Consider the following 55,470-nt stretch of genomic DNA (forward strand, 5'->3'; position numbering starts at 1 on the left):
CTAGAGCGGTTCATCGATTGATTGAATCGGGAGGGATTCCGTCGGGCGGCGGTTTGTGATTCAAGATGCTGGCTGGATCGGAGGCCAGCATCGGATGGTCCGACCTCTTTCGAATGATTTTCGTGAACGAGCCGTGAAAGCGGTGGAATCCGGCGAGAGTTGCCATGCTGTGGCGGCCCGGTTCGATGTTGCTGTGTCGTCCGTCGTGAAGTGGCGGCAGCGCTATCGCGCGACGGGGTCGGTGGCGCCGGGCAAGATGGGCGGTCACCGTAAGCCGGTTCTGGAGCCGCATCGAGCGTTCATCGTGGAGCGGATCAGGCAGACGCCACATCTCACGCTGCACGGGCTGAAGGACGAACTTGCCGCGCGAGGCGTGAAAGTCTCACACCACGCGGTCTGGACCTTCCTGCGACGCGAAGGTCTCAGCTTCAAAAAAAACACTGTTCGCCCTTGAGCAAGGCCGCGCCGACGTCGCGCGACGGCGGCAGCGCTGGCGCAGCTTGCAGGATCGCCTCGATCCAAGCCGCCTGGTGTTCATCGACGAGACCTGGATCAAGACCAACATGGCCCCGCTGCGCGGCTGGGGATCCAAGGGCGAGCGGTTGCGCGGCTTTGCGCCGCACGGTCACTGGCGAACCCTGACCTTCCTCGGCGCCCTACGCTCTGACCAGCTCACTGCGCCTTGCGTATTCGACGGACCGATCAACGGCGAAAGCTTCCGCGCCTATGTCGAACAGCAACTCGTCAAAGCGCTCAAACCGGGCGACATCGTTGTCATGGATAATCTCGGTAGCCACAAGTCGCCGACCGTCAGGCAGATGATCCGGAAAGCCGGCGCAAGGCTGTGGTACCTGCCGCCGTACTCACCCGACCTCAACCCGATCGAGCAAGTCTTCGCCAAGATCAAGCACTGGATGCGCGTCGCACAGAAACGCACGATCGACGAGGCCTGCGACCACATTGGCCACCTCGTCAGAAGCCTTCTGCCCGGCGAATGCAGCAACTACTTCGTTAATGCCGGATACGCTTCCATCAAAAAATGAAACGCTCTAGATGCGCTCGATGATGACCGCCGGCGCCATGCCGCCGGCGGCGCACATGGTGACGAGACCGCGCCTGAGGTCGCGCCGTTCGAGTTCGTCGAGCACGGTGCCGATCAGGATCGAGCCGGTCGCGCCGATGGGGTGGCCGAGCGCGATCGAGCCGCCATTGACGTTCACCTTGGCGCGGTCGAGCTTGAGATCGCGGATATATTTTTCCGCGACGACCGCAAAGGCCTCGTTGATCTCGAACAGGTCGATGTCGTCGATGGAGAGCCCCGCCTTCGCCAGAACCTTGCGTGTGGCCGGCACCGGCGCGTTCAGCATCAGCGTCGGCGAGTCCCCCATGTTCGCCATCGCGACCACGCGGGCGCGGGCCTTGAGGCCATGCGCCTTGGCGTAGGACGGTGACGCCAGCAAGATCGCGGCAGCGCCGTCGACGACGCCGGACGAATTGCCCGCGTGGTGCATGAAATTGATGTCGAGATCAGGATATTTCTGCAGAATCAGGCCGCGATAGGTCGTGCCCTTGTCGTCCAGCGCATAGTCGGCGACCGCGGGAAACGCGGGCTTCAGCGCGGCGAGCCCCTCCATCGTGGTCTGCGGCCGCGGATATTCTTCATGGTCGAGCGCGAGGCTGCCGTCCTCGCGATGAACCGGCACGAGGCTCTTCTTGAAGTGCCCGCCGGCAATCGCCTGCGCGGCGCGCTTCTGACTCTCCAGCCCGAGCGCGTCGACGTCCTGCCGCGTGATGCCTTCGAGCGTCGCGATGGCATCGGCGCAGACGCCCTGATGCGACTGCGGATGCCGCGCGCGAAGCCGCAAATTGCCGGAATCCATCATCATCGGACCGCCGCCGCGTCGCCCTTCCATCGACATCATCTCGCAGCCGCCCGCGATGACGAGGTCTTCCGCGCCCGCCATGATCGAGCTTGCGGCCATGTTGACGCTGGTGATGCCGGAGCCGCAGAAGCGATCCAGCGTCACGGCGCTGGCGCGCACATCATAGCCGGCATCGAGCGCCGACATACGGCCGAGATCACCACTCTGCGTCGCAACCTGCGCGCTACAGCCCCAGACGATATCATCGACATCTGCCGTGTTGATGCCCGTGCGGTCGGCCAGCGCGCGCAGCACGACGGCACCTAACTGCTGCGGATGAATGCCGGAGAGGGCTCCCTTGCCGGCCTTGCCGATGCCGCGCGGGGTGCGGCAGGCATCGATGATCAGCGCGTCGGTCATGGGTGTTTCCTCTTGTTATGACTGTCGACGGCGGTTTTGAATCAGGGGGAGAGTGGAGTCAATGTGCGGCATCCACCGCTTCTTGCACCAAAGTTGACGCATCGTCATGGCCGGGCTTGTCCCGGCCATCCATGGCTTGCTTCGAGGCCCGAAGAACGTGGATGCCCGGGCCTTCGCCTCGCCGAAGCGGTTTCGGCCGCGCAGGCGGGACAAGCCCGGGCATGACGACCTATGATGGCGCTGTATAAGCGACCTGTCACACCCCCGGCGCGTTCGTCGCGATCACGTTGCGATAAAAACTCGCACTGAGTTTCGGTGTCCGCACCTGGGTTTCAAAATTGACGTGATAGAGTCCGAAGCGCTTGTTGAGCCCGAACACCCACTCAAAATTGTCCATCAGGCTCCAGAGGAAATAGCCGCGCACCGGCACGCCCTCGGCGGTGGCACGTTGGAGCTGGGCGAGATAGTTGCGCAAGTACATGATGCGATCGGTGTCGTAGACCTTGCCGTCTTGCATCACCTGGTCTTCGCCCGAGGCGCCGTTCTCGCTGATATAGATCGCATTCGTCTTCCATATCTTGGCGGCGAGCTTCGGCACCCAGTAGATCGTCTCGGGGCCGACGCGCAACCAGTCCGAATTCATGTGCGGGAACGATTTCGGGATCGGCAACGGCATGAAGCCCGCGCCCTGGTCGGTCGCGACGATATAGTGCTGCGGCGCATAGATATTGAGGCCGAGGAAGTCGACCGGCGAGGAGATGATCTTCAGTTCCGCGTCGGTGCATTTCGGCGCGGCAGCACCGGCATATTTCAGGAATGCGTCGGTGTAGCGGCCGGTCATGATGACGTTGAGATAGCCGGCATTCAGCTCCCGTAGCGCGATCTCGGCGGCGCGGACATTTTCGGGCGTGTCGATCGCGGGAATGCAGGCATCAACGTTCTCGGCTGGGCCAACACGCGTGCCGGGGCCGCCATGGGCGCGCACTGCCTGCACCGCGAGCCCATGCGCGAGCGCGGTGTTGTGCCTGATTTGGTTCACGTCGGCTTGCGGCAATGTGAGGCCCGGCGCATCGATGCCGATGCCGTAACCGAAATAGACGAAGCGGCCGCTCTCGTTCAGCGTGAATACGTTCTTGACGCGGTCGGTCAGGTGCTCGGCGATATAGGCCGCATAGTCGCCAAAAATCTTGCAGGTCTCGGTCGAGCGCCAGCCTCCAAAGCGATCCTGAAGCGATTGCGGCAGGTCCCAATGATAAAGCGTCAGCCACGGCTCGATACCGTTCTTCAGCAGCTCGTCGACCAGGCGATTGTAGAAGTCGAGTCCCTTCGGATTGGGCTTGCCGTCGCCGTCCGGAAAAACCCGCGGCCACGCCACCGAGAAGCGATAGGCCTTGCAGCCGAGCTCCTTGATGAGTGCGATATCGGCCTTGTAGCGATGATAGTGCTCGACGGCGCGGTCGCCAGTGGTGCTGTCTTCGATCTTGCCGGGGATGCGGACGAACTTGTCCCAGATTGAAGCCCCTCGCCCGTCCTCGTTGACCGCGCCCTCGACCTGATAGGACGAGGTCGCCGTGCCCCAGACGAAGCCGGTCGGGAAACTACCCCCGTTGCGCGGCTCCGCCGCCGGCCTGGCATCGGCAACCTGAAGCGGGCTCGTCATTGCTGCTGCCGACACCCCCGCGATTTTCGCGAACTGGCGACGCGAGACCTTGTCCGACATTGATGCTGCCCCGGGATGATTGATGCGGCGGCACAATGACGGGACGCAAGCGGTTTGAGAAGCGCCGGCACCGAAATTTGAGGATGCAGAATTGCGCCGTTCCCGGGCGCGACATGTCGAAGCAGTGGATGCAGCCGGCTACGACGCCGCCGGCGCTCAGCGCGGGCGTCTCGGCAGCTTTGGAAGCCTGCCGGGATTGAACGCCGGAAGCTGCCCGGTTCCTTCGGGTGCCGCCGCCGACTGTTCGGTCAGAATGAGCGTTCCCTGAAGGACGACTCCCCGTGCCTGCCCCGACGTCGCCGTGTAGGTCGCGATCTTGCCGGGACACGTTCCCTCGATGTCCAGCGTGAGTTCATCATAGACGCCGAAGACCGTGGCGCGTCCCTCCGTATGACGCTTCGTCGACACGGTCGCCGTGAAGCGATCGCCATCGATCTTGCAGGAGCCGTGATACGTCATCAGGCTGTCGCGGCCCCAGATCTGGCCGTCAGCGACATGGACGATGCCGGTGCCCTGGTCGAACGGCGTCTTGTACCACGCCGCGTAGGTACCGTCCTTCAGCATGGGAGCAACCTCGCCTGGTATTCCCGACCGATCATCCGCACGAGGAGCACTAAGAAAGCGTTAATCGCGCGCCCCGTGCCAATCCGGAGCGTCTCGTCGCAAGCCGGCTTCGAGGTCCTCGATGATGATGTGCAGCAGGCTCACCGCAAGTGGATCAGTGACTTCCCGTTCCAGATGCTTGTAGCGCGCGATCTGGAATTGCCGCTCTTTCAGCCGGTCCTCTGTCATCAGACGGATCCTCCGGCACATCGACGCGGAAACCGCCGGACAGTTTCGTTAAAATTTTTTGATCATTTTCTATGGTTTCAGATCCGTAAAGCAGACTGTGCCGGCGCGCTGGGAGATCAGGACGGCGCGAGCAACGACCTGCCCCCTGAATGCCCGGGCTCACCGAGGTCTGCGATCTGCCGAGAGGTATCGGAATCCCGATTGGCTAGGAGGGATAGCCGAGCCCCGTGGTTTTACGGCCGGCAAGGCTCACACCTAGACGGTTCCCAACCTTGACTTTGCTCGGGCAGGTGGAAGAATCGAGCAGCCCATTCAACGGCGATTGGCCACTGGGAAGCCCTTTAAATTTCGCCTTGGGCGCCGCGCCGCCGCGTAGCGGGCGCGCCCCGTGAGCTCCCGTGCTAGCCGCGCTGCGCTCCTGATGCGGTGGGTCTGGTTCGAAGTACCGCAGTCTCATGTTGTCGTCACGCCTGATTGTTCCGGGAACGGCGCGCTGCCGTTTCCGCTCATGTTTCAAGAGGGAAATGGTATTTGGGCAAAGGCGACGACGATCCCAGCGGCCGGAGCGCCATTGCTCCGACCGCTGCGACCAAGCATTTGAGCGGGAACGCAGCGCCATTCGCGTCTCCGCTCGGATTTCATCTCACGACGATCATCGGCAATCTGCGCGGTGGGATCGGGTTCCGCGTGCTCGCCGCCGTGCTGCTGTTCAGCTCGATCGTGACTCTGACGCTGACCGCGCTTCAGCTCTATCTCGACTACGACCACGAGGTCGGCCTGATCGAGACGCGCCTCGACGAGATCGGACGAAGCAACCTCGCGAGCCTGGGCGAGAGCCTTTGGGCCCTCGATCAGAACCAGCTTCAGCTTCAACTTGCCGGAATTCTGCGTCTTCCCGAGATTCGCCTCGCCGAGATCAGCGAGGTGATCGATCGGCCGGATCCCATTCGCCTCTCCCTCGGCAGCCGCAGCACGCACGGGAGCATCGCCCGCCAATACCCGATCGATTACACGGTCCGCGGTACGAAGATCCAGCTCGGGATTCTCTATGTCGAGGCGACGCTCAGCAACGTCTACCGCAACCTGCTGAACAGGGCGCTCGTCATTCTCGCGAGCCAGGCAGCCAAGACCTTCATCGTCTCCCTCTTCATCCTGTACATCTTCCATCTCTTCGTGACGCGTCATCTCATCGCCATTGCTGGATTCGTGGAAAGCTACGATCTTGTGCGGCCGCCGCCGCCGCTGCGCCTGAACCGTCGGGCGGTCTCTGCGGCCGACGAACTCGATAAGGTCGCGGACGCCATCAACACGCTGTCGGGCAATCTGCAGCGCGCCTACCGCGACGTGCGGCAGGGCAATGCCCAGCTGCAACACGATCTCGTGGTCCGTCAGAAGGCCGAACAGGACGTGCTGTTGAGCGAGCAGCGCTTTCGCGATTACGCCGAGACTGCATCGGACTGGTTCTGGGAAACCGGCCCCGACCACCATTTCACCTATATCTCGGAACGGTTGGATGCCTTCCAGATGGACCGGGCCTCGCTGGTCGGCAAGAGCCGCATCGAGATGGCGAGCGACAGCGAAACCGAGCCGCGAAAATGGCGGGAGCATGCGATGACGCTGGAGCGGCACGAGCCGTTCCGCAATTTCGAGTACAGCCGCCGCGATCTGTCCGGCCGGGTACGCCATGTCAGCGTCAGCGGCCGTCCGATCTTCGCTCCCGACGGACGTTTCCTGGGCTACCGCGGTACGGGCACCGATCTGACGGAGCAGCACGAGACTCAGGAGAGATTGCGCCAATCCCAGAAAATGGATGCAATCGGACAGCTCACGGGCGGAGTGGCCCACGATTTCAACAACGTGCTCACGGTCATCACCGGGACAATCGAGATTCTCGAGGACGGCGTTGCCGACCGGCCCCAGCTTGCCGCGATCGCCCAGCTGATCGATCAGGCGGCCGCGCGCGGCGCCGAAATCACCTCGCAGCTACTGACCTTCGCGAGGCGGCAGCCATTACAGCCGCGTCAGGTCGACATCAATGCGCTGGTGCTCGACACCTGCAAGCTGCTCAAGCCGATGCTGGGCGAGCACATCGAGATCGAACCGGTGCTGGCAGCGGACGCCTGGCCTACCCTCGCCGATCCGTCGCAGCTCTCGGCGGTGATCGTCAATCTTGCGGTCAACGCAAGAGATGCCATGCCCGACGGCGGCAAGCTCAAGCTCGAGACCGCCAATGTGGTGATCGATGAAGCGGCGGCGTCCGACGAGGAGGTCGGGCCAGGCGAATTCGCCACGATTGCGATCCGCGACACGGGTGTCGGGATTCCCGCCGACATCATCGGCCGCGTGTTCGAACCTTTCTTCACGACCAAGGGGATTGGCCGCGGTACCGGCCTCGGGCTCTCGATGGTCTACGGCTTCGCCAAGCAGACCGGCGGGACGGTGAAGATCGAAAGCGAAGAAGGCCGCGGCACGGTCGTGAGGCTCTATCTGCCACGCTCGCAGGGACTGGCCTCGGAACATACCGTCTCGGCACCGCCCGTCGCGCCGCTCGGCGGGCGGGAGACCATTCTCGTCGTCGAGGACGATCCGCTGGTGCGGGGATATGTGATCGCCCAACTCGGCAACCTCGGATACAAAACTCTCGTGGCGAGTGAGGCCGAAACGGCGCTGGCCTTGGTCGAACAGGGCGCCCAGTTCGATCTGCTATTCACGGACGTGATCATGCCGGGCGGAATGAACGGGCGCGAACTGGCCGAGATCGTGCGCGAACGCCGGCCCGGCATGAAGGTGCTCTACACTTCGGGTTACACCGACGAGACGTGCGGGAAGGGCATCTCGATCCGGGCATCGCCTTGCTCAGAAAGCCCTACCGGAAATCCGACCTCTCGAAAAAGATCCGCGAAGTGCTCGCAGCAGGATGATGCGGGTCTCGGCATGGGAAAACATCGTCCAGAACGAGGTCACATTGGGATGCGTCATCATCACACTTTAGCTTGCCGATACCTCGTGCTCGCGGCCCTGCTCGCATTCCACTCCATCCCGCCCTGCCCCGCCGCTTCGGAGCCGCTGAGGCCCTTCGTGATGGTGACGGACCAGCCTGACACGACGTACGAAGGCAGATGGCAGCGGCTCGTCTACCAGGAAGCCTTCAGGCGGCTCGGAATTCCAGTCGAGGTAGAGCTGATGCCGGCACAGCGGGTGTCTGCAATGGTCGATGCCGGCGCCGTGGATGGCCAGACCTTGCGACTCTTCTCCTACGCAGACACGCATCCCGAGCAAGTCCGGGTTGAGGAGCCGGTCAGCGAGGTGAGATTCGCGCTCTGGGTCAGCAATCCCACGATGACGTTGGCGCGCCTTCAAGACTTGACTGCGACGGACTGGATCGGAATCCACCGAAGGGGCGTCGAGCTGTGTCAGCGCGCGTTGTCACCTGTGACTTCCGCAGATCGTCTCTCCACCGTTTCGACGGAGCAGGCGGGACTGAGAATGCTGTTGAACGGTCGCATCGACTATTATTGCGAGATGGATATCGTCATTCAAAATGCGCTGCATTCGCCGGAGTTCAAAGGAACCGCTTCCGTTCGTCCGCTCCTGACGATTGGAGACCGGCTCATGCTCTATCCCTATCTGCACAAGACGCATGCCGAGCTCGCCCCCCGCCTCGCCGCCGTCCTGAGTGAAATGAAGACGGAGGGCCTGCTGGAGCGATTTCGGCAGGACGCGCTGGAAAAGTAGGTTGCGCCATCTCTTCATCGGCAGCCTCGAGGTGCCCCGGCGCACTCAGAACGTCACGCGCATTCCCGCATAGAACGCTCGCGGCCTTGCCGGGCTCAGCGAGCGCGGGTCGGTGAAATTGCTGCCGCCGTTGGCGAAGTTAGGGACAGCCGTCGTATCGAAGAAGGTGCCGTAGGTCGCGTAGCGGTTGTCGAAGATGTTGTCGACCTTGCCATAGAGTTGAACGTTCTTGCTGACCTGATACGACGTGTGCAGGTTGAACACGGCGTAGGACGGCAGCTTGGCCTCGAGATTGGCTTCGTCGCCGGCGAGATACTGGCTGGAAACCCACAGCGCCTCGCCACCGACCTTCCAGGCGTCGGTCACGGCATATTCGATACCGGCCTTGATGCGGTGGCGCGGCACGGCCGGGATCTGGCTGCCGGGCACGACCTGGATGATGCCGCCGTTGAGCACGGCGGTCGGGCTATTGGACGACAGCTCGAGAGCGTCGAGAAAACGCGCATCCACGAAGGCGTAGCTGGCGTGGAACTGAAGCGTTTCCGATTTGAGGTTGACCTCGGCCTCGAGGCCCTGCCGGCGCGTCGCGCCGACGTTCTGGAAGAAGCCAAATCCCTGACGTCCCGCCACGGGCAGACCCATGATGTCGTCATGATTAGTGGCGCGGAAGCCTCCGATCTTCCAGCCGAGCGTACCGATGTTCAATTCCCTGATGCCGCGCAGGCCAGCTTCGACCGTCTTTGACACCACCTGCTTCAGCGGCGGATCGGAGACCAGGAAGGAGGCGATCAGGCACGGGTTGTTCGGATCGGCACAACCGAGCTCGAGCGGCGTCGGCACGCGGTTGGCCTCGGAATAGCCGCCATAGGCGGTGAGCTCCGGCGTGATCTTGTAGGTGCCGCCGACAACAGGGTTGAAGCGGTCGTAGGTGTGATCGCCGTTGAGATCGATGCCGAGCTGGTCCTCCAGCGTGACACGGGCGTGATTGAATCGACCACCCCCGGTGATGGCGAAGGCATCGGTCACGTTAAAGGTGTCGAGCGCATAGAGGCCGGTATATTGATTGACTGATCGCAGCGACACCGGACCCATTTCCCCGGTCGTCGGCGTGCCGGATTTGCCCAGAAGAATTCCGCTGCCGGTGACGGCGAAGTCCGAGCCGATGGTCCCAAGCTCGGCCGCGGCGTTGAATCGGGTGACGCTGGCATCGAAGCTGGCCCCGAGCACGAAACGGTTCTCATGATCGAGCAGCCTGTCCGTGTTGGTCGCCTGGCCGGAGATGCCCGACGTGGTCGATCGCGTAGTCGTTCGGTCGAGCTCGCCGAGCAGCGTTCCCAACGGGAAGGGATTGGTGAGCTGCGCCCCATTAAGACCGTTCGCCGGCGTCGTATTGTCGCCAAAGCAGAGCAAACCGACCGCGGCGCATTCCTGCACGCTGGTGGGGTTGCCGTCGACCACACGCTGCTCGAACACGCGCGCATGGGCGGTGCCTTCGAACGTCCAGGTTGGCGTGGCCTCGACCTTGCCGGTGAGATTGACGTAGCCGACGCGGTTGTTGGTGGTCTGCGGGTTGGTGTAGATCGCACCCCAATATTGCTGCAGCAACTCGGCGGGAACGGTGGCGGAGGCGCCGAAATTGTTGTTGGCGAGCCCCATATTGACGTGGAATTCGCTGTCCCCGCCCCTGTAGCCGACATCGCCGTAGAAGCGGCGCACGTCCGCTTGCGAGGCGGTGCGGAAGCCGTTGTCGTGCAGGCCTTCGAGCGCGGCATAGACGGCGTAGTTGGTGTCGACCTGCTTGCCCCACTGCGCCGAGCTCTGGATCCGGCCGAACGAACCGCCCATCGTGTCGATCTCTGCGCCCTGGTAGGTAAAGCCGTCCTTCATTTGCAGATTGACGGCGCCGCCGAGTGCATTGAGGCCGAAGGCCGGATTGTTGGTCACCACCGTGACCGAGCGGATCGCGGCGGTCGGGATCAGATCCCAATTGACGCTGTCGGTAAACGCCTCGTTGACGCGCACGCCATTCTGATAGACGGCAAGCCCTTGCGGCGTCCCTGTTATGGGCGAGGCGACAAAGCCGCGAAACTCGACATTCGGCTGGAACGGATTACCGCTCACCTCGGTGATGTTCACGCCGGCGACATTGTCACGCAGCGCATCCGTCACGTTCAGCGAGCCGGTCCGCTTGATCTGGCCGGCGTCGATCGCGTTGATGCTCGAGGGAATCTTGTCGACGTCGAGGCCCTTCGCATTACCGGGCGCCGTCGGATAGACGTAGATGCGGCTTTTGGGTTTGCCGGAATTCACGATACGCGCCGCCGTTCGCGGCGCGCTGCGCCGCGCAGCCGGCTGCGGCGCCACCACCTCGATCGCGGGCAGATTCTGGACATTGGTGTCTTCGTCCTGCGCGGCCAAGCCCGCGTCGGTCCAAAGCACCAGCCCGGTCGACATCGAGACAATCAAAAGCTTTCGCGCGCCCATCCCCTGCCGTTCCCATTCCCCCCGCGGCGGCTGTTTTGAACCTCACCGATTGCGTGCAGAAGTGTAGCCGGCCCTCACGGATGCACTAGCCACAAAAGGTCGGGCAATATCCGCACCTATTTTCCCGACCAAATCGGGAATTCTTCCCGATCGGAGACTTTCCTCATCGGTATAATCAGGCCGCCGCGGTCGGAACCAGCGCCTCGACGGTGACGCCGCGCTCGCCCGACACCACGTTGAGCGTGCCGCCCAGCGCCAGGATGCGCTCGCGCATGCCGACGAGACCGAAGCCGAGTTTCTGGCCCGGCTCCATGCCGTGACCGTTGTCGCTGACCCGCACCCGAGCACAAGAACGACCGTCGCGACCGGGCTGCTCCGCCGGCTCGATCACCACGACGATCGCGGTGGCACCGGCGTGGCGGAATGCATTGGTGAGCGCCTCCTGCACGACGCGGTAGATGGTGAGGTCGGCGGTCTCTCCCATGACGCCGAGCGCCGGCGAGATCGATGTTTCAATCGTCACATCGGGATGCGATTCCCGCCACAGCCGCGACAGCGATTCCAGCGCCTTGCCAAGGCCAAGCTCGGCAAGGCCGACCGGCCGCAAGCGCTCCAGCACGCGACGGGTAAACTGCTGCAGCGCATTGATCTGCTCCAGCAGTGCACTGCCGTGTTTTCGCACGGCATCGGCGCTCGACGCGCGCCCGTCGGCGAGCTTCGCCAGCGCGCTGGCATGCGCGCGAAGCGAGAACAGATAGGGCCCGAATTCGTCATGCAGCTCGCGCGCGATCTCCTTGCGCTCGACGTCCTGGAGCGACACCGCGCGCTCGGCAAGCCGCCGCTTGTCTTCGACCGCCTCGCCGAGCGTTGCCGCGAGATGATTGAGTTTCGTGCAGATCGCGGCGAGCTCGGGCGCGCCGCCGGGCGTGACGCGGGCGTCGTAGTCGCCGTCCTCGATCTCGGCCATGGTTTGCGCCAATGATTCAAGCGGCGCGAGCGCCCGGCCGACGACGTTCATCATGACCAGGAACAGCACCAAGGCAATCACTGACCCCACTTCGAGCTGCGTGAGAATCGCGTCCCATATCTCGGCGATCTCGTCGTTGGGATGCGAGGTGATCACCAGCGAGCCTGGTTTGCCATGGACAGAGACCGACACGCTGACGGCGGTCTGCTCGGGATGAACGAGGTTGACGAACCAGGCCGGCGGCCCGGGCGTGTCGTCATCGGTCTCGGGCCGCGGCGGCGTCAGCGGGTTCCCGCCGGCGTCGCGGAGCGCAATGCTGACATGGCGGAGGCGATCGAGGTCACGCGCGATCTGGTTCAGCCTGGCATCGGGATCCGGTGCCTCGTTGAGATCGGCAACGATCATCTCGATGAACTCGCGTGCCAGCCGGATCACGCTCTGGTCCTCGGCCTGCACGCGGGGAGCGGCCTCCGCAACCTGGCGGGCGATGTTGACGGCGAGCCCCAGCGCAAGCAGCAGCGCCAGCAGAAGGTTGATGCGCCCGCGCAAGGATAGATATTGCCACATTGCTTTCGTCTGCCTTACCCGACGACCGCGTGCCCCCGTCCGATAGCGTTGACAGAGGCAAAGCGCCCGATATCTAATCGGAACCGTACAGCAATCCCGGCCGGGTTGCATGACCCGACGTGAGACGAGCGCGGCTCCTCGTTCGGCATCATGCGGCGCGAATACAGGCAAGTTCGAACGCGGGGGCGTGCTGTCACGGGGAAACGCCTATGCGCATTCTGATCGTCGACGATCATCCCATTGTCGCCTCCGGCTGCCGTGCCGTGCTGGCCGACGAAGGCGAAATCGAGATTCTGGAAGCCGCCGATGCCGAGGATGGCGAGAGCGTCTTCATCGTCGAGCGCCCCGACCTCTGTGTCATCGACATCAACCTGCCGACCGTTTCCGGCTTCGAGCTGGCGCGTCGCATCCTCGAGCGCACGCCGGAGGCCCGCATCATCATGTTCAGCATGAATGATGACCCAGCCTTCGCCGCGCGGGCGATCGAATGTGGCGCCAGGGGCTATGTTTCGAAGACCGGCGACCCCGACGACCTCGTCGAGGCGATCCGCACCGTCGGTGGCGGCGGCACTTATCTGCCGAGCGCGATCGCGCGCAGCATCGCTTTCGCTGGTCCCACATTGGCGCAGAGCCCGCTATCGAAGCTGAACGCACGCGAGATGGAGATCTTGCGGCTGCTCAGCGCGGGAAAGAGCCTGTCGGAGATCGCCTGGCTGGTGCAATCGTCCTACAAGACTGTCGCCAACACCTCCTCGATCATGCGACAGAAGCTCGGCGTGAAGACTTCGGTCGAGCTGGTGCGGCTGGCGATCGACAACGGCGTGGCCTAAAAAGCGCGCCACAAATTTCGGTCACACAAGCATTGCATCTTTGATGTGGTGAGATGCCACGGAGCTATCAGGCATGACGATCCAGACTGTCTCCACCAATACATCCTATGGCGGCGTGCAGGGCGTGTATCGCCATGCCAGCCAAGCGACCGGAACCGACATGGTGTTCTCGGTCTATGTTCCCCCGCATGCCGACGGCGCCAAACTGCCCGTGGTCTGGTACCTCTCCGGACTCACCTGCACGCATGCCAACGTCACCGAGAAGGGCGAATTCCGCAGAGCCTGCGCCGAGCTCGGCCTGATCTTCGTCGCCCCCGACACGAGCCCGCGTGGGCCCGACGTACCTGGTGACGCCAACAATGCCTATGATTTCGGTCTCGGCGCCGGCTTCTATGTCGACGCCACACAGGAGCCGTTCGCGCGCAATTACCGCATGTGGAGCTATGTCACCGATGAACTGCCCAAACTTGTGGCGGGACATTTTCCGGTCGATGCCAAGCGCCAATCGATCATGGGCCATTCGATGGGCGGCCATGGCGCGTTGACGGTGGCATTGCGCAACCCGCACCGCTATCGCGCGGCAAGCGCCTTCGCCCCGATCGTAGCGCCGTCACAGGTGCCATGGGGGATCAAGGCGCTGACCGGCTATCTCGGGTCGAACAAGGAGACTTGGCGCAGCCATGATACGGTGGCGCTGATCGAGGACGGCGCGAAATATTCAGGCTTCCTGATCGATGTCGGCGAGGCCGATAATTTCCTGAAGGAGCAGCTCAAGCCCGAATTGCTCCAGGCCGCATGCAGCAAGGCCAACATCGCGCTGACGCTGCGGCGGCAGCCGGGCTACGATCACAGCTATTATTTCATCTCGACCTTCATGAGCGATCACCTGCATTGGCATGCGGAGCGGTTGAAGGCCTAGAAGCCGCTCGATGCTTTCTTCCTTCTCCCCTTGTGGGAGAGGGTGCCGCGGCGCGCGCCGAGAGAATACCCTACTACGGCCTGCCGAAATTCGGCGCGAGCAGGCGATTGCGGATCAGATAACTCATCGTGCGCGACCAGGATTCGTCCGTATTGCCGCGCATGTCGGCGCTTGCCGCGGTGATGATGTTGCCGGTCTTCACGTCGCGCAGATAGACGTTCAGATTGATGATCAGGTTCGAGACCTTCTGCACCAGGCCGGTGATCTCGAGATCCGCTCCTAATTGTCCGGCAAGCTTGAGATCACAGCCGCCGCAGGCCTGCAAATTGCTGTGTTGAGCGGCATCCCTCACCGGCGAGATATCGAGCACCTGGAACTTGCCTGAATCGGCCAGTTCCTTGCGGAGCTGCTCGCTGATATGCGCAAGCCGCACCTCTTCCGGCTTCGAACCGTAAAACTCGCCGGGCAGACTGGTATCGATCAGCTCGAAATCGAACACGGCAAGTTTCGGCGGATCGGCGAACGCGGCCGATCCCGTCGACAGCAATCCGGCGAAACACAGTAGCGCTCGCACGATCGTGATTCCGGCGCTTGCGCGCGTGCGGACGAAATGCGGGGTTGCAAGCCTTGCCAAATCGGTCATGTTTCCAGCAGAAACAATTCTCCACCGGCGGTCAAGCCGGGGAGGATTTTTGGAGGAAGCATGATCCGGTGGTTGGTCGGCCTGATTGGCCTCGCGCTTGCGACGACGCAGGCGCTGGCGGCTGACTCCATTGAAATCGGCGTCGGCTATCTCGGCGTCGCCGGCACCAGATCGACGCTGTCGCTGGTCGAGCAGCCGGCCCAGAATGACGGCGTCGCCGGCGCCAAGCTTGCGATCGAGGACAACAACACAACAGGAAAATTCCTGAACCAGCATTTCACGCTGGAGGAGCACCGCATCAAGGAGGACGAGGACCCGGTCCCGACCGCGACCGCACTCGCCGAGAAGAACGACTTCATCATCACCGATCTACCCGCCGACGCGCTGCTGAAGGTCTCCGATGCCCTGCGCGATCGCGGCACGTTGCTGTTCAATGCCGGCGCCATCGATGAGCGGCTGCGCGAGGCCGATTGCCGCGCCAATGTGATCCACTCCGCGCCGACGCGGTCGATGCTGGCGGATGCGCTCGGCCAGTATCTGGTGTGGAAGAAGTGGTCGCGCTGGCTGCTGGTGGTCGGCTCGCACGACCAGGACAAGCTCTACGCCGATGCGCTCCGCCGCGCCGCGACGCGGTTCGGCGCCAAGATCGTGCAGGAGCGCACATTCGAGGACACCGGCGGTGCGCGCCGCACCGATTCCGGCTTGACGCTGATCCAGCGCCAGATCCCGGTGTTCACGCAACAGGCCCCCGCCTACGATGTGCTGGTCGCCGCCGACGAGAGCGAAGTGTTTGCAGATTATCTGCCCTACCGCACCTGGGATGCCCGCCCCGTAGCTGGATCCGCCGGTCTCGAGCCGCGCAGTTGGGACGCGGCGCAGGACCAGTGGGGTGCGACGCAGATGCAGAACCGCTTCATGAAGCTGAACTCGCGCCGCATGACCGCGCTCGACATGCAGGCCTGGACCGCCGTCCGCATGATCGGCGAAGCCACCTCGCGCACCAATTCCGGCGATGTCAAGAAGGTCACGGATTTCATCAAGGGTCCGGATTTCTCTGTCGCCGCCTTCAAAGGCACCAGGCTGACGCTGCGCGACTGGAATCTGCAGTTGCGTCAGCCGATCCTGCTCGTCGACGGCCGCATGGTGGTGTCGGTGTCGCCGCAGGAAGGATTTCTGCACCAGGTCTCCGAGCTCGACACGCTCGGCTACGATCGCCCGGAGAGCAAATGCAAGCTGAAATGAGCGATGTGAGATGAGTTCGATCCCCCGCTACAACGACGCTGCGCTCCCTCCCCCGCCAGCGGGAGAGGTAAGGACCGCCCGCGGACAGATGTCGCGCATGTTGTTGGCAACGGTGCTCGTAGCTCTCACCGCCAGGCCCGCGCATGCCTTCATCGCCTATGTCTCGAACGAGAAGAGCAATACGGTCTCGGTGATCGATACGGACAGCTGGACCGTGGCCAAGACCATCAAGGTCGGCCAGCGCCCGCGAGGGATCGAATTCACCCGCGACGGCAAGTTCGTCATGGTCGCCATCGGCGATGACGACACCATCCAGATGATCGACGCCAAGACGCAAGCCGTCGTGGACACCCTGCCCTCCGGTCCCGACCCCGAATTGTTCACCCAGGACGCCGCCGGCAGGACGCTCTATGTCGCCAACGAGAACGACAACACGGTGACCGTGATCGATCTGGAGAAACGCGCGCGTCTCGGCGACATCCAGGTCGGCGTCGAGCCCGAAGGCATGACCATCAGCCCCGACGGCAAGACGCTGATCAACACGTCGGAAACGACCAACATGGCGCACTTCATCGACACTGCTTCGCGCAAGATCGTCGCCAACGTGCTCGTCGACGCGCGGCCGCGCTTTGCCGAGTTCAAGCATGACGCATCCGAATTATGGGTGTCGTCGGAGATCGGCGGCACGGTGTCGGTGATCGATCCCAACAAGCATGCGGTGATCGGCAAAGTCAATTTCGAGATTCCGGGCCTGCGCAAAGAGGCGATCCAGCCGGTTGGCATCGGCATGACCAAGGACGACAAGACTGCCTTCGTCGCACTCGGTCCCGCCAACCGCATCGCCGTGGTCGATACCGCCACGCGCAAGGTGACGAAATATCTCCTGGTCGGCCAGCGCGTCTGGCACATGGCGTTCACGCCGGATGAAAAATATCTGCTCACCACCAACGGCGTCTCCAACGATGTTTCCGTCATCGACGTCGCCGCGCAGAAGGTCATCAAGACCATTCAGGTGGGCGAACTGCCCTGGGGCATCACGATCGCACCATGACCAACCCCGCCCCCATCGCCGAACCGCAGCAGATGCCGAGGCTAGAAGCGGCCGCGGTGCCGGCGCTGTCCATCGACGCCGTCAGCCATTCCTACGGCCCGCGGCGCGCGCTGGTGAACGTGTGCTTCAACGTGCAGCCCGCAAGCTTCACCGCGCTGCTCGGCCTCAACGGCGCCGGCAAGAGCACGCTGTTCTCGCTGATCACGCGCCTGTTCGGCATTCAGTCCGGCCGCATCGGCATTTTCGGCCACGACATCAGCCGCGCGCCCGGGGAGGCGCTGCGGTTGCTCGGCGTCGTGTTCCAGCCGCGCACGCTCGATCTCGATCTGTCCCTGACGCAGAACCTGCTCTATCACGCAGCTCTCCACGGTATCAGCCGCCGCGAGGCGGCCGCCCGCAGCACCGAGCTGCTGGCGCGCATCGGCCTCACCGAGCGTGCCGGCAGCAAGGTGCGCGACCTCTCCGGCGGCCAGATGCGACGACTGGAGATCGCCCGCGCGCTGCTGCATCGGCCGCGGCTGCTCTTATTGGACGAGCCGACCGTCGGCCTCGACGTCAAAGCGCGCGCCGAAATCATCAGCCATGTCCGCCAGCTCGTCACCGAGCAAGGCATCGGCGTGCTCTGGGCGACACATCTGTTCGACGAGATCATGTCCGGTGACGACCTCGTGGTGCTGCACCAGGGCAAGGTGCTGGCGCAGGGCCCGATGAGCCGTGTCATCAGCGAGGCCGGCGCACAGGACGTCAACACCGCCTTCATGCGCCTGACAGGCGCGCAAGCGATGCCGGGAGGCGGCGCATGAGCAGCATCACCACGCGCGACGTGCCACGCGGCTTCTCGGCCTCCGAGTACATGACCTGCCTCACCGGCATCGTCTGGCGCGAGGGCCTGCGCTTTCTGCATCAGCGCGAGCGCTTTGTCTCGGCGCTGGTGCGGCCGTTGGTGTGGCTGTTCATCTTCGCCGCCGGTTTCCGCCAGGTGCTCGGCATCTCGATCATTCCGCCATACGAGACCTACATTCTCTACGAGGTCTTCATCGCGCCCGGGCTGATGGCGATGATCCAGCTTTTCAACGGCATGCAATCCTCGCTCTCGATGGTTTACGACCGCGAGATGGGCAATATGCGCACGCTGCTGGTGAGCCCGCTGCCGCGCGGCTTCCTGCTGTTCTGCAAGCTGCTCGCAGGCACCGCCGTGTCGCTGCTCCAGGTCTATGCGTTCCTCATCATCGCCTGGTTCTGGGACATCACCCCGCCCCCGATCGGTTACCTCACCGTACTGCCGGCACTGATACTTTCCGGGTTGATGCTGGGCTCACTCGGAATGCTGATCTCCTCCGGCATCAAGCAGCTGGAGAATTTTGCCGGCGTGATGAACTTCGTGATCTTCCCGATGTTCTTTGCCTCCTCGGCCCTCTACCCGCTCTGGCGCGTGCAGGAGGGCAGTCCCTATCTTTACTATGTCTGCCAGGCCAATCCGTTCACTCATGCCGTCGAGCTGATACGCTTCGCGCTGTATGGACAGATCAACTGGATCTCGCTGGCGGTGGTCGGAGTTTGCACAATCGTCTTCATGATCGCCGCGATCTATGCCTATGATCCGTCGCGCGGGTTGGCAAGGCGCGAGCCTGCGGGAGGCGAAGGATGATGGTTCGGACACTTGCCATCGCGGCGTTTGCGTTCGTGGTCGCAGGCTCGGCCGCACGCGCAGCCGATCCGCGCTATCCCAATTGGCCCTGCGCGCAGGCCAAAGTGCCGGAAATCTCGCTCGCCGCCGTCTGGGCAGGTCCCCCGCTCGACGATGCCGAGACCAAATGGAAGGATGACAGCAAGGTCAGCGCACTGGTCTCGAAGCTCGCGGCGCGCAAGACGCCGCTGGACGAGGCCGAGAAGTCGGTGAAGCAATTCCTGGCAGCCTCAGCCGACAAGACCGCCAACGCAAAACTGCTGTTTGCCGGGCTGTTCGATACCCTCAACGCCCAGCGCGCCCAAGTCATGAGCGGGCTTGAACGCGTCAGCCGAAAGCAACGCGAGGCCGCCGACAAGATCCGCGAGGACACGATCCAGCTCCAGACGCTCCAGGACGCAGCGCCGCGCGACGACGCCAAGGTCGACGCGATGAGCAACCAGCTGATCTGGGAGACCCGCATCTTCGAGGACCGCCGCAAGGTGGTGCGCTTCGTCTGCGAGGTTCCGACCACGATCGACCAGCGCCTGTTCGCGCTCGGCCGCGTCATCCAGCAGGAAATGGAATAGCGTCAGCCTCACTGACGGCTTCCACGAAAGTTCCCTTCGATATCAACGCGATCCTTAATGTTGCCGCGCTGTCTGCCGGAACCAAATCGATCTAGGATGGCTTGTCGATGAGAATCTCCAACGCCGGGAGGCCTCGATGGGAACAACAAAATTCATCCTTGCGGGCGCTGCAGCCATCACCATGCTCGCATCCAGCGCCTATGCTGACGATATGACCGGAATGGTCACCAGCATTAACAGGCTCAACAACACCATCTCGATCCAGCAGATCCAAAAAGGCACGGTGGGCAGCGGCACCGGTGGAGCAGCCGGCGCGCTCCAGCAGTACAAGGCCAAGGATGCCGCGATGCTGGATGCCGTTCACGCCGGCGACAGGGTGACCTACTCTGCGACCGATACTGACGGCTCGAGCACGCTGACGAAGTTGCAGAAGCAGTAGGGCTTGCGCTTTCGACGAGGCGTCATGGCCGGGCTTGTCCCGGCCATGACGATTCTACATTCACTGCTCGGGCCGCGGCTCCGGCTGCGCGTCCTCGGTGGGCAGTTTCGCGCGCTCCCAGCCGTCGGTCCCATCAGGATACCAGGCGACGTTGGAATAGCCGTAAGCCAATGCGCGCTTGGCCGCGTTCCAGGACATCCAGCAATCGGCAAGGCAATAGATCACGAGCAGCGCGGCCTTGTCGCCGTGCGAGGCGCGCGCGAGGCCGCGCTGGAGATAATCGTCCATGGCGGGCGGCAACGCGCCGTAGCCAGTATCCGGCAGCCAGATGCTGCCAGGAATATTTCTCCGCGGCATATCGCGCCAGACCGTTCCGGCCGGCAGGTTCTTCGGCTTCGGCGCACGCGGCAGTACGTCGATGAAGGCACCGCTGTTCGCGCGCCAGATCGTCTCGGCATCCGCCGTCGTCAGCACCCGCGCGCCTTCCAGCGTCGCCGGGACGGGCCCGCGGTAATTGTCGGTACGATAGCCTTCCGGCTCGAATGGTTCCTGCTGCTGCGCCAAAGCGGGCACCGTCAGAGCGGCGACGACGAGCGCAGCGGCAAGATGCCGTCTCATGGCGATGTCTTGGCCGTCTCCGCACCGAGCGGCCGGTCGTTTTCGTCCAGCAGCGGCACGCCGAAATCGAGCAGGATCTTGTTGATCTCGCCCTGGTTCTCCTGGATCAGCTTGTTGAGCTGCCGCTTCCAGTTCTGGTCGGCGGCGCGCACACCCATGCCGATGCGATAGACCAGTTTGGGACCGGTGGTTTCCTTCACCAGCGGCGTGACGTGCAGCGAGCCGGCCTTCTTGGCGTAGTACCCCGCCATCGGCCCCCACAGCACCCCAGCGTCGATCTTGCCCGCGGTGAGATCGTCGATCATTGCCTGCGCCGAATTGTCGTAGCGCGTATCGATCATCAGTGGATAGGGCTTGGCATCGCTCATCAACCCGGCCATCGCCATGTTGGTTGCCGGCGGCGTTCCGGCGATGATGCCGACATGCTTGCCCTTCAGCCTGGGATCTTCGAGCGTGTCGACATCCTCGAGCCCGCTGCCGGCCTTGGCGACTAGCGCATAGGTCGTGCGGTAATAGGGATTGGTGCCCTGCACGATGTCGTCGCCCTGCGGGAAGCCCATGATGACGTCGCAGCGATGCGCGCCTAGCGTCATGCGCACGAAGCCGGTGGCCTGCGGGAAGAAGACGTAGTCGAGCTTCTTCTGGAGCTTGTCCGCAAACAGTTCGGCGATCTTATTCTCGATCCCCTCGCCCTTCTCGTTGGAGAACGGCATGTTGCGCGGATCTGCGCAGACCCGCAGCACCTTCGGATCGACCAGCTCGAACGAGAGATCACCACCATCCGTCGTCTGCGCGCGGGCGAGGTCGCCGATCGCACAGGACGCCGCCACCACACAAAGTGAAAACAACCAGCGACGATGTCGTCCGGCCTCCATCGCGCTTCCTCCTCGCTTCATTCGAATGCTATCCATGCACCGCATGGACGCATCATGTCTCGCCAAGCTTTGCGTTGGCTTTTCGTATTGCAGTGCAATGCAGTGAACCCTGAACTGAGGCGAAAAAGTGTCTCATCTCGCGTCAAAGATCGCAGCCCTTGCCCTGCTGGCAGCAGCGACGCTAGCACGCGCCGCGGCGATCGAATTGCCTGTGAGCGAAGTCGCACCGGGAATCTTCGTGCACTCCGGGACTATCGCCCTGATGACGCGGCAGAACGAGGGCGACATTGCCAATGTCGGCTTCATCGTCGGCGCCGATGCGGTGGCCGTGATCGATACCGGGGGCAGCCTTCGGGAAGGCGAGGAACTGCTGGCAGCGGTGCGCGCCCGCACCAGCAAACCGATCCGTTACGTCATCAACACCCATGGGCATCCCGACCATGTCTTCGGCAATGCGGCCTTCGTCGCAGACGGAACCAGCTTCGTTGGCCACAGCAGACTACCGCAGGCCCTGGCGACGCGGGGCCCCTACTATCTCGATAATTTCCGGCGCATCATGGGCGCCGAATTGATCGATCCCGTGAAGATCGTTGCTCCCACCGTGCTCGTGAAGAACACAATGATGCTCGATCTCGGATCGCGCCAGCTGGTGTTGCGGGCCTGGCCGGCCGCGCACAGCGACAGCGACCTGACGGTATTCGACGCGACCACGAAGACATTGTTCGCCGGCGATCTGGTCTTTCTGCGCCATATTCCAGTCATGGACGGCAGCATTCGCGGCTGGCTTGCCTTGCTTGAGGAGTTAGAGACCGTTCCGGCGGTCCGCGTCGTCCCCGGTCACGGCCCTGTGAGCGACTGGCCTGCCGCTTTGGCTGATGAGCGGCGTTATCTCTCGACGCTGCTGTCGGATGTCCGTGCCTCGAACAAGAAGGGCGAGCCGATCCGAGCCGCAGCCGAGAAGGCGGCGGAAACGGAACGGTCGCATTGGGAACTGTTCGACGACTACAACGCCCGCAACGCAACCGCAGCATTCTCTGAAATTGAATGGGAGTAGCGGGCGCGCTACCTTGGTTAGATAACTGCGTCGCCCGCACAGGACGTTGACCATGACGGGATCCACACGCCGCCTGCCCCTGATCGCCGCATTGCTCGGCATTGCCTTCGCGCTGCCGGCCGGCGCCGAAGAGGCCTACGATCCCTGGCCGGGTCTGATGCAGGACATCTTCAACAACCGTCCAATGAACGACGGCAACGGCGTCATCGCCATCGAGATGCCCTATCGCGCCGAGGATGCCGCCATCGTGCCGGTCACACTGCGCAGCAAGCTGTCGCCGGCAGATAGCCGCCGCATCCGATCGATCACGCTGGTGATCGATCGGAATCCGGCGCCGATGGCGGCGAAATTCGAGCTTGGTGCGGATGCCAACGTTACCGAGATTTCCACGCGCGTGCGCGTCAACAATTACACCGATGTCCATGCGGTCGCCGAGCTCAGCGACGGCCAGCTCTACGTCTCCAAGACCTACGTGAAGGCATCAGGCGGCTGCTCGGCACCGGCGGGGAAGAACGCTGAGGAAGCCAAGAACCACCTTGGCCAGATGCGCTACCGGCAATTCGCGCGTGAGGACGCGCCGGCAAGCCGCATCCGCGAAGCGCAGATCATGATCGGTCATCCCAACAATTCCGGCCTGCAGATGGATCAGGTCACGCAGCTCTATATTCCCGCCTTCTTCATCAACCAGCTGAAGCTGACGCAGGACGACAGCCCTGTGCTGTCGATGGAAGGCGGCATCTCGATCTCGGAAGACCCGAATCTGCGCTTCACCTACGTTTCCAATGGCGCCAAGCGCTTCCGCGCGGAAGCCACGGACACGGCGGGGCACGTGTTCCGCCATGAGTGGGACGTGGAGAAGTCGGGGACATAGATCTCTCCACCGTCATGGCCGGGCTTGTCCCGGCCATCCACGAACTTCTCGCCTGTCTCCAAGAACGTGGATGCCCGGGACAAGCCCGGGCATGACGAAAACGGTTGGCACCGCTTGATTAGAAACACCTCACCTCGGCCTCAGCCTGCGCCCGCCTGAGATCATTCACGGCTGCATTGGCCTGCTCCGAGGTCCTGAACTGGGTGCCGAGATTGCCGCGGACCTGGGCCATGCTGAGCGCGGTCTCGGCAGTGACATATCTTTCATAGGGCACGATCGAGGCGACCACATCGATCGAGCAGGAGCATTGTTCGATCGCCTGCCGCGTCTCGCCATTGGCTTTCATGCAGCCATAGACATATTCCGCGCGCGCTGATGTCGGATAGTCATTGGCCTCCTCGGCCCGCGCCGCTGTCACCGCCGCCGCGAGCACGACCACGGCGGCGACAATCGGTCGTACCTGTCCCGCAATACCCATGAGCGTCCTCCCGCTGGTTGCGATGGAAGCTATGCTATGCGTATTGTCCTGAAAAGCACTCTGTCAGAGGAAATGGCTCACAAGTGATGAGAGTTTTGGCACGGATATTGGCGATCGTGACGGCGCTGGCGCTGGGTACGCCGGCCCATGCTGCGGACACCATCCGCCTGACCGTGCAGAAGACCGGAACGTTCTCCTGGGAGTTGGCGACCATCCGCGAGGCCGGGCTCGACAAGGAGGCCAATCTGTCGCTCGAGGTCACCGAGCTTGCGAGCCCCGAGGCCGGCAAGATCGCGCTCCGCGCCGGCAATGCCGACATCATGCTGTCGGACTGGCTGTGGGTGTCGCGCGAGCGCGCGCTCGGCGCCAGGCTGACATTCTATCCCTATTCCAGCGCGCTCGGCGCCGTGATGGTGCCGGCAGCCTCGCCGATCAAGACGCTCGCTGATCTGAAGGGCCGCAAGCTTGCCGTCGGCGGCGGCCCGATCGACAAGAGCTGGCTGCTGCTGCAAGCGCGGATGAAACAGGATGGCATCGACCTCAAGTCGGATGCGACCATCGTCTATGGCGCCCCGCCTCTGATCGCGGCCAAGGCGCTCGACGGCGAGATGGATGCAAGCCTCAACTTCTGGAATTTCTGTGCCCAGCTCGAGGCCAAGGGTTTTAGGCGCCTCGTGGGCATCGAGGAGATTTTGCCCAAGCTCGGCGCCAAGGGCGCGGTGTCAGCGGTCGGGTATGTCTTCGACGAGAGCTGGGCCGCGAGCCATCGCGACGCGGTGGCGCGCTTCATCGCCATGACGCGCAAGGCCAAACAACTGCTGGTCACTTCGGATGCGGCCTGGGAGAAGATCGCCGCGCTCACCGGCGCGACCGATCCGGCGATGCTGAAGACCTATCGCGACCGTTATCGCGATGGTATTCCGCGCCGGAGCATCAGCGACGAAGAGGCGGATGCACGCGTGCTCTACCGCGTGCTCGCCGAGATTGGCGGTCGCGACCTGGTCGGTCCGGCGGCCGAGCTCGATCCAGGCACCTTCTATCACGCCGTCTCCGGAGACTGAGGTGCTGCGCCTTCTCTCCTTCGCCCTGTTTCTCGCGATCTGGTGGATTGCCGCGCTGTTCGTCGGCGGCGCGAAGCTGCCCTCCCCGCCCGCGGTGCTCAACGTCACCATCGCTGAAGCCGCGAGCGGCGCACTGTTCCTGCATCTCGGCGCAACCCTGGCGCGCGTCGCGCTCGCTTTCGTGCTGGCGATGTCGCTCGGCAGCGCGATCGGTTATTTGATGGGACGGGTGAAGCTTGCCGACCGGCTCGGCGATCCCTGGCTGATCCTGCTCCTCAACCTGCCGGCGCTGGTGGTGATCGTGCTCGCCTATATCTGGGCCGGACTTACCGAAGCCGCCGCCATCGCGGCGATCGCCATCAACAAGTTGCCGACGGCCGTCGTCACCTTGCGCGAGGGCACGCGCGCGCTCGACCGCTCGCTCGACGAGATGGCGAGCGTGTTCGCGATGCCGCGCTGGCGTGCGTTCCGCCATGTCGTGCTGCCGCAGCTTGCGCCCTATATCGCGGCCTCCGCCCGCTCCGGCCTGTCGCTGGTGTGGAAGATCGTGCTGGTTGCCGAGCTGCTGGGACGTCCGAATGGCGTCGGCTTCGAGATTGGCGTCGCCTTCCAGCTGTTCGACACGCCGCGCCTGCTCGCCTATTCCCTGACATTCGCCGCGGTCGTGCTCGTGATCGAGACGGCGCTGGTGCAGCCGTTCGAGGCCCGCGCAACGCGGTGGCGGCCCCGTGCGGCTTGAGGTCGAGATCACAGGGAAGACCTACAGCAGCGCAGCGGGCGGCACGCACGAGGTGCTGGCGCCGGTCAAATTCGCTCTGCAGTCCGGCGAGGTCGGCGTGCTGATCGGCCCCTCCGGCTGCGGCAAGAGCACGATGCTGCGCATCATCCTCGGGCTTGATCGCGACTTCGACGGCCATGTCGCGCGCCCACCGGGGGCGCGGATCGGCATGGTGTTCCAGGAGCCGCGGCTATTGCCGTGGCGCTCGGTCGAGCAGAATGTGCGCTTGGCGGCGCCCGACGTCACCGAAGCGAAGCTGTCGGAGCTGTTCAAAATCCTGGAGCTGGAAGCGCATCGCAGCCATTTTCCCGGTGAGTTGTCGCTGGGCCTCGCCCGCCGCGTCGCGCTCGCCCGCGCTTTTGCGGTCGAGCCGGACCTGCTCGTGCTGGACGAGCCCCTGGCCTCGCTCGACGATGCACTTGCCGGCCGCCTGCGCGACGAGATCGCGACGCTGGTGGCGAGTCGTCCCGTGATGACGCTGCTCGTCACCCACAGCCTGGACGATGCCATCCGTCTCGGCGACCGCCTGTTCTTCCTGTCGCCGCGCCCCGCCCGCATCGTGCAGGAGGTGCCGATTGCCGTTCCGCGCGACGCGCGCGGCGAAGCCGAGATTGCGGCGATCAGGGCCGGGCTTGCGCTGCGTATCCAAGCGGAACAATGCGACGACCGCGCCGGGCGGGATGTCTTATAGGCAATCGAGCGAGGCGCGTGCTAGATTGGATCGCAGCGGAGTCTGCTGATGAAGCGAACGATTGCCCTGATGGGGCTTGGCCTCGCTCTGCTCGCGCCAACAGCGCGCGCGCAGGACATGGTGCGCGATCTCGATCTGACGTCACCCGCCATGGTCTCCGCCGAGATGACTCGGCAGGAGGTCGAGGCCATTCTGACCAATGCAAGCGCCGGCGCGCCCGCCGATTTGACCGGCAAGCGGCTATCGGGGCTCGATCTCAGCGGTCTCGACCTGACCAAGGCAATTCTCCGCACGGCACGGCTCAACAAGACGAAACTCGCTGGCGCCCGTCTTGACGGGGCGATCCTCGATCAAGCGTGGCTGTTGGATGCGGATCTTACAAGGGCGAGCCTGAAGGGAGCCAATCTGTTCGCGTCGCAGATGGCGCGCGCTCGCCTCGACGGCGCCGATCTAACCGGGGCGCGCATCGCGGCCGACCTCAGCGGCGCGAGTCTGGTCGGCGCGTCGATCGCGGATGCGCATCTCGGTGCCGACATGCGCAACCAGTCGATGGGATTGATGCGCGCCGTGCTAAGATCTGCCAATCTGGCGCAGTTGAACGCCCGCAACGCGGACCTGTCCCGGGTCGATCTCGAATTTGCTTCCCTCAAGGGTGCTGACCTGACCGGCGCATCGCTGAAGAACGCTCAGCTCGGTGGCGCCGACCTGACCGGCACGACCATCATCGACGCCGATTTCGATGGCGCCGATCTCACTTCCGCCAAACTGATTGCGCCGATCGGCCTTGACCGAGCCAAGAATTTCGACAAGGCAAAGAACCTTGAGCGCCTGATCAGACGATAGTGGCGCCACTTTGGGGAGAATGGGGTGATGCGTTGGTGTCTCGTTTTGATCGCGGTGCTGGTGTGTGCCGGTGAAGCCGCCGCGCAGACCAAGGGCAAAGGCATCCGGCTCTGGAATCTGACGAGCGAGACGATTTCCGGCTTCCAGCTCGCACCGTCTGGCAAGACGGATTGGGGTCCGAACCAGTGCCTGAACGACAAGGACAAGGAGGTGGATCACGACGAGCGGCTGCGCATCACCGGCGTTGAGCCCGGCCGCTACGACGCCAAGGTCAGCTATCCCAATTCACGGCAATGCATCGTTCGCGACATCGAGATCAAGGCGGATGCAGTGTTCTCGATCGCCGACAAGGACCTGAAGGACTGCACCAAGTAACGCGTCAGGCCTTGTCGTTCGGGCGCGGATACTCGCAGCGCCAGCGCACCGCCTGCCATTTCGGATGCTCACCGACCCACTGCGCGATGTAAGGCGGCGCGGCCATGGAGCATTGCGCCGGCGAACCGCCAAAGTTGAACACCAGATGCTGCTCCTCACAGGTCGCAGGCGAGAGCACCGCACAGACAGTCACCACCAGGTCGATCGGGTTCATGCCGAGAGTCCTTCAGGGATCGCCAGGAAATTACCATAGACAGCTACGCCTCAGGCCGCCGGAAGTTTCAAACAGGCGTGAGCCGGCGGGAATGATCGGGCTGCAGCCAAGGGCACCGACCATCGCAGGCGTGGCGGAGAGGCAATCGGCGCCTTGCCGCCTGCTGATTTCGTCAATAAGCTTGTTCCCGACAACTGCTAACAGGCTGATGGCTCTCAAGGAAACCTTCCGGCGCGGCGTCGCGAACGCAACCTATGTGCTGGTGCTCGTCGCCAGCACCTCTGCCGTCACGGATTGTGTCCCGCGAGCTGCCGCGCAGACGCAGCTCGATAAATCCAATTCGGGTCACATCGAGCCTTCCCGCACCGCAAACAGCGACCAACCTGTGGTCAAGTTGACGCCGAGCCAGCAGGCTCAGGTCGGGCTCGAAACCGCAGCTCTCGAAGCAGCTCCACATCCCGAGCAATTCCGCGCCTATGGCGCCGTGCTCGATATCTCCCGCATCACGGAGCTGGCCAACAGCTACGCCAACGCGCAAGCCCAATTCCAGACAGCGCAGGCCAAGCTCGAAGTCGCGAAGAGCGCATACGACCGGACCAAGAATCTCGTCGACTCCGCCGCCCTCCCAAAGAAGGAAGCCGAGACCGCAGAAGGAACATTGCGGGTCGACAAGGCGGCGCTGGCCGCGGCGGAATCACAGCTCAGGACCTTGGCAGCAACAGCACAGCAGGAATGGGGGCCGGTCATCGGCCGCGGAATCGTCGAGCGTTCGCCGGCCGTTGTCAGACTGATCGAACGTGATCAGTTTCTGGTTCAGGTGACGCTGCCGCCCGGCACCACCGTCACCGGCACTCCGGGAACGGCGCTGGCGCAGGCGCCGACGCGGAATGCGAATATCGATCTGCAGTACATCTCTCCGGCAACGCGCACCGACCCTCGCATTCAGGGATTGAGCTATTTCTTCTCCGTGCCGGGCGATAGCGGCCTGCTGCCCGGCATGAACACCACGGTCTATGTGCCGTCGGGCAACACCTATGAGGGCGTGTTCATCGAAGACACTGCCATCGTGCGGTGGCAAGGTCGGGCGTGGGTCTACTTGCGTGTAAGCCCCGACAGCTTCCGACGGCATCCGATCAGTACGGACCAGCCGGTTTCCGATGACGATTACGTCGTCCGGGACATCCCATCGGGGTCCGAAATCGTCATGCGGGGCGCGCAGGTCCTGTTGTCCGAGGAGGCCAAAAGCGAGCTTCGGGGCGGCGATGACGATTGATGGCGCCGGCTCCGGCAAGTCAGGGCCGCAAGCCGCTCTCGTCGAATTTGCCATCCGCTTCCGCGGCATCGTGCTCGCGCTTTCGTTCGCACTGCTGGGCTACGGCCTGTTCGCGCTTGGTGAAGCCAAGTACGGCGTTTTCCCCGAATTCGCGCCACCGCAGGTCACGATCCAGACCGAAGCTCCGGGCCTCAGCCCCGAGCATGTCGAGATCCTGGTCACGCAACCGATCGAAACGTCGATCAACGGCCTGGCCGGAGTCGAGAGTCTGCGCTCGTCGTCGATTCAGGGCCTCTCGGTCGTGACCGTCATCTTCCAGCCGCGCAGCGATATCTATCGGGCGCGCCAATTGGTGACCGAACGCCTCGCGGTCGTGGCCGCGCGCCTGCCGCAGGGCGTTCAGCCGCCGTCGATGACGCCACTGACGCCGCTGGCCGGCACGGTGCTGGTCATCGGCCTGACGTCCGACCAGCGTTCGCTGATGGATTTGCGCACCATTGCGGACTGGACCGTGGCAAGACGACTTCTGGCTGTGCAGGGCGTGGCACAGGTCTCGACCTACGGCAAAGACGTCAGATCCCTGCAAGTGCAGGTCCGCCCCGACGATCTGATCCGCTTCCGGGTCGGCCTGAATGACGTGCTGGCCGCCGCGCGCAAAGCCACCGGCGTGCGTGGCGCTGGTTTCATCGATACCGCCAATCAGCGCATCACGCTGCAAACCCAGGGACAGTCGCTGACGCCAGACCAGCTGGCCCACACCGTGCTTCTGCACGAAGGCGGCGCAAGCGTGGTTCTCGGCGACGTCGCAACCGTCGTGACCGCTCCCGAGCAGCCGATCGGAGCCGCCCTCATCGACGGTGTGCCCGGCATCATGCTCATGGTGAGCCAGCAATATGGCGCGAATACACGAGATGTCACCACACGCGCGGAAGCCGCACTGCAAGAGCTGCGACCCATCCTCGAAGCCGATGGCGTCAAGCTTCATGCGGACATATTTCGTCCGGCCAACTTCATCGATGCGGCGACCGAGAACGTCCTCAACGCCCTGTTGATCGGCGGAGCCCTCGTGGTCGTCGTTCTCTTCCTGTTTCTATTCGACTGGCGCACTTCGATCATCAGCTGCATCGCGATTCCCCTGTCGTTGATAGCGGCCGTGCTCGCATTGCAATGGATGGGAGAAACTCTCAACACGATGACGCTGGGCGGCCTCGCAATCGCGATCGGCGAAGTCGTCGATGACGCCGTGATCGGCGTCGAAAACGTCGTACGCCGGTTGCGCGAAAATCGCCGGGCAACGGCGCCGAGACCCGAAGCTCGTGTCGTGCTCGACGCTTTCCTCGAGGTGCGCACTGCGGTTGCCTACGCGACGTTTGCGGTGCTGCTGGTGTTCTTTCCGATCCTGACGCTTTCCGGCATTGCCGGTCGCCTGTTCGGCCCGCTAGGCATCGCCTACATCTTCGCCGTGATCGCATCGCTCGCGGTTGCTCTCACGGTGACGCCGGCGCTCTCGATGCTGCTCCTCGTCGGGAGGAGCGGGAGAGAACGCTTGCATGAACCGCCGGCGGTGCGTTGGTCCCGTCGCTACTACCAGGCCTTGCTGCGTCGCATCGGCCGCTTCCCGAAGCTGGTGATGACGGCAGCCGCAGCCGTCACGATCGCCGGCATAGCAATGCTGCCTTTCTTTGGCGGCACCTTCCTCCCCGACCTCAGGGAAGGCCATTTGATTCTGCACGTCTCGGCAATCCCCGGCACCTCGCTCGACGAATCTCTTCGCATCGGCAAACTGATGACGGATGCGCTTCGGCAGATCCCGGGCGTCCGCAGGGTGGCGCAGCATGCAGGTCGGGCCGAGGCCGGGATCGACACGGTCGGTCCGCATTCCAGCGAGTTCGAGGTTGATTTGGCGCCAGGGCTCTCGGGACAGGCCCAATCCGAAGCGGAAGCGCGCATCAGGGACGCCCTCGCCGACTTCCCTGGAGTTTCCTTCTCCAGCAAGACCTACCTCACCGAACGTGTGGAGGAGACCGTCTCCGGCTTCAGCGCGGCCGTGGTCATCAATATATACGGGTCCGATCTCGACTCGCTGGATCGCACTGCACGCGACGTCGCGCGAGAGCTCGACGAAGTCGGCGGCGCCGCCGACGTCCAGCGACGCTCACCGCCCGGAATGCCGCAGGTCAACGTGACACTTCGGCCGGCCGATCTGCAGCGCTGGGGACTCGATGCCGTCGAAGTGCTCGAACTGGTGCGCACCGCCTATCAAGGCGACATCGTCGGCCAGGGGTATGAAGGCAACGCCGTCTTCAACATCATCGTGATCCTCGATGGGCCGGCCCGCGCACGGCTTACCCAGATCGGCGACCTGCCGGTGCGCACGCCGAGCGGCGCCTACATTCTGCTGAAACAGATCGCCGACATCTATGAAACGTCGGGTCGTTATCAGATCCAGCACCAGAATGCGCAGCGCGTTCAAACCGTAACGGCGAATGTCAGCGGACGCGATCTCGAATCCTTCGTGGCCGCCGCCAAACGCAAGCTTGCCCGCGAAGTCAAACTCCCACCCGGCGCTCGCATCGAATTTGCCGGAGCGGCCGAAGCTCAAGCCCGGTCGCGACGCGATCTCATCGTCAATTCCCTGCTGGCCGGGATAGGCATCGTCGTTCTGCTCTCGATGGTCACAGGCCATTGGCGCAATCTGTTGCTGGTGCTGATCAACCTGCCGTTCGCATTGGTCGGTGGTGTGCTCGCACTCGCGTTGACGGGTGGCCTGCTTTCGCTGGGATCGATGGTCGGCTTCGTCACGCTGCTCGGAATCACGCTGCGGAATTCGATCCTCATGATTTCGCATTACGAGCATCTCGTCCTCATCGATGGCCGTGCATGGGGAGCGGAAACTGCGATGGAAGGCGCGGCGGATCGTCTGGTCCCGATCCTGATGACATCTCTCGTGACTGGCTTGGGATTGCTGCCGCTCGCCATCGGCGCAGGAGAGCCCGGCCGTGAAATCGAGGGCCCGATGGCGATCGTCATCCTTGGGGGTCTTATGACCTCGATGGCACTTAGTCTGCTGGTGTTGCCGACCCTTGCGCTTCGTTACGCGCGTTTCAAGGTCCGTGCTGAATGAAGGGAAATTCGCCTTCCGGTCTGGGGAGTTGAGACTTCGAGCCCATTGCTCGATCGCTCTCGACGCCGGATGCCGGAGAGCGAACGCGCCGAACGCCGAATCACCGTCGCGGCCTCGATGGTATCCGCCATCGAGGCCGTGACAGGTCGTCAGTCTTACTTGCGCGCAGCGCAGGCGTACATGTTGATTTCCATGCCGACCGGCACTTCCACGATCTTCGGAGCTTTCCAGGCCATTCGGGTCTCCCAAGTATTTTGAGCCAAGTATTCGAGCGCGACATCGCGCGGGGCAAAACGTAGGGCTGTGCTCCATGCAGTTCAAGCCTGGATTCGAACACCGAGCGACTCTGTGCCGATTCTTCGCGGCCGCATTTCGCTCTCGGACAAAGCCAGTTCCCTCTTGGTCAAACGCGACGACTGAGCAGCGCCTTGCGCGAGGCGGCGCACCTCTCGATACGGCTACGCTTCAGCGTCAGCAGCCCTTGTCGGCCGTCGTCGCATTCGGCTTGGCGCCTTGAGCGCTCTGAGCCGCCGTCGGCTGACTTTGCATCTGACGCTGCGCGTCTTCGGACGACGTCGGTGTTTCGCCGCTCGCGCGATTCATCGTGCTGGTCGGCGGATGCTGGTTATTGCTCGCCATGTCGGATGGCTGGGACTGCGCCGAGCCCACCGTGACAGGACCAGAACCAGCGTCCTTGTCGCTGGCGGTGCTACCCGTGTTGCAGGGGCCCGCCATCGCCATGCCGGCGCTCAGCGTCAAGGCTGTGCACGCAAGAAGAATGGATCGTTTCGTGTTCATCTGATCGTCTCCTCAATCCTTACCGCCGCGGGATCTCAGCCCCGGGCGGGGATGTTGAGAAGAACAGGTCGAATCGGCCGATGTTCCGAAGTCGGGGCAGAATTCCGCCCCGCTTATTGCAACAGCCGCAGCAATGCGCGGCCAGCGCGCGATCTCAGCTCCTTCGCGTCCAGCGTTCCATCCTTGTCGGGATCGGCTGCGTTGAAGCGCTGCTCCACCACGCCGAGGTACTCGTCGAGCGTCAGGGTCCGATCATGATCGGGATCCGCGGCCGCGAGTTCCTTCGCGGTTAAACGTCCACGCAATTCGCGGGCGTCAAGCGTCCCGTCATGGTCGGGATCGAGCTTTGCGAACAGCGCGGCTGCGGCCTTCTTCACCTCGGCGAGGTCGAGTGTGCCGTCATTGTCGGTGTCGAACATCTTGACGGCGCTGCCGGATGCCGACCAAGCCGGCCCCGCCAGCAATGCAATCGTGAGCGCAAGCGCAACTGAGCGACGCGATATCATTTGAGACCTCCCTGACCAAAAGCCCTGATTCATCGGGGCTCGAAAGCTACATAAGTCCACAAGCCTGCCCCGGTTCAAGCCCGAAATTGCAACCTGCAGGCCGCACAACTCACGCCCGCCGATTGCGACGCCACGCCGAGACAACTTCGTGCCGCGGAATTATTTCAGCGTCTGCACACAAGTGAGGAGTCGACCATCAGGTTTCCCTGAGGTGACTGGCATCCGACGTCCAACATATCGGCAGGCCGCTTTCGACTTTCGTATTGACGCGTTTTGTTTTCCGACGGAGTGTTGCGATCGCAGCGTCAAAAGGCGCGCATATTGGGAGGAACGGATGAAACGTTTTGCGATGGCCGCGAGCCTCGTCATATCCGCATGCTCGGTTGCGAGCGCACAGACGACCGATCAGCTGGTCAAGGGCGCAACCGATACGTCGAACGTTCTCAACTACGGGATGGGCTACAATCTCCAGCGCTTCTCGACCCTGAACCAGATCAATAAGGACACCGTCAAGAACCTCGTCCCGGTCTGGAACTACTCCTTCAACGACGATCGCAGCGAGGAATCACAGCCGCTGGTGTACCAGGGCGTGATCTACGTGACCTCTCACAACGCGACCATGGCGGTCGACGCCAAGACCGGCAAGCAGATCTGGAAATCCAAGATCGAATATCCGGCCGAGACGCCGCGTATCGTCTGCTGCGGCATCATCAACCGCGGCGCCGCGCTCTATGAAGGCAAGCTCTTCCGCACCACCCTCGATGCCAACGTGATCGCACTCGACGCCAAGGACGGCAAGGAGCTGTGGCGGCAAAAGGCCGCCGACATCAAGGAAGGCTATTCGATGACGGTGGCGCCGCTGGTCGCCGACGGCGTACTCATCACCGGCATCTCCGGCGCCGAGTTCGGCACCCGCGGCTTCATCGACGGCTGGGACCCGGCAACTGGTAAGCATCTCTGGCGCACGCATTCGATCCCCTCGCCGGACGAGCCCGGGGGCGACACCTGGAAAGGCGACACCTGGAAGCTCGGCGGCGGCTCGACGTGGATCACGGGGTCCTACGATCCCGAGCTGAACACGGTCTATTGGGGCATCGGCAATCCGGGTCCGTTCAACTCGGCGGTGCGCCCCGGTGACAATCTCTACACCTGCTCGGTGCTGGCGATGGATCCCAAGACCGGCAAGATCAAGTGGCACTACCAATTCTCGCCGAACAATCCGTTCGACTATGATGCAGTGGCCGAAATGGTCCTCGCCGACATGAATGTCGAGGGCAAGCCGACCAAGGTGTTGATGGACGCCAATCGCAACGGCTTCTTCTACGTGCTCGACCGCACCAACGGAAAGCTGCTCGCGGCCAATCCCTACGTGAAGGTCAATTGGGCGACCAGCATCGACATGAAGACGGGCCGTCCGATCGAGACCGACGTCAGCAACGACGCGCGCGAGGGCAAGAAGGTCGTCGTCTATCCATCGGTCCTCGGCGGCAAGAACTGGGAGCCGATGTCGTTCAATCCCCAGACCGGATTGGCCTACGCCAACACGCTCGCCTTCGGCGGCAGGTACAAGACCGAGCCGGCCACCTTCAAGCAGGGCGAATGGTATCTCGGCATGGACCTCACCGATCCCTGGGAGTGGGGTGACGGGCCGCGCGGTCATCTCAAGGCCATCGATCCGATGACCGGCAAGGCGAAGTGGGAGGCACCGAGCGACATCCCGCGCTTCTCCGGCGTACTCTCGACCGCGGGCGGTGTCGTATTCTCGGGCGCGTTGACCGGCGAGTTCGAGGCCTTTGATGCCGACAGCGGCAAGAAGCTGTGGCAATTCCAGACCGGCTCCGGCATCGAGGGACAGCCGGTGACCTGGCAGCAGGACGGCGTACAGTATGTCGCGGTCACCTCCGGCTATGGCGGCGTCTACTCGCTGTTCTCCGGCGACGAGCGGCTGGCCAAGGTGCCGCCCGGTGGCTCCCTGTGGGTCTTTGCGGTCAAGCAGTAACGGCAAGAGACGTTGAGGGACATATCACACAACACGGTGGCGATCCTCGCCACCGTCGCGGTGCTGACGGTCGCGCTTGCGGCGACCGTTCGTGCTGCGGATGATTCGAACGGCAATCCGGTGCAGGCGCAGATCGACCACGGCAAGTCGACCTATGCCGAAAGATGCTCGCACTGCCACGGCCCCAACATGATGAATTCCGGCACCATCACACCGGACCTGCGCACCTTTCCCGACGACAAGACGCGCTTCATCACCACCGTGAAGAACGGCAAGAACAACAGGATGCCCCCTTGGGGCGACATCTTGAGCGACGACGAGATCGGAAATCTCTGGGCCTTCATCTCGAGCCGGAGGAAGCCATGAGGCGCCGACTGCCAGCGCTCGGTCTCGTTGCAATGCTGGCTGCTCCGGCGGCGGCGTGGGCGGCAGATCCCCTCAGCATCTGCCTCGACGAGGATCGGCCGCCGCTCTCGGCGCATCACCGCGGCAAGCCGGATTCGGGCTTCGACGTGCTGCTGGCGCAGGCGATCGCCGACCGCATGGGACGGCCGCTCAAAATCCAGTGGTTCGAGAGCAAGCTGGATGAGGATTCGAGCCCGCAGCTCGAGGCCAATGCATTGCTCTCAGACGGGCGCTGCGCGCTGATCGGCGGCTACGCGCTGACGACGGACTCGCTCGTCAAGCCCGGCATGAAGACCGCGCGCCTGCCGGATTTCAACGGCGCCACGCGCGAGGACCGGCGCCGCCGCGTTGCGCTCGGCGAGCTCGTGCCGACCAGGCCTTACATCTATGCGCCGATGACGGTCGTGCTCGGGCCGAAAGCGCGCGACCGCAAGATCGGCAACATCGGCGATCTCGCCGGGCTTCGCCTCGCAATCGAGAGCGGCTCATTGGGTGACGCGATCCTGATGAGCTTCGATAAGGGACGGCTGATCGACAACGTCACCCATCTGGTCCCCGGCCGCGACGACCTCTTGGGTGCACTCGATCGCGGCGACTACGACGCCACCTTGATCGATCTCGCCCGTTTCGACGCCTATCGTGCCGCGCATCCAGATACGGCAATCGCGGCCTCCGGCTATTATTATCCAATTGGCGCCAATCGCGGCTACGTCGGACTCGCCAGCGAGGCCGCTTTGATCGACGCCGTCAGCAAGGCGCTGACGGATCTTGCCGCGGAGGGCAAGATCGCCGAATTCAGCAAGCAAGCGGGCCTGACCTATCTGCCGCCGCACGAGCCCGCGATCCTTGGCGACGTATGGACCAAGATCATTCAGCGGTGAGCCTTGGTTGCGAGGGTCGCTCTGCCAGCTCCGAGACAAGCCCGCGGTCGGCACGCGCCTAGTTTTCGTCCGCCGCCACGGCGCTCTGCTGCGCCTTGTGGATGGAGGACGGCACCACGCCGAAATATTTCCGGAATACGCGGCTGAAATGCGATGAGCTCGAGAAGCCCCAGGAGAATGCCACATCGGTGATTGTCTTGCCGGCGTGGGCCTCGAGCTCCTGGCGGCAGTTCTGAAGGCGCGCCTGCCAGATGTAGTCGCTCACCGTCGTGCCGCGCTCGGAGAACAACATGTGCAGATAGCGCTTGGAGCAGCCAAGTTCCGCCGAGATCTGGTCGATGCACAAATCGGGATCGCGCAGATGCTCTCGGATGAAGAATTGGGCACGAACGTACATCGCCTCGGGCCCGACCCGATCGAACATCGTGTCGGCCTCGCGCAGCGGCAGCAACAACAAGTCGATCAGTGAATCGGCAACGCCGACCGCACTGTTGGCCGACAGCTTCGCTGCCTCGTCGAACGTGGCATGGACGAAGTCATGAGCGATGCGTCCCGTCCCCGTCTTCGCCGTCAACTTGCATGCGGGCATACGCTGTGACGGGAAGCCGCGATCGCGCAGCAGCGCCTTCGGTACGATCACCACATCGTGGCGCGTGAAAGCGGGACTGACAATCAAATGCGGGCAGGAGACGTCGTAGGCAAGGATGTCACCGGGGTTCAGCTCGATGTGGCGGCCTTCCTGTTCGAAATAGGACACGCCGTAGGTCTGGAAGTGGATCTTGATGTACGGGTGTTCGTTGGCCTTGGCACGCGCCAGCGTATGCGCGATGCGGTGCTGGCTCACCTCGATCTGGCAAAGCTTCAGACGCGAGACCGAGGTGTAGTCGATGCGCCCTTCAAGCGAGGATGCCTCCAGCGGATCGACATCGAAGTGACCACACAGACTCGTGAGCCCGTCGATCCAGCTCTGGATCTGGCGCTTCGGCGTCAGTCCGGTCGTCGAGAGCGTATGAATTGTGTCGGACATTAATCCAGCCACTGGTGGTGTCCCCGGATTCGACGCGAATCGCGACCTGCGCTTGCTGGAGCCCTCAGTCGTGACTGCGTGGCGTTTACCTCAAATTTGGGCGGTCTTTGAGAACGAGCGCCATCACTCCGTTGCCACCCTTGAAAGTTAATCCTCCGCCTTAGTTGCACCGCCGTCAAGGGGAACCTGAGCGTCGAACGCCGCGGCGCGCAGCGTCGAAGCCGCTGAATTCGCTACTGCAAAATCAAAAACTTCGCGTCCGTGCGCTATCGAGCAAATCAGCTTCTCTCTTGGGCAAGTTTCCCATTGACGAAGTCGTTAGGAATTGCGGCAGGCACAAAAAAATCGGGCAGCTCCTGCACGCGAACCCGTACCTCTCATCAGGAGGAGGAAACAGCACAGCATCGTTTCTGGTCCCAACCGCGACCGCCCCTGCACGAGCAGACGCCGGACGAAAAGCCCGGTGATTAAGCAATGTTACGGAAACAATAAACGAGACCAACGGAGGAAATGACTATGCGCAAGGTGCTACTGGCGACTTTCCTTGGCTCCGCGGCGGCGCTGGCCGTCGGGACCGCGTCCGCCAATGACGAGCTGAACAAGATGTCGCAGAACCCGAAAGACTGGGTGATGCCGACCGGTGACTACTCCAATCATCGCTATTCCAAGCTGAACCAGATCAACGCACAAAATGTCGGCAAGCTCCAGGTCGCCTGGACCTTCTCGACCGGCGTGCTGCGTGGCCATGAGGGTGGCCCGCTGATTATCGGCAACACGATGTACGTCCACACGCCGTTCCCGAACAAGGTCTACGCCATTGACCTTTCCAACGAGAACAAGATCATCTGGAAGTACGAACCGAAGCAGGACCCGAACGTCATCCCGGTGATGTGCTGCGATACGGTTAACCGCGGCCTCGCCTATGGCGACGGCAAGATCTTCCTGCATCAGGCCGACACGACTCTCGTCGCGCTCGACGCCAAGACCGGCGAGGTTGCGTGGACCGCCAAGAACGGCGATCCCAGCAAGGGCGAGACCGGCACCTCGGCGCCGATGGTCATCAAGGACAAGGTGCTGATCGGCATCTCCGGCGGCGAATTCGGTGTCCAGGCTCACATGAGCGCTTACGACATCAAGACCGGCAAGCTGGCCTGGCGCGGCTATTCGGAAGGCCCGGACGACCAGATCTTGGTCGACGACAAGACCACCGCGCTCGGCAAGCCGATCGGAAAGGATTCGAGCCTCAAGACCTGGCAAGGCGATCAGTGGAAGATCGGCGGCGGTGCCACCTGGGGCTGGATCTCCTACGATCCCGAGTTGAACCTGATCTACTATGGATCGGGCAATCCCTCGACCTGGAATCCGAAGCAGCGTCCCGGCGACAACAAATGGTCGATGACGATCTGGGCACGTAACCCGGACACCGGCGTCGCCAAATGGGTCTATCAGATGACGCCCCATGACGAATGGGACTATGACGGCGTCAACGAGATGATCCTCTCCGACCAGTCGATCAACGGCCAAGCCCGCAAGCTGCTGACGCATTTCGATCGCAACGGCCTCGGCTATACGCTCGATCGCACCACCGGCGAACTGCTGGTCGCCGAAAAGTACGATCCGAAGGTGAACTGGACCTCCGGCGTCGACATGGACAAGAACTCCGCCACCTATGGCCGCCCGAAGGTGCTCGACGCAGCTTCGACCGACAAGGCCGGCGAAGATCACAACGTGAAGGGCATCTGCCCGGCCGCGCTCGGCACCAAGGACGAGCAGCCGGCAGCCTACTCGCCGGACACGCAATTGTTCTACGTTCCGACCAACCATGTCTGCATGGACTACGAACCGTTCAAGGTGAGCTACACCGCGGGCCAGCCCTATGTGGGTGCGACGCTCTCGATGTATCCGCCGCAGGGCGATACCAACATGGGTAACTTCATCGCCTGGGATGGCAAGACGGGCAAGATCGTCTGGTCGAACAAGGAGCAGTTCTCGGTGTGGTCGGGTGCACTGGCAACCGCCGGCGGGGTGGTGTTCTACGGCACGCTCGAAGGCTACCTGAAGGCAGTCGATGCCAAGACCGGCAAGGAGCTCTACAAGTTCAAGACTCCTTCCGGCATCATCGGCAACGTCACCACCTACGAGAACAACGGCAAGCAGTATGTTGCCGTGCTCTCCGGCGTGGGCGGCTGGGCCGGCATCGGTTTGGCAGCAGGTCTGACTGATCCGACCGCTGGTCTCGGCGCGGTCGGCGGCTACGCGGCCCTCAGCAACTACACGGCGCTCGGCGGTACGCTGACCGTGTTCTCGCTGCCCAACTAGCCTCTGTGCAGTCTCGCTCCGGCGCGTGGATCAACTCCACGCGCCGGCTCGTCTCCACCCGATGCCTTCGAGGAACACCTCTTTGCGTAAACTCTGCTCTGTCATTGCTGCGATGATCTTCGTTGCGTCCGGAGGAATTGCTGTCGCGGACGGCTCGGGCGACCCGACTGCCGTCAAGCAGAACGAAACTGGCGAATGGCTCGATAAGGAGGGTAATCCGACCTACAAGATCACCGACGGATCGGTGGACTGGTACACCTATTCCGGATACCGCCGTTATCACTCGGATTGCCACGTCTGCCATGGACCCGATGGAATGGGCTCGACCTATGCGCCGGCGTTGAAGGACTCGCTCAAGACCATGAGTTATGCCGATTTCCTCGGCGTCGTCGCCTCCGGCCGCAAGAACGTCTCGACCGCGCAGGAGAACGTGATGCCGGCATTCGGCGATAATCCGAACGTCGCCTGCTACATGGACGATCTCTACGTCTACCTGCGCGCCCGCTCCAACGAGGCCTGGGGCCGTGCACGTCCAAGCAAGCATGAGGACAAGAACGACGCCTACACCAAGAACGAAGACTCGTGCATGGGCCAGAAGTGAACGTTTGCAGCCCCGCCGAGACTTAAATCTTGGCATCCTGCGAGAATTTGAGGAGTTACCGATGAAGACACGTGCCGCCGTCGCTTTCGAAGCCAAGAAGCCGCTCGAAATCGTCGAGGTCGATCTGGAGGGGCCGAAGGCCGGTGAAGTCCTGGTCGAAATCAAGGCAACAGGCATCTGCCACACCGACGCCTACACGCTCGACGGTTTCGATAGCGAAGGAATCTTCCCGTCGATCCTCGGCCATGAGGGCGCCGGGATCATCCGCGAGATCGGGGCAGGCGTGACGTCTGTGAAACCGGGCGATCACGTCATTCCCCTCTACACGCCGGAGTGCCGGCAGTGCAAAAGCTGCCTGAGCCAGAAGACCAACCTCTGCACCGCGATCAGGGCGACGCAGGGCAAGGGCGTGATGCCTGACGGCACCAGCCGCTTCTCCTACAAGGGCAAGCCGATCTACCACTACATGGGCTGCTCGACCTTCTCCAACTTCACGGTACTGCCGGAGATCGCGGTGGCGAAGATCCGCGAGGACGCGCCGTTCGACAAGAGCTGCTATATCGGCTGCGGCGTCACCACCGGCGTCGGTGCCGTCGTCAACACCGCGAAGGTCACGCCCGGCTCCAATGTCGTCGTGTTCGGCCTCGGCGGTATCGGACTGAATGTGATCCAGGGTGCCAAGATGGCCGGCGCCGACAAGATCATCGGCGTCGACATCAACGATTCCAAGGAGGACTGGGGCCGGCGGTTCGGCATGACCGATTTCGTCAACCCCAAGAAGATCACCGGGGACATCGTTCCGCATCTCGTCGGCCTGACCGACGGTGGCGCCGACTACACCTTCGACTGCACCGGCAACACCACGGTGATGCGCCAGGCGCTGGAAGCCTGCCATCGCGGCTGGGGCACCTCGATCATCATCGGCGTCGCCGAAGCCGGCAAGGAGATCGCCACCCGTCCGTTCCAGCTCGTCACCGGCCGTAACTGGCGCGGCACTGCCTTCGGCGGCGCCCGTGGCCGCACCGACGTGCCGAAGATCGTCGACTGGTACATGAACGGAAAGATCCAGATCGACCCGATGATCACCCACACGCTCAAGCTCGAAGACATCAACAAGGGCTTCGACCTGATGCATGAGGGCAAATCTATACGTTCAGTCGTCGTGTTCTAGCTCAAGCGTCACACCCAAGGAGGATCGACCCATGACTGTTGCACTCCATCCCTCGATCGACAACGGCGTCAAACAGGGCAGCGGGCATTTTGCCGGCGGCACCCTCGTCTGCAAATGCAAGGACCATCAGGTCAAGGTCGGCATCAAAGGCGACGTGGCGCACAACCACGCCTGCGGCTGCACCAAGTGCTGGAAGCCGCAGGGCGCAACGTTCTCCGTCGTTGCCGTGGTCCCGCGCCAGAACGTCACCGTGCTCGAGAACGGCGACAAGCTCCAGATCGTCGATCCTTCCGCGGTGATCCAGCGGCACGCCTGCAAGGCCTGTGGCACCCACATGTACGGCCGCATCGAGAACAAGAACCACCCGTTCTACGGTCTCGACTTCATCCATCCGGAGCTATTCCAGGAACAGGGCTCGCAGGCGCCGCAATTCGCCGCCTTCGTCTCCTCGGTGATCGAATCTGGCGTGAAGCCGGAACAGATGGCCGGCATCCGGTCGCGACTGAAGGAGCTCGGCCTTGAGCCCTATGACTGCCTGTCGCCAGCGCTGATGGATGCGATCGCGACCCACGTGGCGAAAGCCAAGGCCGCCTGAGCAAGCAGCTGCCATCGCCTGTCCGCTCGCCAGAGATCCGCGAGCGGACGGATGCAGTTGTCGAACGACTGCGGCGAGTTCGCTGCCTGTGCACTTTTGCGTATGCGAGCGCGTTCCGCTCCCTCAGTCCTGGTCTCTGAATGACTGCGCAGTGCCGCCCTCTTCCTGCTTGAAGTCAGCGTGCCCTGCGATTCTCCCTCCCTCGACTGAGGACTACTGCTTCGTCCGCGCAGTCCCTCTGGCGGACGAAGCTTTTTTCATCGCGCCTTCGATTTCCTGATCGCCCAGCGCGCGATGAATTGCCGCGCCCTGCTTTTGACAAATCCTGGATGCAATCTGTTCACGTCGAGAACACCCGGCTGTGAACGCCGGTCCGACGCGATCTCTGCTACGGTCGCGTCGTCACGATGCCGCGCGAATTCAATCAATCAAGAAGAAAACGGGAGGTATCGAGAACATCCAGACATTGCGATTCGCATTTCAGCTTCCTGCCGGGACCTGCCCGCGCAGGACGAGAGGCCGAAATGCGGTCACATGAGGCAACGGACAACGGACATTGCGCCGATCCAGTTCGGCAATGTTGAAATCAGCAAGCTTATGAAGAGCGAGGGACGACCATGATCAAGGTGAAGATCAACGGCCAGGAACAGAGCTGGGACGGCGACCCGGATCTTCCGCTACTCTGGTTCCTGCGTGACGAGGCCGGGCTGACCGGCACCAAGTTCGGCTGCGGCAAGGCGCTGTGCGGGGCATGCACCGTCATCATCGACAAGGAGGCGGTGCGGTCCTGCATCACCTCGATCAACGACGTCGCCGGACGAGAGGTCACCACGATCGAGGGACTGCATCCGGAGGGCGATGATCCCGTCCAAAAGGCCTGGCGCCAGGTCAATGTGCCCCAATGCGGCTTCTGTCAGGCCGGCCAGATCATGCAGGCCGCAGCGCTCCTGATGGACAATCCCAAGCCATCGCATGACCAGATCCGAGAGGCGATGGCCGGCAACATCTGCCGCTGCGGCTGTTACCAGCGCATCGAGAATGCGGTCCATCTCGCATCGACGGGAGTGTGACATGAATTTCATCGACAATCCCCGGAAGCTTCGCGGCTTCGAAAAGCATCTGAAGGTCGAGAAAGTCTCGCGCCGCAGTATCCTCAAGGGGCTCGGCATCACCGGTGGCTTCGTGCTCGCCGCCCCCGTGATGTCGCGCCAGGCCTTTGCTTACGAGACTGGCGCCGGCAAGATGCCGCATGGTGTCGTGGTCGATCCGCGCGTGTTCGTCGCGGTCGCGCCCGAGGGCACCGTCACCATCGTTGCCCATCGCTCCGAGATGGGCACCGGCGTGCGCACCAGCCTGCCGCTGATCGTGGCAGAGGAGATGGAGGCGGACTGGTCCAAGGTTAGGGTGCAGCAAGCTCACGGCGACGAGGTCAAGTTCGGCAACCAGGACACCGACGGCTCGCGCAGCACGCGGCATTATCTGCTTCCGATGCGTCAGATCGGCGCCGCGGCTCGAACCATGCTGGAGCAGGCCGCGGCCAAGCGCTGGGGCGTGCCTGCGACCGAAGTGAAGGCAGTCAATCACGAGGTGGTCCACAGCGCCAGCGGACGCAAGCTCGGCTTCGGCGAACTCGCGGCCGATGCCGCCAAGGAATCGGTGCCTGCGATCGAAGGCCTCAAGCTGAAGGACCCCAAGGACTTCCGCTATCTCGGCAAGGGGCAGATCAGCATCGTCGATCTCCACGACATCACCACCGGCAAGGCGCAATACGGCGGCGACGTGCGACTGCCCGGCATGAAACATGCCGTGATCGCGCGCCCGCCGGTGACTGGCGGCAAGCTGACTTCGTTCGATCCGGACGCGGCGCTGAAAGTACCGGGCGTCGAGAAGGTGATGCAGGTGCGTGGCTGGCCGTGGCCGTCGAAATTCCAGCCGCTTGGCGGCGTCGCGGTGATCGCACGCAACACCGGTGCCGCGATCAAGGGCCGCGACGCGCTCAAGCTGGTCTGGGACGACGGCGCCAACGGCAAATACGACTCGGTCGCCTATCGCAAGGATCTCGAGGAGGCCTCGCGCAAGCCGGGTCTCGTCGTGCGCAAGGAGGGCGATGCGGACGCCGCCTTGAAGAGTGCCGACAAGGTTATCGTCGGCGAGTACTACATTCCTCATCTTGCCCATGTCAGCATGGAGCCGCCGGTCGCGGTCGCCGACGTCAAGGGCGACAAGGCGGAGATCTGGGCGCCAGTGCAGAGTCCCGGCGGGACGCGCGAGGACGTCGCCAAAACGCTCGGCATTCCCGAGGGCAACGTCACCGTGAACGTGACGCTGCTCGGCGGCGGTTTTGGCCGCAAGTCGAAGTGCGACTATGCGCTCGAAGCCGCTCTGCTCTCGAAGGAGCTTGGCGCGCCCGTCAAGGTGCAATGGACGCGCGAGGACGATATCCATAACGGCTTCCTGCACACGGTCTCGGCCGAGCGCATCGAGGCGGGGCTGGACAAGGACGGCAAGGTGATCGCCTGGCGCCACCGCAGCGTGGCGCCCAGCATCGCCTCGACTTTTGCCGCCGGCACGGTCCATCAGGCGCCTTTCGAACTCGGCATGGGCCTCGTCGACATGCCCTTCGAAATCGCCAACATCAGTTGCGAGAATCCGGAAGCTGCCGCGCACACCCGCATCGGCTGGTTCCGTTCAGTCTCGAACATCCCGCGCGCTTTCGCGGTGCAGTCGATGGTCGGCGAGATCGCGAATGCGACCGGACGCGACCAGAAGGAGACGCTACTCGCACTGATCGGCACACCCCGCATCGTCAAGCCGGCCGTGAAGGACATGTGGAACTATGGCGAGCCCTATGACAGCTACCCGATCGACACTGCGCGGTTGCGCAAGGTGGTCGAGCTGGTCGCCGAGAAGGGCGAATGGGGCCGTCAGGTCCCGAAGGGCCATGGCCTCGGAATCGCCGTGCACCGCAGCTTCGTCAGCTACATCGCGACAATCGTCGAGGTGGCCGTCGACGAGAAGGGCAAGCTGACGGTGCCACGGGTCGACACCGCGATCGACTGCGGCACCTATGTAAACCCCGAACGCATCGCATCGCAGATCGAAGGCGCCGCCATTATGGGGCTCAGCCTCGCCAAATACGGCCAGGTTACCTTCAAGGACGGCAAGGTGGAGCAAAATAATTTCGACGACTTCCAGGTCGTCAGAATCGACGAGGCTCCGCTTGTGACCAACGTCCACATCATGCCACCGGGAGCCGATACACCGCCTAGTGGCGTTGGCGAGCCCGGTGTACCGCCGTTCGCACCGGCGCTGATGAACGCGATCTTCGCGGCGACCGGCAAACGCATCCGGAGCTTGCCGATCGGCAAGCAATTGGAGGCTTGACGGAACGGAAGGCGGCTCGCGCCGTTTCCATCGATCTGACAGGAGCAGATCGATGACAAACATCTCAAGGGCGCTCGCAGTCTTGCTGTCGAGCGCCTTTCTTTTGACCACCGCCGATGCGTTCGCCCAGAGCAGCAACACGACGCCGCCGACCACCGCGACGCGCCCCACCGCACCGGACCAGAGCTCGCTTCCCAACGCCAACGCCCCGCCCGCCTCGACAACCCAGACCACCGGGCAGAGCAGCCCTGATCCGAAGGTTCGGGAGATGAATCAGAAAGCAAAGGATAAGGTTGAGCGCGAGGGCAAGTAATACGACCGCACGCAAGATGCGGCGGACGTTGCCGTCCGCCGCATTTGCCCCCTGTCGCTCCGCTTCTCTCGATCCGCCTGCGGAGCTTATTTCTTCAGCGCGAACACCCAGATCACGCCACCTTGTGGCACGTTGGACTCGATGCCGATGTTGTTGGTCGCGAGCGCGTCCTGGATACGCTGCGCGTCCACGCCCCAGCCCGACTGGATCGCGATGTATTGCGTGCCGTCGATCTCATAGGAGATCGGCATGCCCATGATGCCGGAATTGGTCTTCTGCTCCCAGAGCAGCTCACCGGTCTTGGCATTGAAGGCGCGGAAGTTGCGGTCGTTGGTGCCCCCGCCAAAGACGAGGTCGCCCGCGGTGGCCGTGACCGAACCGAACATCTGCGACTTCGGGAAGTTGTGCTGCCACACCTTCTTGCCGGTCGCGGGATCCCAGGCCTGGATCTCGCCGAAATGATCGGCGCCCGGCTTGGTCTTCAGGCCGATATCCTCCGGCTTGGTACCGAGCCAGAGTTCGCCGGGCTTGAGCGGGACCTTCTCGCCGGTGAAGCCGCCGCAGAAATTCTCGTTGGCGGGCACGTAGACGAGGCCGGTCTTCTGGCTGTAGGCCGCCGAAGGCCAGTCCTTGCCGCCCCACAATGAGGGGCAGAACTCCACGCGCTTGCCAACCACCGGCTTGTGCGCGGGATCGAGGATCGGCTTGCCGTTCTCGTCGACGCCCTTCCAGACGTCGGTAGAGACGAACGGCCAGCCGGCGATATAGTTGATCTTGGTCGGCGTACGTTCGAGCACCCAGAAGATCGCGTCGCGCCCCGGATGAACCAGGCTCTTGATGCTGCGGCCGTCACGCTGGAGATCGATCAGCATCGGCGCGTCGACCTCGTCCCAATCCCAGGAATCGTTCTGGTGGTACTGATGATAGGTCTTGATCTTGCCGTTGCCCGGATCGAGCGCGATCACCGACGAGGTATAGAGATTGTCGCCAGGATGCATCTCGCCGGGCCACGGCGCAGCATTGCCGACGCCCCAATAGATCGTCTTGGTGTCCTTGTCGTAGGTCCCGGTCATCCAGGCCGAGCCGCCGCCGTTCTTCCAGTCGTCGCCCTGCCAGGTGTCATGCCCGGGCTCGCCTTCGCCGGGAATCGTGAAGGTGCGCCACAACTCCTTACCGTCCTTGGCATCGAAGGCGGCGACATAGCCACGCACGCCGAACTCGCCGCCGGAGCCGCCGACGATCACCTTGCCATCGACGATCAGCGGCATCAGGGTCATGTACTGACCCTTCCTGTAGTCCTGCACCTTGGTGTCCCACACCACCTTGCCGGTCTTGGCGTCGAGGGCGACAACGTGGTCGTCGGTGGTGGCGAGATAGATCTTGTCCTCCCACAGGCCGACACCGCGGCTGGTCGGGTGCAATTGAAACAGATCATCGGGGAGCTGCCGCTTGTAGCGCCAGTACTCGTCGCCGGTCTTTGCGTTCAGCGCGATCACCTGCCCCATGGGGGTCGCCACGAACATCACGCCATTATTGACGATCGGCGGCGCCTCGTGGCCTTCGACAACGCCGGTGGCGAAGGTCCAGACCGGCGTGAGATCCTTCACGTTGGAGGTGTTGATCTGGTCGAGCGGGCTGAAGCCCTGGCCGTCATAGGTGCGCCGATAGAGCATCCAGTTGCCGGGTTCTGGATTCTCCAGGCGCTGCTGGGTGACGGGGCTGTAGTTCTCGATCGGGCCGGCGCTCGCCGCTGTCGAGACAATGCAGGTGAAGGCGACGAAGCCGGACAAATACCATCGCTTTGTGCTCATGGACGTTTCCCCTTTGAAGTCTTTTGATTTGAATTCTTGTCGGTCTCGTCGCCCGCTCGGTGGCCGGCGCGACCTCTTGTGGTGCGCGGGCGCGACCCGCGGCGTATCATCCGGGCTGCGAGCCACCTACCTTTCCGATGAAAGGACCGGCAACGGTGAGCGAACCTCCGCTTAGTGACAGCGGCAGTGCCGCGAGGCGTCGCGGCGCGGGTCCGAACACCACCTGTCCGCCCTGGCGTGGATCGTATTCGGAGTTGTGGCAGGGACACTTGAAGACGGTCATGTCGCCTCCCTGATCCGCCTTCACCCATTCCGTAACCGGACAGGCGGCATGAGCGCAGACCGCAGAATAGGCAACGATGCCGTCGGCTGCGCGTGCACGCGTAGTTTCTTCGAGTTCGTTCGGATCAAGCTTCACGACAAGAATCTCGTTCAGGCGTGAGCCGCTGCGAACGACGGAGGTTTTTGGATCCTTCGGCCAGGCGCGAACCGGAGGGCCGCCCGGCTTGAGGTCATCCGGCTTGATGAGCTGACCTTCGTCATCACCCTCTGAGCGGACGAGCAGATCGCCTTTCTGCGGTCGTTCGTCGGCACCCGGCTGATCGTCGTCGGCCCTTGCTGGTGCAGAACAGCCGAGACAAGCGGTGGTGGCGAGCGCACCGAGCAACAGCGCTCGACGCGTTTGCTCCGCACTCACATCGACTTCGGGTTCCGCAGTGTTGTCGGATGATGATGAGGAGGAGGTACTGAATGATGCAGACGACATGCACAATAGCAGGCGCTGGAACTCTGCCGAAATGAAGGCGAAGAATTGGCGCCGCAGTGCATCAATATGGCTTTGCTCGCTTTGAGCGAATGCGATTGCACGCGTTCAAACGCATTTTTGCCATTGCAACGTCATGTCGCGCGATCGGCATGACGATTTTGCAGATCAGACCGATGATGCAGGAATTGGTGCGGCGCCGCTGTCAGCAGCACGACGCAAACTCGCGACGATTCAACTGCACGTTTTGCAGGCAGATCCGCCGTGTTCAGGACCTCAATAGGTTGCGCGGCGCCGCGATGCGGCCGGCGATCGTTGCCGATGCCATTTCAAAGCTGTCGGCGATGCGACGGGCCTTGTCGATGAAGAGGCTGGCCGCCGGTGGCGGGCAGACTTCGCGCGCCGTCTGCTCGAACAAATCGAGCCAGCGGTCGAAATGATCGCCGGCCAGGCTGAGCGGAAGATGCACCCGCATCGGCGAGCCGTGATAGCGGCCGCTCATCAGCACGACCGACGACCAGAAATCCTTGAGCTTGGCGAGATGCTCGTCCCAATTCCGGACGATCGCGAACACCGGCCCGAGCAGCGCGTCTTCACGCACGCGTCCATAGAAGCGGGTGACGAGTTCCCCGATCATCTCCTCAGTGATCCCGGTGCGTTCGATGGCATCCTGGGTCAGCAGGTTCCGTCGTTCGGCCGCAGCTTCGCGCTCGGCCTTCAGTCGATCCGACATGTCCTTGTGTTCCGTTTTCTGCTTTCCCTCTCCCCTTGTGGGCCCTTGTGGGAGAGGGTGGCTCGCCGCAGAGCGGCGAGACGGGTGAGGGGTTGTCTCAGCGGGCCCACCTCTCGTTGAATGCGCGGAGGGAGACCCCTCATCCGGCGCTTCGCGCCACCTTCTCCCACAAGGGGAGAAGGAAAGAAGCTAGATCCAGCCGCGCACGACATCTTTGTCGCAGCGCAAATTACAAGATCAGCCGCCGTAGGTGTAAAAGCCCTGCCCGGTTTTGCGGCCGAGATGGCCGGCATCGACCATTTCCTTGAGCAGGGGGGCTGGTCGATATTTAGGGTCGTTGAAGCCCTTATAAAAGACCTCCATCACCGAAAGCATCGTATCGAGCCCGACGAGATCGGCCAGCGCGAGCGGCCCGATCGGATGGTTGCAGCCGAGCTTCATGCCGGCATCGATTTCCTCGGCCGTTGCAATCCCCTCCTGGAGCGCGAAGATCGCCTCGTTGATCATCGGGCACAGGATGCGGTTGACGGCGAAGCCCGGGCTATTCTTGGCGGTGATCGCCACCTTGCCGACGCGCTGAGCGAAATCGAGTGCCTTGGCGTGAGTGTCGTCCGATGTCTGCAGGCCGCGGATGAGTTCCAGCAGCGCCATCACCGGAACCGGGTTGAAGAAGTGCATGCCGATGAAGCGATCCGGGCGATCGGTTGCGGCGGCCAGCTTGGTGATGGAGATCGACGAGGTGTTGGTCGCAACCAGCGTGCGCGGCGAAAGCGTGGCGCAGAGGTCCTTGAGGATCTTGACCTTCAGCTCCTCGTTCTCGGTCGCGGCCTCGATGACGAGATCGCAGTCCGACAGTTTTGCGCGGTCGGTGGTCCCCGTGATGCGCTTGAGCGTCGCCTCGCGATCGGCTGCCGAGATCTTCTCCTTCTTGACCAGGCGCTCGAGGCTGCCGCCGACGGTCGAAATGCCGCGGTTCACCGCCGCATCGGAAATGTCGACCATCACGACCGACAGCCCGGCCGCGGCGCAGATCTGGGCGATGCCGTTGCCCATGGTCCCTGCTCCGATGATACCAACGGTATTGATCATGGAATGACGTCCTTCTCGTTGAGCGAGCCCGGCCTCTAGCGGCGTGCCCGGTTTGACCTGAATTTCGATCTGCTGCGCGTTACGTGCTGCACCGCATCCAGGCTCTTCCATAACGCATCCGTCGCGAGAATAAAGTCGCCTTTCTGCTCGCACAGGGCATGATTTCGCGCTCTCGCGACCATTTCGGCCCGAGTTTTACGGCTCGTTCGCCCCCCTCGATTGCCGAGGGCGCGGGGAAGGCCGGGGTAGCCGGCTGGCACCCGCCGTCCGCTGTGCGCTTGTAGCGCAATGGAGAACTGCACAGCGGCGTACAGGGCAGCCAGGACATCCCGACCTTCCCTGCGCGAGTGGTTTGACGGCTTATGCCGTGCCCTCCCCGGAGCCGAATTCCCTCTCGCCTCCGTCGCCTTGTCGCGATCCGTCCCTCGTGCGGGGCGAGATGCAACGACATGTACGATATTTCCGAATTTCAGTAAATCGAAATACTTTCGCGAACGGAGCCTGACTCGATGGATGTCACTGTCTCGCAGTGTTCCCCTGGGCAGGACAGCCGAGATTTCAGTTGACGTGGCGCCATTATTTCAATAATCGTCGAAATATGGAAAAGACAAACGCCGTCACGGCGCTCGCCGCACTTGCCCAGGACAATCGCCTAGACGTCTTCCGCTTGCTGGTGCAGGCCGGTCCCGACGGCATGGCGGCCGGCGCGATTGCGGAGGCGCTGGATCTCGCCCCCAACACGCTGACGTTCCACTTCGATCGCCTGCGGATGGCGGGTCTTGCCACGGTCCGGCGCGAGGGGCGTTCGATGATCTATGCGGCCCGGTTCGAGACGATGAACGATCTCATCGAATTCCTAACCGAAAACTGCTGCGACGGCGCCTTCTGTGTTCCGGCCGCAGCCTGCAAGCCCGCGCGGAAGCGCAACAAAGTCCCGGCCTGAAAGGACAGACCATGAAGCGCCTGCACGTTCACGTGTCCGTCGACGACCTCTCCCGCTCGATCGGATTCTACTCGGCCTTGTTTGCATCCCAGCCCTCGGTCGTGAAGTCCGATTACGCCAAATGGATGCTCGATGACCCTCGCGTGAATTTTGCGATCTCGACGCGCGGACGCGAGCCCGGGCTCGATCACCTCGGCATCCAGGTTGAGACCGGCGACGAGCTCCAGGAGGTTTATGCGCGGCTGCGCCAAGCCGGCGGCAATATCGTCGAACAAGGCCAGACGACCTGCTGTTATGCGAAGTCCGAGAAATCCTGGATCGACGATCCCGCGGGAATCGCCTGGGAAACCTTTCGCACCACGGGCGAAAGCACCGACTATGGCGACGGCACCGGTGAGAACGGCGCGCGAGTTGCCCATGGGACCAGACAAAAGAAACAGCCGGACAAGCAATCGGCCTGCTGCGCGCCGCAGCCCATTGCGAAGCCATCGTCATCGGCCTGCTGCTGATCCGGGATCTGCCAATGGACGCCATCATCTACCACAATCCTGCCTGCGGTACTTCGCGCAACACGCTTGCGATGATCCGGCACGCGGGAATCGAGCCGCATGTGATCGAGTATCTGAAGACGCCGCCGTCGCGAGCGCTTTTGCAGCAGCTCGTCGCCCGCATGGGCCTTTCCGTGCGCGACCTGCTTCGCGAAAAGGGTACACCCTATGCCGAGCTCGGTCTCGGCGCCCCTGATCTGACCGACGATCAGCTCCTTGACGCCATGATGGCGCATCCGATCCTGATCAACCGTCCGATCGTGGTCACGCCAAAGGGCGTCAAGCTCTGCCGTCCTTCCGAGCAAGTGCTGGATCTCTTGCCACCGCAGCGGGGCGAGTTCGTCAAGGAAGACGGTGAGCGCGTTCAACTGGACCGCGGCGCCTGATGCCGGGCCTCGCACAGCGCGCCGTCGCCGAATGGCTCGGAACAGCGTTCCTGCTGGCCGCGGTGGTCGGTTCGGGGATCATGGCCCAAAAGCTCGCGGGCGGGAACGTCGCGCTGGCACTGCTCTGCAACACGATCGCCACGGGCGCGATTCTCATCGTGCTGATCCTGATGTTTGCTCCCGTGTCGGGCGCTCACTTCAATCCGGCGGTGACGCTGGCCTTGGCGCTGCGCGGTGATACGGCCTGGATTGATGCGACGATCTACATCGCGGCACAAGTCGCCGGCGCAATCGTCGGCGTGTGGATCGCGCATCTGATGTTCGGGCTTTCCGTCCTCCAGACCTCGCTGACGGAACGGAGCGGGATAGGACAGTGGCTCGCCGAGGCAGTCGCAACCCTCGGCCTGTTGCTGACGATTTTGGGCGTGGCGTCACGAACCTCAGCCGCCGTTCCCTATGCGGTCGGCCTCTATATCACATCCGCTTATTGGTTCACGGCCTCGACATCGTTCGCCAATCCCGCAGTCACTATCGCCCGGTCCTTATCCGATAGCTTTGCGGGCATCGCCCCGCACGGCGTGCCAGCCTTCATCGCCGCGCAGCTCATCGGGGCAGGCGTCGCCATACCGCTTGCGAGTTGGCTGTGGGGCGGAGCAAGCGTGAAGCACGCTTCCGCCCACGAATGAAGAGAGTGTCCAAACCGCTGGTCCCCTGTATTCTCTGACTCCCGGCGGGGACAGCAGGAATCAGTGTGAAGCGACATCGCGCCACGACATCGACCAATCCATGTCATTCGGCTTGAACGTGAGGCCTCAGACCGGATGAACGATTTCGCACGCTCCGTCGCTGCCGCGTTCGCGCTGATTGGCGAAGCCGATCCTGAGCTGCTCGGCATCGTCGCGCTGTCGGTGCGCGTCAGCCTGACGGCCAGTATCATTGCGCTGCTGATCGGCGCGCCGTTCGGCGCCCTGCTTGCTATCACCCGCTTTCGAGGGCGGCAGGTCATCATCGTGCTGACCAATGCGCTGCTCGGCCTGCCGCCGGTCGTGGTCGGGCTTGCGCTTTATCTCATGTTGTCCCGATCCGGCCCGCTCGGGACGGCGGGATTGCTGTTCACCCCCACCGCCATGGTGATCGCACAGACGCTCCTGGCCACGCCGATCGTGGTGGCGCTGGTGCACCGGCCGGCGAGCCTGCTATGGGCGGAATATGGCGACCTCGCGCGGATCGACGGCCTCTCGATCTTGCGCAGCATCGGCCTGTTGTTCGCGCTCGGCCGGACCTCGCTGCTGACCGCCTTCCTCGCCGCGTTCGGGCGCGCCATCGCCGAAGTCGGCGCCATCATCATCGTCGGCGGCAACATCAGAGGCTTCACGCGCACGATGACGACTGCGATCGCGCTGGAGACCAGCAAGGGCGACCTGCCGCTGGCGCTCGGGCTCGGCCTGATTCTGCTCGCGCTCAGCGTCGCCGTTTCGACCGTTGCCTTCCTGCTAGTGGGACGCGTTGGGGAAAAATAGCTGCTCGCCGCCAACCTTGTAGCCGGCGATGGCATCTTGGCCCTTTGGCGAGATCAGCCAGTCGATGAAGGCCTGCCCGTCCTTGGCCTTCACGTTGGGGTGTTTATCCGGATTGACCAGCATGACGCCGTATTGGTTGAACAGCCGCTTGTCGCCCTCGGTCAGGATCGCAAGCTCACCCCGGTTCTTGAACGACAGCCAGGTGCCGCGGTCCGACAGCAGATAAGCGCTGGAGGACGACGCCATGTTCAGCGCCGGCCCCATGCCCTGGCCGATCTCGCGATACCAGCTGCCCTTAGCCGTCGCGATGTCGACGCCTGCCTCTTTCCACAATCTCAGTTCGGCGGCATGCGTGCCGGACTTGTCGCCGCGCGAGACGAACGGCGCCTTGGCCGCCGCGATCTTGCGCAGGGCATCGGCGACGTCCTTGCCGCCGGCAATGTGAGCTGGATCGCTGTTCGGTCCGACAATGACAAAGTCGTTGTACATCACGTCGAAACGCTTCACGCCCTGCCCTTCCGACATGAACTTGTCTTCCGCCACCCTGTCATGGACGAACACCACATCGGCATCGCCACGCCGACCGATATCGAGGGCCTGGCCGGTGCCGACGGCAACGACCTTCACGTCGATGCCCTTCTCTTTCGTGAACAGCGGCAGCAGATAGCCGAACAAGCCCGATTGTTCCGTCGAGGTCGTCGACGCCACGGTGATGGTGCGATCCTGCGCGTAAGCGCATGTCGACCAGAACAGGATTGTTGCGATAGCGGCAAGCTTTCTCATGCGTCGTCCTCGAACAAGCAACGGCGACCCTCAATATCCGCTGACAATGCAGGCGGGAACCCAGACGTTTGGCGGCAGAGAGTTGATGCAGTTGCGCCCCCATCAGCTGGAACGTCGCCGCTACAGCCGGGTTGCTGGAGCAATGCAACGTGAAGGAGAGTCCCCATGAAGACAATCATTCTGGCATCCGCCTGCGTCATGGCACTGGCGACCGGTGACGCCTTTGCGCAGACACAACCGGCGCCCGGCGCATCCGGGCAGGGCGATGTCGGACCCTCGTCGCGAGGCCCCGCAACCAAGGGAATGACGACGGGTCGGGCATCGAACATGCAGAACGAGATCAGTGACGGCAAGGGCGCTCAGTCGCCGTCCGCAGGTGGCAGCGACACGAACAACACGGGCAACCAGGCCGGTGGCGGCGCGGGTGCCAGCTCGAGTTCTGGGGGACGATAGGCCGTAAGCTAGCAGGGAGATGAACGCGGCAGGAGCTGCAGCCCTGCTGTAGATGCGCCGTTTGTCGCCTGTAGGTTGCCCGTAACGTTCGCTTGTCAAGCGAGACCTCTTAGCACATCCGTGACGAAGACGCGCTCGCATCGATGCACTTCGAATGAATGCTACAGCACGCAAGCGCTGTGCAGATGTTCTGCAATTGGTCTCCCCTCAATTGACAGGGGTGTGACGGCCGGGCAGTTTTTCCAATTGCTGGCGAATCA

The 55,470-nt window shown here is 63.0% G+C and carries 55 protein-coding genes and 1 pseudogene; 36 read left to right on the top strand and 20 right to left on the bottom strand.

From position 1 onward, the window contains the following. Nucleotides 1-94: 94 nt before the first annotated feature. A protein-coding gene (locus tag BM374_RS26505; RefSeq protein WP_092299871.1) for an IS630 family transposase occupies nt 95-1,043 on the top strand; the annotation gives its coding sequence in 2 pieces (ribosomal slippage) (nt 95-430 and nt 432-1,043; 948 coding nt in all). A gap of 6 nt (nt 1,044-1,049) precedes the next feature. Here BM374_RS26505 and BM374_RS26510 read toward each other — a convergent pair. The 4 genes from BM374_RS26510 to BM374_RS38755 all read right to left on the bottom strand — a co-directional run bounded on the left by BM374_RS26510 (nt 1,050) and on the right by BM374_RS38755 (nt 4,794). Next, entirely contained in the window at nt 1,050-2,282 is a 1,233-nt protein-coding gene (locus tag BM374_RS26510; RefSeq protein ID WP_092299050.1) for an acetyl-CoA C-acetyltransferase, read from the bottom strand. Nucleotides 2,283-2,538: 256 nt separating this feature from the next. Beyond that, entirely contained in the window at nt 2,539-4,002 is a 1,464-nt protein-coding gene (locus tag BM374_RS26515; RefSeq protein ID WP_092299053.1) for a GH1 family beta-glucosidase, read from the bottom strand. A gap of 156 nt (nt 4,003-4,158) precedes the next feature. Then, nucleotides 4,159-4,566: a hypothetical protein gene (locus BM374_RS26520; RefSeq protein ID WP_092299056.1), complete on the bottom strand. Its 408-nt coding sequence runs from the start codon at nt 4,564-4,566 to the stop codon at nt 4,159-4,161. 60 nt (nt 4,567-4,626) lie between these two features. After that, the gene (locus BM374_RS38755; RefSeq protein ID WP_177248546.1) at nt 4,627-4,794 is read right to left on the bottom strand and encodes a hypothetical protein; all 168 of its coding nucleotides are present in this window, start codon (nt 4,792-4,794) and stop codon (nt 4,627-4,629) included. Between the two features lie 531 nt (nt 4,795-5,325). Here BM374_RS38755 and BM374_RS26530 point away from each other — a divergent pair. Beyond that, nucleotides 5,326-7,715: pseudogene (locus BM374_RS26530) on the top strand (ATP-binding protein). 157 nt (nt 7,716-7,872) lie between these two features. Continuing rightward, nucleotides 7,873-8,529 carry a substrate-binding periplasmic protein gene (locus BM374_RS26535; RefSeq protein WP_143270245.1) on the top strand — a complete coding sequence of 219 codons (657 nt, stop codon included), beginning with the start codon at nt 7,873-7,875 and terminating at the stop codon, nt 8,527-8,529. Nucleotides 8,530-8,574: 45 nt separating this feature from the next. Here BM374_RS26535 and BM374_RS26540 read toward each other — a convergent pair whose 3' ends face one another. After that, the gene (locus BM374_RS26540; RefSeq protein WP_092299066.1) at nt 8,575-11,013 is read right to left on the bottom strand and encodes a TonB-dependent receptor; all 2,439 of its coding nucleotides are present in this window, start codon (nt 11,011-11,013) and stop codon (nt 8,575-8,577) included. Nucleotides 11,014-11,188: 175 nt separating this feature from the next. Continuing rightward, nucleotides 11,189-12,547 (bottom strand): histidine kinase, encoded by a 1,359-nt coding sequence (locus BM374_RS26545; protein ID WP_092299069.1) that lies wholly within the window; start codon nt 12,545-12,547, stop codon nt 11,189-11,191. A gap of 209 nt (nt 12,548-12,756) precedes the next feature. Here BM374_RS26545 and BM374_RS26550 point away from each other — a divergent pair, with 209 nt between their 5' ends. Both BM374_RS26550 and fghA read left to right on the top strand, forming a co-directional pair. Next, nucleotides 12,757-13,377: a response regulator gene (locus tag BM374_RS26550; RefSeq protein ID WP_092299072.1), complete on the top strand. Its 621-nt coding sequence runs from the start codon at nt 12,757-12,759 to the stop codon at nt 13,375-13,377. A gap of 73 nt (nt 13,378-13,450) precedes the next feature. Then, nucleotides 13,451-14,296 carry an S-formylglutathione hydrolase gene (gene fghA / locus BM374_RS26555; protein WP_092299075.1) on the top strand — a complete coding sequence of 282 codons (846 nt, stop codon included), beginning with the start codon at nt 13,451-13,453 and terminating at the stop codon, nt 14,294-14,296. Nucleotides 14,297-14,369: 73 nt separating this feature from the next. On the opposite strand, the gene BM374_RS26560 is transcribed toward fghA, so the two are convergent. After that, a complete protein-coding gene (locus BM374_RS26560) occupies nt 14,370-14,939 on the bottom strand; it encodes a DUF3280 domain-containing protein (protein WP_092299078.1) in 570 nt (189 codons plus the stop codon). Nucleotides 14,940-14,999: 60 nt separating this feature from the next. Here BM374_RS26560 and BM374_RS26565 point away from each other — a divergent pair, with 60 nt between their 5' ends. The 6 genes from BM374_RS26565 to BM374_RS26590 all read left to right on the top strand — a co-directional run bounded on the left by BM374_RS26565 (nt 15,000) and on the right by BM374_RS26590 (nt 19,927). Continuing rightward, entirely contained in the window at nt 15,000-16,181 is a 1,182-nt protein-coding gene (locus tag BM374_RS26565; RefSeq protein ID WP_092299081.1) for a lanthanide ABC transporter ABC transporter substrate-binding protein PedA1, read from the top strand. Between the two features lie 88 nt (nt 16,182-16,269). After that, complete coding sequence (locus BM374_RS26570) at nt 16,270-17,232, top strand: YVTN family beta-propeller repeat protein (protein WP_177248547.1); 963 nt, start codon at nt 16,270-16,272, stop codon at nt 17,230-17,232. Further along, nucleotides 17,229-18,035 (top strand): lanthanide ABC transporter ATP-binding protein PedB/LutE, encoded by an 807-nt coding sequence (locus BM374_RS26575; protein ID WP_092299087.1) that lies wholly within the window; start codon nt 17,229-17,231, stop codon nt 18,033-18,035. Before BM374_RS26570 ends, BM374_RS26575 begins: the two co-directional genes overlap by 4 nt. Then, entirely contained in the window at nt 18,032-18,880 is an 849-nt protein-coding gene (locus tag BM374_RS26580; RefSeq protein WP_092299090.1) for a lanthanide ABC transporter permease protein PedC, read from the top strand. Before BM374_RS26575 ends, BM374_RS26580 begins: the two co-directional genes overlap by 4 nt. Then, the gene (locus BM374_RS26585) at nt 18,877-19,488 is read left to right on the top strand and encodes a hypothetical protein (protein ID WP_092299093.1); all 612 of its coding nucleotides are present in this window, start codon (nt 18,877-18,879) and stop codon (nt 19,486-19,488) included. Before BM374_RS26580 ends, BM374_RS26585 begins: the two co-directional genes overlap by 4 nt. A gap of 136 nt (nt 19,489-19,624) precedes the next feature. Further along, nucleotides 19,625-19,927: a copper-binding protein gene (locus BM374_RS26590; protein ID WP_092299096.1), complete on the top strand. Its 303-nt coding sequence runs from the start codon at nt 19,625-19,627 to the stop codon at nt 19,925-19,927. Between the two features lie 60 nt (nt 19,928-19,987). On the opposite strand, the gene BM374_RS26595 is transcribed toward BM374_RS26590, so the two are convergent. After that, a complete protein-coding gene (locus BM374_RS26595; RefSeq protein WP_092299099.1) occupies nt 19,988-20,545 on the bottom strand; it encodes a PQQ-dependent catabolism-associated CXXCW motif protein in 558 nt (185 codons plus the stop codon). After that, nucleotides 20,542-21,420: a substrate-binding domain-containing protein gene (locus BM374_RS26600; RefSeq protein WP_092299102.1), complete on the bottom strand. Its 879-nt coding sequence runs from the start codon at nt 21,418-21,420 to the stop codon at nt 20,542-20,544. Before BM374_RS26600 ends, BM374_RS26595 begins: the two co-directional genes overlap by 4 nt. Nucleotides 21,421-21,547: 127 nt before the next feature. Here BM374_RS26600 and BM374_RS26605 point away from each other — a divergent pair, with 127 nt between their 5' ends. Further along, entirely contained in the window at nt 21,548-22,474 is a 927-nt protein-coding gene (locus tag BM374_RS26605) for a quinoprotein relay system zinc metallohydrolase 2 (protein WP_092299105.1), read from the top strand. 52 nt (nt 22,475-22,526) lie between these two features. Next, on the top strand, nt 22,527-23,345 hold the full coding sequence (locus BM374_RS26610) for a quinoprotein dehydrogenase-associated SoxYZ-like carrier (protein ID WP_177248549.1): 819 nt from the start codon (nt 22,527-22,529) through the stop codon (nt 23,343-23,345). Between the two features lie 118 nt (nt 23,346-23,463). Here BM374_RS26610 and BM374_RS26615 read toward each other — a convergent pair whose 3' ends face one another. Continuing rightward, nucleotides 23,464-23,823 (bottom strand): hypothetical protein, encoded by a 360-nt coding sequence (locus tag BM374_RS26615; RefSeq protein WP_092299111.1) that lies wholly within the window; start codon nt 23,821-23,823, stop codon nt 23,464-23,466. Nucleotides 23,824-23,909: 86 nt separating this feature from the next. On the opposite strand from BM374_RS26615, the gene BM374_RS26620 reads away from it, so the two are divergent. The 5 genes from BM374_RS26620 to BM374_RS26640 are packed head-to-tail and all read left to right on the top strand — an operon-like array spanning nt 23,910 to nt 27,571. Continuing rightward, nucleotides 23,910-24,884: an ABC transporter substrate-binding protein gene (locus BM374_RS26620; RefSeq protein WP_177248571.1), complete on the top strand. Its 975-nt coding sequence runs from the start codon at nt 23,910-23,912 to the stop codon at nt 24,882-24,884. Between the two features lies 1 nt (nt 24,885). Further along, entirely contained in the window at nt 24,886-25,623 is a 738-nt protein-coding gene (locus BM374_RS26625) for an ABC transporter permease (protein WP_092299117.1), read from the top strand. Then, nucleotides 25,613-26,353, top strand: a complete 741-nt coding sequence (locus BM374_RS26630; RefSeq protein ID WP_092299120.1) for an ABC transporter ATP-binding protein — start codon at nt 25,613-25,615, stop codon at nt 26,351-26,353. Before BM374_RS26625 ends, BM374_RS26630 begins: the two co-directional genes overlap by 11 nt. A gap of 48 nt (nt 26,354-26,401) precedes the next feature. Then, nucleotides 26,402-27,196: a pentapeptide repeat-containing protein gene (locus BM374_RS26635; protein ID WP_177248550.1), complete on the top strand. Its 795-nt coding sequence runs from the start codon at nt 26,402-26,404 to the stop codon at nt 27,194-27,196. Between the two features lie 27 nt (nt 27,197-27,223). Next, nucleotides 27,224-27,571: a hypothetical protein gene (locus BM374_RS26640; protein ID WP_092299126.1), complete on the top strand. Its 348-nt coding sequence runs from the start codon at nt 27,224-27,226 to the stop codon at nt 27,569-27,571. Between the two features lie 4 nt (nt 27,572-27,575). Here the strand turns inward: BM374_RS26640 and BM374_RS26645 are convergent, their stop codons facing one another. Then, nucleotides 27,576-27,785 (bottom strand): hypothetical protein, encoded by a 210-nt coding sequence (locus BM374_RS26645; RefSeq protein WP_092299129.1) that lies wholly within the window; start codon nt 27,783-27,785, stop codon nt 27,576-27,578. Nucleotides 27,786-27,993: 208 nt separating this feature from the next. Between BM374_RS26645 and BM374_RS26650 the strand changes: the two genes are divergently transcribed. Further along, complete coding sequence (locus BM374_RS26650) at nt 27,994-29,058, top strand: efflux RND transporter periplasmic adaptor subunit (RefSeq protein ID WP_244552700.1); 1,065 nt, start codon at nt 27,994-27,996, stop codon at nt 29,056-29,058. After that, nucleotides 29,048-32,182: an efflux RND transporter permease subunit gene (locus tag BM374_RS26655; RefSeq protein WP_092299132.1), complete on the top strand. Its 3,135-nt coding sequence runs from the start codon at nt 29,048-29,050 to the stop codon at nt 32,180-32,182. The genes BM374_RS26650 and BM374_RS26655 overlap by 11 nt, the downstream gene beginning before the upstream one ends. A gap of 155 nt (nt 32,183-32,337) precedes the next feature. Here BM374_RS26655 and pqqA read toward each other — a convergent pair whose 3' ends face one another. The 3 genes from pqqA to lanM form a co-directional block, all read right to left on the bottom strand. Further along, nucleotides 32,338-32,418: a pyrroloquinoline quinone precursor peptide PqqA gene (gene pqqA, locus BM374_RS26660; protein ID WP_012029362.1), complete on the bottom strand. Its 81-nt coding sequence runs from the start codon at nt 32,416-32,418 to the stop codon at nt 32,338-32,340. 235 nt (nt 32,419-32,653) lie between these two features. Then, on the bottom strand, nt 32,654-32,980 hold the full coding sequence (locus BM374_RS26665) for a hypothetical protein (protein ID WP_092299135.1): 327 nt from the start codon (nt 32,978-32,980) through the stop codon (nt 32,654-32,656). A gap of 113 nt (nt 32,981-33,093) precedes the next feature. After that, a complete protein-coding gene (gene lanM / locus BM374_RS26670; protein ID WP_092299138.1) occupies nt 33,094-33,486 on the bottom strand; it encodes a lanmodulin LanM in 393 nt (130 codons plus the stop codon). A gap of 334 nt (nt 33,487-33,820) precedes the next feature. Between lanM and BM374_RS26675 the strand changes: the two genes are divergently transcribed. From BM374_RS26675 to BM374_RS26685, 3 genes are read left to right on the top strand one after another with little or no spacing between them, the layout of a single operon-like run. Beyond that, nucleotides 33,821-35,485, top strand: a complete 1,665-nt coding sequence (locus tag BM374_RS26675; protein ID WP_092299141.1) for a methanol/ethanol family PQQ-dependent dehydrogenase — start codon at nt 33,821-33,823, stop codon at nt 35,483-35,485. 12 nt (nt 35,486-35,497) lie between these two features. Continuing rightward, on the top strand, nt 35,498-35,851 hold the full coding sequence (locus BM374_RS26680) for a c-type cytochrome (RefSeq protein WP_092299144.1): 354 nt from the start codon (nt 35,498-35,500) through the stop codon (nt 35,849-35,851). Then, nucleotides 35,848-36,771 carry a substrate-binding periplasmic protein gene (locus BM374_RS26685; protein WP_092299148.1) on the top strand — a complete coding sequence of 308 codons (924 nt, stop codon included), beginning with the start codon at nt 35,848-35,850 and terminating at the stop codon, nt 36,769-36,771. The genes BM374_RS26680 and BM374_RS26685 overlap by 4 nt, the downstream gene beginning before the upstream one ends. A 58-nt stretch (nt 36,772-36,829) precedes the next feature. Here BM374_RS26685 and BM374_RS26690 read toward each other — a convergent pair whose 3' ends face one another. Next, on the bottom strand, nt 36,830-37,798 hold the full coding sequence (locus BM374_RS26690; RefSeq protein WP_092299151.1) for a helix-turn-helix domain-containing protein: 969 nt from the start codon (nt 37,796-37,798) through the stop codon (nt 36,830-36,832). 516 nt (nt 37,799-38,314) lie between these two features. Between BM374_RS26690 and xoxF5 the strand changes: the two genes are divergently transcribed. From xoxF5 to BM374_RS26725, 7 genes are all read left to right on the top strand, one after another. Beyond that, the gene (xoxF5, locus tag BM374_RS26695; protein WP_092299154.1) at nt 38,315-40,117 is read left to right on the top strand and encodes a lanthanide-dependent methanol dehydrogenase XoxF5; all 1,803 of its coding nucleotides are present in this window, start codon (nt 38,315-38,317) and stop codon (nt 40,115-40,117) included. 112 nt (nt 40,118-40,229) lie between these two features. Continuing rightward, nucleotides 40,230-40,718, top strand: coding sequence for a c-type cytochrome, methanol metabolism-related (locus BM374_RS26700; protein ID WP_092299157.1), 489 nt, complete (start codon nt 40,230-40,232; stop codon nt 40,716-40,718). Nucleotides 40,719-40,779: 61 nt separating this feature from the next. After that, nucleotides 40,780-41,889: an S-(hydroxymethyl)glutathione dehydrogenase/class III alcohol dehydrogenase gene (locus tag BM374_RS26705; RefSeq protein WP_092299160.1), complete on the top strand. Its 1,110-nt coding sequence runs from the start codon at nt 40,780-40,782 to the stop codon at nt 41,887-41,889. Between the two features lie 31 nt (nt 41,890-41,920). Next, nucleotides 41,921-42,484, top strand: coding sequence for an S-(hydroxymethyl)glutathione synthase (gene gfa, locus BM374_RS26710; RefSeq protein WP_092299163.1), 564 nt, complete (start codon nt 41,921-41,923; stop codon nt 42,482-42,484). A gap of 617 nt (nt 42,485-43,101) precedes the next feature. Continuing rightward, nucleotides 43,102-43,554, top strand: coding sequence for a (2Fe-2S)-binding protein (locus tag BM374_RS26715; protein WP_092299167.1), 453 nt, complete (start codon nt 43,102-43,104; stop codon nt 43,552-43,554). A gap of 1 nt (nt 43,555) precedes the next feature. Continuing rightward, a complete protein-coding gene (locus tag BM374_RS26720) occupies nt 43,556-45,868 on the top strand; it encodes a xanthine dehydrogenase family protein molybdopterin-binding subunit (protein ID WP_092299170.1) in 2,313 nt (770 codons plus the stop codon). A gap of 52 nt (nt 45,869-45,920) precedes the next feature. Further along, nucleotides 45,921-46,181: a hypothetical protein gene (locus BM374_RS26725; RefSeq protein WP_092299173.1), complete on the top strand. Its 261-nt coding sequence runs from the start codon at nt 45,921-45,923 to the stop codon at nt 46,179-46,181. Between the two features lie 86 nt (nt 46,182-46,267). Here BM374_RS26725 and BM374_RS26730 read toward each other — a convergent pair whose 3' ends face one another. The 4 genes from BM374_RS26730 to BM374_RS26745 all read right to left on the bottom strand — a co-directional run bounded on the left by BM374_RS26730 (nt 46,268) and on the right by BM374_RS26745 (nt 50,577). Next, nucleotides 46,268-47,992 (bottom strand): methanol/ethanol family PQQ-dependent dehydrogenase, encoded by a 1,725-nt coding sequence (locus BM374_RS26730; protein ID WP_092299176.1) that lies wholly within the window; start codon nt 47,990-47,992, stop codon nt 46,268-46,270. Between the two features lie 106 nt (nt 47,993-48,098). Then, on the bottom strand, nt 48,099-48,758 hold the full coding sequence (locus BM374_RS26735) for a QcrA and Rieske domain-containing protein (protein ID WP_092299179.1): 660 nt from the start codon (nt 48,756-48,758) through the stop codon (nt 48,099-48,101). A 265-nt stretch (nt 48,759-49,023) separates the two neighbouring features. Further along, entirely contained in the window at nt 49,024-49,488 is a 465-nt protein-coding gene (locus BM374_RS26740) for a group III truncated hemoglobin (protein WP_092299182.1), read from the bottom strand. Nucleotides 49,489-49,725: 237 nt separating this feature from the next. Further along, complete coding sequence (locus tag BM374_RS26745) at nt 49,726-50,577, bottom strand: 3-hydroxybutyryl-CoA dehydrogenase (protein WP_092299184.1); 852 nt, start codon at nt 50,575-50,577, stop codon at nt 49,726-49,728. Nucleotides 50,578-51,175: 598 nt separating this feature from the next. Here BM374_RS26745 and BM374_RS26750 point away from each other — a divergent pair. The 5 genes from BM374_RS26750 (at nt 51,176) to BM374_RS26770 (ending at nt 53,974) form a co-directional block, all read left to right on the top strand. Beyond that, entirely contained in the window at nt 51,176-51,520 is a 345-nt protein-coding gene (locus BM374_RS26750) for an ArsR/SmtB family transcription factor (RefSeq protein WP_092299187.1), read from the top strand. An 11-nt stretch (nt 51,521-51,531) separates the two neighbouring features. Beyond that, a complete protein-coding gene (locus BM374_RS26755; protein WP_092299190.1) occupies nt 51,532-52,029 on the top strand; it encodes an ArsI/CadI family heavy metal resistance metalloenzyme in 498 nt (165 codons plus the stop codon). A gap of 14 nt (nt 52,030-52,043) precedes the next feature. Further along, nucleotides 52,044-52,454 (top strand): arsenate reductase (glutaredoxin), encoded by a 411-nt coding sequence (gene arsC, locus BM374_RS26760; protein ID WP_092299193.1) that lies wholly within the window; start codon nt 52,044-52,046, stop codon nt 52,452-52,454. Further along, complete coding sequence (locus BM374_RS26765) at nt 52,454-53,140, top strand: aquaporin (protein ID WP_092299196.1); 687 nt, start codon at nt 52,454-52,456, stop codon at nt 53,138-53,140. The genes arsC and BM374_RS26765 overlap by 1 nt, the downstream gene beginning before the upstream one ends. 135 nt (nt 53,141-53,275) lie before the next feature. Continuing rightward, nucleotides 53,276-53,974, top strand: a complete 699-nt coding sequence (locus BM374_RS26770; protein ID WP_092299199.1) for an ABC transporter permease — start codon at nt 53,276-53,278, stop codon at nt 53,972-53,974. Here the strand turns inward: BM374_RS26770 and BM374_RS26775 are convergent. Continuing rightward, nucleotides 53,948-54,757, bottom strand: a complete 810-nt coding sequence (locus tag BM374_RS26775) for an ABC transporter substrate-binding protein (RefSeq protein ID WP_092299202.1) — start codon at nt 54,755-54,757, stop codon at nt 53,948-53,950. The genes BM374_RS26770 and BM374_RS26775 overlap by 27 nt on opposite strands. 165 nt (nt 54,758-54,922) lie before the next feature. On the opposite strand from BM374_RS26775, the gene BM374_RS26780 reads away from it, so the two are divergent. Then, the gene (locus tag BM374_RS26780) at nt 54,923-55,210 is read left to right on the top strand and encodes a hypothetical protein (RefSeq protein WP_092299205.1); all 288 of its coding nucleotides are present in this window, start codon (nt 54,923-54,925) and stop codon (nt 55,208-55,210) included. Nucleotides 55,211-55,470: the final 260 nt, after the last annotated feature.

This window comes from Bradyrhizobium sp. Ghvi (assembly GCF_900115265.1).
Lineage (GTDB): Bacteria > Pseudomonadota > Alphaproteobacteria > Rhizobiales > Xanthobacteraceae > Bradyrhizobium.

Excerpts from the sequence above, each read along its gene's own strand:
- BM374_RS26705 (WP_092299160.1), top strand. The coding sequence starts at position 40,780 with ATGAAGACACGTGCCGCCGTCGCTTTCGAAGCCAAGAAGCCGCTCGAA.
- BM374_RS26640 (WP_092299126.1), top strand. The coding sequence starts at position 27,224 with ATGCGTTGGTGTCTCGTTTTGATCGCGGTGCTGGTGTGTGCCGGTGAA.
- xoxF5 (WP_092299154.1), top strand. The coding sequence starts at position 38,315 with ATGCGCAAGGTGCTACTGGCGACTTTCCTTGGCTCCGCGGCGGCGCTG.
- BM374_RS26720 (WP_092299170.1), top strand. The coding sequence starts at position 43,556 with ATGAATTTCATCGACAATCCCCGGAAGCTTCGCGGCTTCGAAAAGCAT.
- BM374_RS26735 (WP_092299179.1), bottom strand. The coding sequence starts at position 48,758 with ATGTCGTCTGCATCATTCAGTACCTCCTCCTCATCATCATCCGACAAC.
- BM374_RS26770 (WP_092299199.1), top strand. The coding sequence starts at position 53,276 with ATGAACGATTTCGCACGCTCCGTCGCTGCCGCGTTCGCGCTGATTGGC.
- BM374_RS26615 (WP_092299111.1), bottom strand. The coding sequence starts at position 23,823 with ATGGGTATTGCGGGACAGGTACGACCGATTGTCGCCGCCGTGGTCGTG.
- BM374_RS26675 (WP_092299141.1), top strand. The coding sequence starts at position 33,821 with ATGAAACGTTTTGCGATGGCCGCGAGCCTCGTCATATCCGCATGCTCG.
- BM374_RS26755 (WP_092299190.1), top strand. The coding sequence starts at position 51,532 with ATGAAGCGCCTGCACGTTCACGTGTCCGTCGACGACCTCTCCCGCTCG.
- BM374_RS26545 (WP_092299069.1), bottom strand. The coding sequence starts at position 12,547 with ATGTGGCAATATCTATCCTTGCGCGGGCGCATCAACCTTCTGCTGGCG.
- BM374_RS26570 (WP_177248547.1), top strand. The coding sequence starts at position 16,270 with ATGTCGCGCATGTTGTTGGCAACGGTGCTCGTAGCTCTCACCGCCAGG.
- lanM (WP_092299138.1), bottom strand. The coding sequence starts at position 33,486 with ATGATATCGCGTCGCTCAGTTGCGCTTGCGCTCACGATTGCATTGCTG.
- BM374_RS26540 (WP_092299066.1), bottom strand. The coding sequence starts at position 11,013 with ATGGGCGCGCGAAAGCTTTTGATTGTCTCGATGTCGACCGGGCTGGTG.
- gfa (WP_092299163.1), top strand. The coding sequence starts at position 41,921 with ATGACTGTTGCACTCCATCCCTCGATCGACAACGGCGTCAAACAGGGC.
- BM374_RS26745 (WP_092299184.1), bottom strand. The coding sequence starts at position 50,577 with ATGATCAATACCGTTGGTATCATCGGAGCAGGGACCATGGGCAACGGC.
- BM374_RS26560 (WP_092299078.1), bottom strand. The coding sequence starts at position 14,939 with ATGACCGATTTGGCAAGGCTTGCAACCCCGCATTTCGTCCGCACGCGC.
- BM374_RS26655 (WP_092299132.1), top strand. The coding sequence starts at position 29,048 with ATGACGATTGATGGCGCCGGCTCCGGCAAGTCAGGGCCGCAAGCCGCT.
- BM374_RS26550 (WP_092299072.1), top strand. The coding sequence starts at position 12,757 with ATGCGCATTCTGATCGTCGACGATCATCCCATTGTCGCCTCCGGCTGC.
- BM374_RS26515 (WP_092299053.1), bottom strand. The coding sequence starts at position 4,002 with ATGTCGGACAAGGTCTCGCGTCGCCAGTTCGCGAAAATCGCGGGGGTG.
- arsC (WP_092299193.1), top strand. The coding sequence starts at position 52,044 with ATGGACGCCATCATCTACCACAATCCTGCCTGCGGTACTTCGCGCAAC.
- BM374_RS26765 (WP_092299196.1), top strand. The coding sequence starts at position 52,454 with ATGCCGGGCCTCGCACAGCGCGCCGTCGCCGAATGGCTCGGAACAGCG.
- BM374_RS26645 (WP_092299129.1), bottom strand. The coding sequence starts at position 27,785 with ATGAACCCGATCGACCTGGTGGTGACTGTCTGTGCGGTGCTCTCGCCT.
- BM374_RS26590 (WP_092299096.1), top strand. The coding sequence starts at position 19,625 with ATGGGAACAACAAAATTCATCCTTGCGGGCGCTGCAGCCATCACCATG.
- BM374_RS26650 (WP_244552700.1), top strand. The coding sequence starts at position 27,994 with ATGGCTCTCAAGGAAACCTTCCGGCGCGGCGTCGCGAACGCAACCTAT.
- BM374_RS26610 (WP_177248549.1), top strand. The coding sequence starts at position 22,527 with ATGACGGGATCCACACGCCGCCTGCCCCTGATCGCCGCATTGCTCGGC.
- BM374_RS26580 (WP_092299090.1), top strand. The coding sequence starts at position 18,032 with ATGAGCAGCATCACCACGCGCGACGTGCCACGCGGCTTCTCGGCCTCC.
- BM374_RS38755 (WP_177248546.1), bottom strand. The coding sequence starts at position 4,794 with ATGACAGAGGACCGGCTGAAAGAGCGGCAATTCCAGATCGCGCGCTAC.
- BM374_RS26740 (WP_092299182.1), bottom strand. The coding sequence starts at position 49,488 with ATGTCGGATCGACTGAAGGCCGAGCGCGAAGCTGCGGCCGAACGACGG.
- BM374_RS26595 (WP_092299099.1), bottom strand. The coding sequence starts at position 20,545 with ATGAGACGGCATCTTGCCGCTGCGCTCGTCGTCGCCGCTCTGACGGTG.
- BM374_RS26585 (WP_092299093.1), top strand. The coding sequence starts at position 18,877 with ATGATGGTTCGGACACTTGCCATCGCGGCGTTTGCGTTCGTGGTCGCA.
- fghA (WP_092299075.1), top strand. The coding sequence starts at position 13,451 with ATGACGATCCAGACTGTCTCCACCAATACATCCTATGGCGGCGTGCAG.
- BM374_RS26510 (WP_092299050.1), bottom strand. The coding sequence starts at position 2,282 with ATGACCGACGCGCTGATCATCGATGCCTGCCGCACCCCGCGCGGCATC.
- BM374_RS26750 (WP_092299187.1), top strand. The coding sequence starts at position 51,176 with ATGGAAAAGACAAACGCCGTCACGGCGCTCGCCGCACTTGCCCAGGAC.
- BM374_RS26730 (WP_092299176.1), bottom strand. The coding sequence starts at position 47,992 with ATGAGCACAAAGCGATGGTATTTGTCCGGCTTCGTCGCCTTCACCTGC.
- BM374_RS26620 (WP_177248571.1), top strand. The coding sequence starts at position 23,910 with ATGAGAGTTTTGGCACGGATATTGGCGATCGTGACGGCGCTGGCGCTG.
- BM374_RS26775 (WP_092299202.1), bottom strand. The coding sequence starts at position 54,757 with ATGAGAAAGCTTGCCGCTATCGCAACAATCCTGTTCTGGTCGACATGC.
- BM374_RS26700 (WP_092299157.1), top strand. The coding sequence starts at position 40,230 with ATGATCTTCGTTGCGTCCGGAGGAATTGCTGTCGCGGACGGCTCGGGC.
- BM374_RS26780 (WP_092299205.1), top strand. The coding sequence starts at position 54,923 with ATGAAGACAATCATTCTGGCATCCGCCTGCGTCATGGCACTGGCGACC.
- BM374_RS26575 (WP_092299087.1), top strand. The coding sequence starts at position 17,229 with ATGACCAACCCCGCCCCCATCGCCGAACCGCAGCAGATGCCGAGGCTA.
- BM374_RS26690 (WP_092299151.1), bottom strand. The coding sequence starts at position 37,798 with ATGTCCGACACAATTCATACGCTCTCGACGACCGGACTGACGCCGAAG.
- BM374_RS26715 (WP_092299167.1), top strand. The coding sequence starts at position 43,102 with ATGATCAAGGTGAAGATCAACGGCCAGGAACAGAGCTGGGACGGCGAC.
- BM374_RS26520 (WP_092299056.1), bottom strand. The coding sequence starts at position 4,566 with ATGCTGAAGGACGGTACCTACGCGGCGTGGTACAAGACGCCGTTCGAC.
- pqqA (WP_012029362.1), bottom strand. The coding sequence starts at position 32,418 with ATGGCCTGGAAAGCTCCGAAGATCGTGGAAGTGCCGGTCGGCATGGAA.
- BM374_RS26565 (WP_092299081.1), top strand. The coding sequence starts at position 15,000 with ATGATCCGGTGGTTGGTCGGCCTGATTGGCCTCGCGCTTGCGACGACG.
- BM374_RS26665 (WP_092299135.1), bottom strand. The coding sequence starts at position 32,980 with ATGAACACGAAACGATCCATTCTTCTTGCGTGCACAGCCTTGACGCTG.
- BM374_RS26685 (WP_092299148.1), top strand. The coding sequence starts at position 35,848 with ATGAGGCGCCGACTGCCAGCGCTCGGTCTCGTTGCAATGCTGGCTGCT.
- BM374_RS26635 (WP_177248550.1), top strand. The coding sequence starts at position 26,402 with ATGAAGCGAACGATTGCCCTGATGGGGCTTGGCCTCGCTCTGCTCGCG.
- BM374_RS26725 (WP_092299173.1), top strand. The coding sequence starts at position 45,921 with ATGACAAACATCTCAAGGGCGCTCGCAGTCTTGCTGTCGAGCGCCTTT.
- BM374_RS26600 (WP_092299102.1), bottom strand. The coding sequence starts at position 21,420 with ATGGAGGCCGGACGACATCGTCGCTGGTTGTTTTCACTTTGTGTGGTG.